Source organism: Streptomyces sp. NBC_00353 (genome assembly GCF_036108815.1).
Lineage (GTDB): Bacteria > Actinomycetota > Actinomycetes > Streptomycetales > Streptomycetaceae > Streptomyces.
In genome coordinates, this window is the sequence record NZ_CP107985.1 from 4525041 (window position 1) to 4582338 (window position 57298).

Consider the following 57298-nt stretch of genomic DNA (forward strand, 5'->3'; position numbering starts at 1 on the left):
CCTCCAGCGCCTCGACCTCGGGCAGCGAGAAGACGTAGTAGGCGCTCTCGTCCCAGTAGGGGCGCAGCGATCCGTCCGGGTAACGGGTCAGCGGATAGACGATCCCCTGCTCCTCGACGGTCTCCTGCCAGCCGGGGCGCGGTTCGGTGGTGCGGCGTTCCATGGCCGGTCAGCCGCCGCCCGTACCGGAGCAGCCGAAGCCGCCGCGATCGACGGCGGACTTGTCGAAACTACCGCCCTGGACCTTGCCGCCCTTGGAGCTGCCGCCGTAGTAGTAAGTGCCGTTGCCACTACTGCTCTTGCACTCGTAACTCGGCAGCTTGGAGTGGGTCACCGGGTCCACACACCGCTTGTCCGGTTCCGATCCGCACGAGGTGATCGCCGCCGCGAGAACCCCCATGGAGCCGAGCACCACCGTGCTCGACCTCACTCTGCGCTTGGACATGCTTCCGTCTCCCCCATCGTTCCGTTCCAGTCATAGGACCGTCGGTCAGATTAGATGGCCGCCCGGGGAGGCGGGAACCCTGGTACTGGGGCTGGGGCGGGATGCCGTTTCGGGGTGGTCGAGGTCGCGGCGCCGGAGCACACGGGTACTGACGGCAGGGCGCGCGGACGGCAGGTGCGGGCGAGGGTGCCGGTTGGGGCCCCGGTTACTACGGCAGCACCCGGCAGAGTGCTTCCAGAGCGCCCGTCCAGGCGCTGTCGGTCGGGGCGCCGAAGCTGATGACCAGTGCGTCCTTTCCGGCCTCCGCGTCCGCGTGCCGGAAGCGGGCCATGCCTTCCAGGGCCAGCCCCTGGAAGGCCGCGGCCCGGATCACCGATCGCTCGCTGCCGTCCGGGAGTTCGAGGACGGCGTGCAGACCGGCGGCGATCCCGCTGATGCGGAGTGCGGGCGCCTGTTCCGCGAGCGCCGCGACGAGCTGGTCGCGGCGGCGCCGGTAGCGCAGCCTCATCGAGCGCACATGACGGTCGTATGCACCGGACTCGATGAACTCCGCGAGCGTCAGCTGGTCCGGCGCGCTCGACATCCAGTCGATGTCGCCCTTCGCCTCGGCCACCTCCTTCACCAGTTCCTGCGGCAGCACCATCCAGGCCAGTCGCAGCCCCGGCGCCAGGGACTTGCTGGTCGTCCCCATATAGACGACCCGTTCCGGGTCGAGGCCCTGGAGGGCGCCGACCGGCTGCCGGTCGTAGCGGAACTCGCCGTCGTAGTCGTCCTCCAGGATCAGACCGCCCGCACCCCGTGCCCAGTCCACGGCCGCGGCCCGCCGGTCGGGATGGAGCGGCACCCCCGTCGGGAACTGGTGCGCGGGAGTCATCAGCACCGCGCCCACCCCGCGCATCGCGACCAGCTCCCCGGTCCGCGAACCGAGTCCGTCGAGCGGCAGGCAGGGCGTGCGGAGTCCGGCGTCCCCGAGCACATTCCAGTGCGCATCCAGTCCGTACGACTCGACAGCCACCTCCCGCACCCGCCGCTTCCGCAACACCTTCCCCATCAGCATCAGCCCGTGGAGGAAGCCGGAACAGATCACGATCCGCTCCGGGGCCGCGTACACCCCGCGGGCCCGCGCCAGATAGTCGGCCAGTACGGTGCGCAGCTCGATGCGGCCGCGCGGATCGCCGTACCCGAAGGCGTCGTTCGGCGCAGCGGTCAGGGCGCGCCGGGCCGCCTTGAGCCAGTCGGCGCGCGGGAACGTCGACAGGTCGGGCGAGCCGGGCATCAAGCTGTAGGCGGGCCGGCGCCGCACCGGCCGGGAGCGCGGCGCCGTCGCAGCCGGTCGACGTGGCTCGGCCCGCTGCGCGACCCGGGTGCCCGAACCCTGCCGGGCGGTGAGCCAGCCCTCGGCGACCAGCTCGGCGTAGGCGTCGGCCACGGTGTTCCGGGCGATCCCCAGGTCGGCGGCGAGCGTGCGGGACGAGGGCAGCCGGGTCCCGGGCGTCAGCCGCCCGGTCCGTACGGCCTCCCGCAGCGCGTTCATCAACCCGGCCCGCAGCCCCGCCGCACCTGCCGGGTCGATGTGCAGGTCGGCTCCGAAAGTGGCCCAGGAATCCGTCATGTAAATGGACCATACTCCTGCGCCATCCGCCCCGTAGCGTCATAGACATGACTACGAACGAGCACCACCACCCGACCTCCGACTACGCCCCCGAACACAGCCCCCGCATGCAGTGGGCCGAGCTCGCCCCCGATGTCTTCAAGGCCATGGTCCGGCTGGAGACGGCATCCCGTAAGGGCCTGGACCCGATCCTCGCCGAGCTGGTGAAGATCCGTTCCTCGCAGCTCAACCACTGCGCGTTCTGCCTCGACATGCACACCAAGGACGCGCTCGCGGCGGGCGAGTCGATCGAGCGGATCATCCAGCTCAGCGCGTGGGAGGAGTCGCGGCACTTCTACACGGAGAAGGAGATCGCGGCGATCGAGCTGACGGAGGCCGTGACGGTCCTGACCGACGGTTTCGTGCCGGACGACGTGTACGAGAAGGCCGCAAAACACTTCGAGGAGGCCGAGCTGGCCCAGCTGATCGCCGCCATCACAGTGATCAACGCCTGGAACCGGTTCTCCGTGGCCACTCGTATGGTCCCCGGCCACTACGCTCCCACCGACACGAAGCACTGACCCGGACCGAGCAACGTCGCTGCGCCGCCGCGCTGCCCCTCCTCCGCCTCACCCCTCCCGGGAGCCCTGCGATGACCGTCTCCGCCTTCCGCGACCTGCACCACGGCCGCACCCCCGGAGACCCGCTGGTCCTCCCCGGCCCATGGGACGCCGCGAGCGCCCGTGTCTTCGCCGACGCCGGCTTCCCGGCGCTCGCCACGCCGAGCGCCGGGGTCGCGGCCTCGCTCGGGTACGAGGACGGGGCGGCGCCCGCCGCCGAGATGTTCGCGGCCGTGGCCCGGATCGTGCGCGCCGTTCCCGTACCCGTCTCGGCGGACATCGAGGCCGGTTACGGGCTGCCACCGAAGGAACTCGTGGAACGGCTCCTCGACACCGGTGCGGTCGGCTGCAACCTGGAGGACTCGGCCGACGGCGTCCTGACGGACCCGCAGCGGCATGCGGACCGGCTGGCGGAGGTACGTGCGGTCGCGGGGGATCAGCTCTTCGTCAACGCTCGCGTCGACACGTACGTGCGCGGCGTCCCGGACGGCACCGACCCGGAGACGGAGACGATCGCTCGAGGCCGGCTGTATGCGGCAGCCGGTGTGGACTGCGTCTACCCGATCGCCGCGCCGCCCGAGTCCCTTCCCCGCCTGGCCGCCGCCATCCCGGCCCCGCTCAACGTCTTCGCCCTGCCGGACGGCCCGACCTCGCGCCGCCTCGGCGAACTGGGCGCCACCCGGATCACGTTCGGCCCAGGGCTGCAGCGCCAGGCCATGGCAGCCCTCCGTGAGATCGCCGACCGGCTGCACGCGCTGTAGCCTCCCGCCGTCCGCGCACCGAGCCCGCCGGGCCCTAGCCGTGGGCCTGTCGGCCGCCGAAGGCAGCCAGGGTCCGTTCCAGCATCGGCATGGCCCGCACCACGTTGCGGGAGCGGATCAGGGCGTCCCAGGCGGGTTCGAACTTCTTCCAGCCGCCCGCGTACGCCAGGTGCCTCAGCCGCTCGTGCGTGCCCGGCTGCGCGGCCGCGCCGCGCCAGATGTTCGACCAGCGGTAGAAGTCCCGGTACGCACGCCAGTAGCCGTCCTCCAGCTGACGCGCGGTCATCCCCTTCGGACGGTGGACGACATGGCGGGTGTCGTAGAGATCCCAGTCCCGGTGGACGATCCGGTTCTCGGCCTCCATCTGCTTCCACAGGCCGGTGGACGGATACGGCGTCATGATGTGAAAGGTGGCCGTCTCGATGCCCTGCTCGACGGCCCACTCCACCGTCCGGTCGAAGACGTCCGGGCCGTCGTGGTCGAGGCCGAAGACGAAGCTGGCGTTGACCATGACACCGGCGTCATGGAGCCGGCGGACGGCGGCCGCGTAGTCCTTGCCGATGTTCTGGTCCTTGCGGCGTTCGGCGAGATTCGCGCTGTTGACGGTCTCGAAGCCGACGAACAGGCTGCGCAGGCCCGCGTCCACGGCCCGCTCCAGCAGGTCCGGCTGGAGTACGGACTTCACGGTGCCGGCCGCCTGCCAGAGCCGCCCCGTGCCGGCCATCCCGTCGAAGAGCGCCTCGGCGAAACGCCGGTTGCCGAGCAGATGATCGTCGAGGAAGTACAGGTGCTTGCCGGGCAGCCGCTCGATCTCGGCGAGAGCGTCGTCGACGGCCTGGGTGTAGAAGGACTTGCCGCCCTCGAAGAACGCGTCCTTGTAGCAGAAGTCGCAGTGGTGCGGGCAGCCGCGCGAGACGACGATCGAGTTGGGCACCAGATACAGGTTCCGCTTGATCAGGTCCCGTCGTACGGGCGGCAGTCCGGCCAGGGTGCGCAGCTTGGAGTCGTACCGGCGGCCCGGCACGCCGTCCCGGAACTCCTTCAGGAACAGCGGCCAGGTGTCCTCCCCAGGCCCGGTGAAGATCGTGTCGGCGTGCGCCGCCGCCTCGTCCGGGAGAGAGGTCACATGGAGGCCGCCCATGGCGACGTGGACACCCCGGGCACGGAAGTGGTCGGCTATCTCGTAGCTGCGCCGGGCGGAGGTGATGTACGGCTGGACGACCAGCAGATCGGGGCTGTCGAGCGCCTCGATGTCGACCCGTTCGACATGCTCGTCGAGGAGCGTCACCTCGTCGTCCGGATCCAGGTAGCCGGCGAGGGTCGCCAGGCCGAGCGGCGGGAAGAGCGAGTACTTGATGGGCCGGAAGAGCGGGCTGGTCGCCTCGGTCAGGGCCGGAAGAATCATCGTCACGCGCATGACAGCCCAGACTGCCCGGACCGTGTCCGCAGTTCCCACCCACGGCCGTTCCCGCCGACGGCCATCTGCGAACGCAGCCGCCCCCGGCAGCGACTGCTGCCGGGGGCGGTGAGGTACGCGCCAGGAGGCGTACGGATCAGATCAGACCGAGCTCGCGAACCGCGTCGCGCTCCTCGGCGAGCTCCTGCACCGACGCGTCGATGCGCGTGCGGGAGAACTCGTTGATGTCCAGGCCCTGGACGATCTCGTACTTGCCGTCCTTCGTGGTGACCGGGAAGGACGAGATGAGGCCCTCGGGCACACCGTAGGAACCGTCCGACGGGATACCCATCGAGGTCCAGTCGCCGGGGGCGGTGCCGTTGACCCAGGTGTACACGTGGTCGATGGCGGCGTTGGCGGCCGAGGCGGCCGAGGACGCGCCACGGGCCTCGATGATCGCGGCGCCGCGCTTGGCGACGGTCGGGATGAAGGTGTCCGCCAGCCACGCCTCGTCGTTGACGAGCTCGGCGGCGTTCTTGCCGGCCACCTCCGCGTGGAAGATGTCCGGGTACTGGGTCGCCGAGTGGTTGCCCCAGATCGTCAGCTTCTTGATGTCGGAGACGGCGGCGCCGGTCTTGGCGGCCAGCTGCGAGATCGCGCGGTTGTGGTCCAGACGGGTCATCGCGGTGAAGCGCTCGGCCGGTACGTCCGGGGCGGCGGCCTGCGCGATGAGCGCGTTGGTGTTGGCCGGGTTGCCGACGACGAGGACCTTGATGTCGTCCGCGGCGTTGTCGTTGATCGCCTTGCCCTGCGGCTTGAAGATGCCACCGTTGGCGGAGAGCAGGTCGCCGCGCTCCATGCCCTTCGTACGGGGGCGGGCGCCGACGAGCAGAGCGACGTTGGCACCGGCGAAGCCGACGTTGGCGTCGTCCGTGATCTCGATGTTGCGCAGCAGCGGGAAGGCGCAGTCGTCGAGCTCCATCGCGGTGCCCTCGGCGGCCTTCAGACCCTGCGGGATCTCCAGGAGGCGCAGGTTGACCGGCACGTCCGGGCCGAGCAGGTGGCCGGAGGCGATGCGGAAGAGCAGCGCGTAGCCGATCTGGCCGGCTGCGCCGGTCACGGTGACATTCACGGGAGTGCGGGTCATGGCGATCTCCGTTAGACAGCTGGCGGTGGGGGTCCCTGCCCCTGGTGCTGGATATCCCCTGAATCTTGATGTGAAGAGATATCCAGCGATCAGGCTATCCGACCCGGAACCTCCCGGCCGCCCGGCCCCCTGTGGCACCGCACACAACCGGTCACGCACCGCTCATCGCGACCCGCGTCTCATCCGGCAGAGTCGGTGGTGCACCCCTTCGCCCCGGACGCGAGCGTCGCGCAGGCCCTGGCGTCCGCGGCCTTCTTGACGGCGACCATGGGGGTGTACGCGTCCGTGTCCGTGCCGGCGTCCACCGCGCCGCGCTGCCCCGCGTCCGCGCCTGCGGTGATCCGGACCGTGTCGCCCGGAGTGGCCCTGGTGATCCGGGCCCACGCCGCGGCACACGTCTCGCTGTAGCGCACCTCGACGAGACTTCCGCCGACCGTGACACTTTCGGCCGTACGGGCGAACCCGCCGCCGCACCCCATGTCCTCCGGGTCCTTCCCCGTGCAGTCGGCACCGCTGCACCTGACGCCGTCCGGCAGCTCGGGCGCGCTCGGGCTCGGCGACGCCGACGGGGTGGCGGCGTCCTTCCTGTCGTTGTCGTCACCGCCCGGGCCGGTCAGGAGTACCGCGGCGGCTATCACCATCAGCGCGCCCACCACGCCGGCGAGGAACACGGTGAGCTTGCGGCGGTCGACCGGCTTCCGCGGACCGCCGCCTTGTTGCGGCTGCGGTGGCTGCGGCGGCCGTCCCCCTGCAGCGGATCCGTATGTGTCTGTGTATCCGGCACCCGGGCGCGCCTGTGACTGCTGCGGCACGCGCGGGGACGTCCCGCGCTGAATCGGTACGGACGGTGCGCGGCCCCCGTCGCTTCCACCCGCGCCCCGGTCCGTATCCGCGTCCGTGGCTGTGCCGGTGACCGCTGAGCGGCGGCTCCCGCCATGGCCCACCGGACTCGGCCCGAACTCGCCCAGCGCCGCGCGCGCCTGGGCGATCCGGATGCCCTCCATCGTCATGTCGTGGCGCATCTCGGCGCGGCTCCAGGCCCGCTCCGCCAGCTCCCACATGGTCGTCAGGTGCACCTGATCGGTATCCGTGGCCTCGGCGAGAGCGACGATCGCCCCTTTGGGCGCGAGCAGCCGGCCGTTCAGATAGCGCTCCCACGAGGTCTTGCTGTAGCCCGTGCGGTCAGCAACCGCGGCGATGCTCAGACCACTGCGGTCGATGAGTCTGCGGAGCTGGCCGGCAAACTCCCTGACCTGTGGATCGAGTTCATCCGGTAGTGCCTTCCAACGAGGCATTACTTCCCCCTCAATTCCCCCGAACGTGCGTGATGTGCCCCGCTCTGTCGTTCCCCCCTTGTCCCGATACGGCGGTCTACCGTTCCGGACTACCCAGGAGGATGCACAAAGGCAGCCGGTCAGTTCCTGGAAAGAGAGCGCACCGAGTCATTCGGGAGTTCGGCTCGCACCGTCGAGCGCCCCCTGCCCCGCGCTGCGTTGCCGTGCCGGTCTGCCACCGTTGCGCGGCGATCACACCGTGGCGGAATGGTCACTTCCGTGCCACAGGCCACAGGGTTTCCTTGAACCGTCGTTCCTCCTCGACGAGGCTGGATCCGGGTCGGGGCAAGGCCGCTCAAGTCACCACTTTCCGGAGCTCCTTCGCTCCTGCGGGCCCCGGCCGCCGGTGTCCGTCCCTTCTCGGGGGAGGGGACGGACACCACCTGGCGGGCGGCAGGCCGCCGCGCGGAAGCCAGGCCCGCTCGGGCAGGACTCAGCGGGATGCCATCTCCTTCTGCAGGTTGACGTCCAGCGCGTCCAGGAACTGTTCCGTGGTCAGCCAGGGGGCGTCCTCGGAGATCAGCAGCGCCAGGTCCTTTGTCATCCGGCCGCCCTCGACGGTCTCGACGCAGACCCTCTCCAGTGCCTCGGCGAACGTGATGACCTCGGGCGTGCCGTCCAGCTTGCCGCGGTGCGCGAGACCGCGGGTCCAGGCGAAGACCGACGCGATCGGGTTGGTCGACGTCGCCCTGCCCTGCTGGTGCCGGCGGTAGTGGCGGGTGACCGTGCCGTGTGCGGCCTCCGCCTCGACGGTCCTGCCGTCGGGCGACATGAGGACCGACGTCATCAGGCCGAGCGAGCCGAAGCCCTGCGCCACAATGTCGGACTGGACGTCACCGTCGTAGTTCTTGCACGCCCAGACGTAGCCGCCCTCCCACTTGAGCGCCGAGGCGACCATGTCGTCGATCAGACGGTGCTCGTAGGTGAGTCCGGCCTTCGCGAACTCCGCACCGAACTCGGCGTCGAAGACCTCCTGGAAGATGTCCTTGAAGCGGCCGTCGTACTTCTTGAGGATCGTGTTCTTCGTGGACATGTACACCGGGTACCCGCGGTCCAGGCCGTAGCGGAACGAGGTGCGCGCGAAGTCGCGGATCGACTCGTCGTGGTTGTACATCGACAGTGCGACGCCGGCGTCCGGGAACTCGTGGACCTCGACCTCGACCGGCTCGGAGCCGTCCTTCGGGGTGAACGTCATGGTGAGCGTGCCCGGGCCCGGGATCTTCAGGTCGGTGGCACGGTACTGGTCGCCGAAGGCGTGACGGCCGACGACGATGGGCTTGGTCCAGCCCGGGACGAGCCGCGGCACGTTCTCCATGATGATCGGCTCTCGGAAGACGACGCCGCCGAGGATGTTGCGGATCGTGCCGTTCGGCGAGCGGTACATGGCCTTCAGACCGAACTCCTCGACCCGGCCCTCGTCCGGCGTGATCGTGGCGCACTTGACCCCTACGCCGTACTGCTTGATGGCGTGGGCGGCGTCGACCGTGACCTGGTCGTTGGTGGCGTCGCGGTGCTCGATGCCCAGATCGAAGTACTTCAGCTCGACATCGAGGTACGGGAGGATCAGCTTGTCCTTGATGAAGGACCAGATGATGCGGGTCATCTCGTCACCGTCGAGCTCGACGACGGGGTTGACCACCTTGATCTTGACCATGGAGTGGAACGTCCCTTCCGCGCTTCGGTCAATTTATCTCGACGCCAAGATACTCGACATCGAGATAGATGGCCACGGTCCGCTGCCCAAAAGCCGCGGCCCCCTCGCACCCGGTGCGGGTGGCGAGGGGGCCGGTTCGGCGTTACGAGGAGTACGCGGCGTCCTGGACGCACTCGGCGCCGGACGTACCGGGCGCCGTACGGGAGTCAGCGGATCGTGAAGCGGACCGCGTGCTCCAGGAACGGTACGTCCAGCCACGGCTTGGGCTGCGCCACGAGTGCGAGCAGCACGATCAGAACGCCCAGCAGTCCGTACGTCACCAGGTCGGTGAACCGGGAACGGACCGCCAGCATGCCCACCGAGGGGACCACGCAGCGCAGCACGGCTCCACCGATGAGAGCGACGCCGATCAGTATCGTGCCGATCCTGAAGGCCTCGGCGAAGGGGTTGACGGCCACGATCAGCAGGCCGATCCCGGCCGTGCAGAGCACGGCGAGCAGCGGCCACTGGCGGGCCGGGGCCGGCGCGTCCCCGGACGCCGCCCTGCCGCCGCCCTCGGGGCGCGCAGTGTCCCGGGTGAACGAGGGGAACCGTCGCGACGGGCGGGGCCCGACAGGCGGACCACCGCTGGGAACGGAGTCGCCGGGGGCGGGTTCGCCGGCAGCGGGGTCGCTGCTGCCGGAGCCGACGCCCGCGGCTTCGGCCGTCGCTTCGGCACTGGTTTCGCCATCCGCGACTTCGGCATCCGTAGCCTCTTCGCCCGCAGGCCCGGCGTCCGGGCCCTCGACCGCAGCGCTCACGCCCTCGCCCGGCACGCCCTCGGCACGCTCATCCGCACCGCGCGCGCCTCCGCCCGGCGGCACCGGAATCGTCCGGTCCGCCGCAGCGGCCGGGTCGGCCGGACTCGTACCAGCACCCATGAGGTTCCTTCCGGATCAGGTCGGTCGGCTCAGTCGGCGGAGACGGAAGCCGCGGCGGCCGCATCGCGCTCGGCCGCCTCGACCACGTTGACGAGCAGCTGGGCACGGGTCATCGGGCCGACACCGCCCGGGTTCGGGGAGATCCACGCGGCGACCTCGGCCACCCCGGGGTGCACATCGCCGACGATCTTCCCCTCCTCGTCCCGGCTGACGCCGACGTCGAGCACGGCCGCGCCCGGCTTCACGTACTCGGGCCTGATGATGTGCGGCGAACCCGCGGCGGCGACGATGATGTCGGCCTGCTTGAGCTGGGCGGCGAGGTCACGCGTGCCGGTGTGGCACTGGGTGACGGTGGCGTTCTCGGACTTACGGGTCAGCAGCAGCGGGATCGAGCGGCCGATGGTGACACCGCGGCCGACGACCACGACGTGCGCCCCGTTGATCTCGACGTCGTGGTGGCGGAGCAGCTGGACGACGCCCTGCGGGGTGCACGGCAGCGGGCCCGTCTCGTTCAGGACGAGCCGGCCGAGGTTCATCGGGTGCAGACCGTCGGCGTCCTTGACCGGGTCCATCAGTTCCAGGACACGGTTGGTGTCGATGCCCTTGGGGAGGGGAAGCTGCACGATGTACCCCGTGCAGTCGGGGTTGGCGTTGAGCTCCCGTACGACGTCCTCGATCTCCTCCTGGGTGGCGGTGTCGGGGAGTTCGCGCTGGATGGAGCCGATGCCGACCTGCGCGCAGTCGCGGTGCTTGCCGTTCACGTACCACCTGCTGCCCGGGTCGTCCCCGACGAGCAGGGTTCCCAGGCCAGGGGTGATGCCCTGCGCCTTGAGGGCCGCCACGCGGACGGTCAGATCGGACTTGATCGCGGCTGCGGTGGCCTTGCCATCGAGAATCTGGGCAGTCATAGTGCCCATCCTCGCGGATGACCCCGCCCGCATACCAATTCTGGGTCCCCACGGTGGCCCGTAGATTGCGCTTGCACAACACATACGGCAATCGACTGGACAAAAAGCCGATGTCAAGACCACGATGAGCCGCGCAGTATCGCGGGCAGTGTCGGGGGGACAGGCCGTTCTGATTGCGCATGATTCCTCCGCCCGGACCGCGTCGTCCCCGCACTTTCGCAACGGAGGAATTTCGCCATGAGCAACGGCGACCCGAACAACCCCTACGGCCAGCAGCCGGGCGGGCAGCCGGGCTACGGCTACCCCCAGCAGGCCCCGCAGGGCGTGCCCCAGCAGGGCTACGGCTACCCCGCGGCCCCGCCCGTCCAGCCCGGTTACGGCTTCCCGGGCGCCCCGGTCGAGATGCCGGGCGGCGTGAAGGCGGCCCGCGTGATGCTGTGGGTCGTCGCCGCCTTCCAGATCATTGGCGCCATCATCGCGTTCGCAGGCATGGGTGCGGTCGACGACGCCGTCAACAACGCCGGCTCCACCGCCGACACCGAAACGATCGCCAACTTCGGCAAGGGCCTCCTGGCGTTTGTCGCCGTGCTCGCGCTTATCTTCGCCGGGCTCTCGGTCGCGCTCGCGCTCAAGATGAAGACCGGTGGCAATGCCACCCGTGTCTGCGCCATCGTTTACGGCGCCTTCATCTGCCTCGGCGGCATCTTCCAGCTGCCCCTGGGCATCGTCACCATCGCGCTCGGCGTCCTGATCATCGTCTTCGTGGCGAAGTCGGACGGGGCCGCTTGGTTCCAGCGACCGCGCGCCTGAGCCGACCAACCGCAACAGTCGACTCGCCTCGCAGCCGCAGATATTGACCGAAGGCCGTAACCCGCTCACGGGTTACGGCCTTCAGTCGTGTCCGTACGGCGGTCGCCGGGACGAGACGGCTACCGGCACGGATCCGGCGCGCCCATCCCGTCAGTGGAAGAAGTGCCGCGTACCCGTGAAGTACATCGTCACGCCCGCCTTCTTCGCGGCCTCGACGACCAGCTCGTCACGGACCGAACCGCCGGGCTGGGCCACGGCCTTGATGCCGGCCGCGGTCAGGATCTCCAGGCCGTCCGGGAACGGGAAGAACGCGTCGGAAGCGGCGTACGCTCCTCGCGCACGCTCCTCGCCCGCCCGCTCGACGGCGAGCTTCGCGGAGTCGACGCGGTTGACCTGACCCATGCCGACGCCGACCGAGGCGCCGCCCTTGGCGAGCAGGATCGCGTTGGACTTGACCGCGCGGCAGGCCTTCCAGGCGAACGCGAGCTCGGCGAGCTCGTCCTCGGAGAGCGCCTCACCGGTGGCGAGGGTCCAGTTGGCCGGGTCGTCGCCGTCGGCCTGGAGCCGGTCGGTGACCTGGAGCAGCGCGCCGCCGTCGATCGGCTTGACCTCGACCGTGGAGGTCGGGGCGTCGGGGCAGCGCAGCACGCGGATGTTCTTCTTGCGGGCGAGGATCTCGACCGCGCCGTCCTCGTACGCCGGGGCGACGATGACCTCGGTGAAGATCTCCGCGACCTGCTCGGCCATGGCGACGGTCACCGGACGGTTGACGGCGATGACACCGCCGAAGGCCGACAGCGGGTCGCAGGCGTGCGCGTTGCGGTGCGCCTCGGCGACGTCGTCGGCGATCGCGATGCCGCACGGGTTGGCGTGCTTGATGATCGCGACGCACGGCTCGGCGTGGTCGTACGCGGCACGGCGCGCTGCGTCCGTGTCCGTGTAGTTGTTGTACGACATCTCCTTGCCGTGCAGCTGCTCCGCCTCGGCCAGGCCGCCGGCGCCGGAGGTGTAGAGCGCGGCGGGCTGGTGCGGGTTCTCGCCGTACCGCAGGACGTTGCTGCGCTCGTACGTCGCACCGAAGAAGTCGGGGAAGCCCGAGTCGTCGGCGGCGGCGTAGTCGTCCGCGAACCAGGAGGCGACAGCCACGTCGTAGGCGGCCGTGTGCTGGAACGCCTCGGCGGCGAGCCGCTTGCGGGTCGTCAGGTCGAAGCCGCCCGCCTTGACCGCGGCGAGGACGTCGGCGTACCGCTCGGGGCTCGTGACGACGGCCACGGACGGATGGTTCTTGGCCGCGGCGCGGACCATCGACGGTCCGCCGATGTCGATCTGCTCCACGCACTCGTCGGCGGAGGCGCCGGAGGCGACGGTCTCCTTGAACGGGTACAGGTTGACGACGACGAGGTCGAAGGGCTCGACACCGAGCTCGGCGAGCTGCTCACGGTGGGCGTCCAGGCGCAGGTCGGCGAGGATGCCGGCGTGCACGCGCGGGTGCAGCGTCTTGACACGGCCGTCAAGGCACTCGGGGAAGCCGGTGAGCTCCTCGACCTTGGTGACCGGCACGCCGGCGGCGGCGATCTTCCCGGCGGTCGAACCGGTGGAGACGAGCTCGACGCCCGCCTCGTGCAGACCGCGGGCGAGGTCTTCGAGCCCCGTCTTGTCGTAGACACTGACCAGGGCGCGGCGGATGGGCTTATTCACCGACATGACCGAGATGAACCTTTCGTCCCTCAATGCGATAGCCGTTACGGGCGAGCCGCCCCACGACCTCGACGAGCAGCTTGCGCTCGACTTCCTTGATGCGTTCATGGAGAGCGGCTTCGCCCTCCGGCGTGTCCTCTTCGGTCACCTCGACCACGCCCTGCGCGATGATCGGACCGGTGTCGACGCCGTCGTCGACGAAGTGGACGGTGCACCCGGTGACCTTCGCGCCGTATGCGAGGGCGTCACGCACCCCGTGGGCACCGGGAAAGCTGGGGAGCAGGGCGGGGTGTGTGTTGACGAACCGGCCGCCGAACTCGGCGAGGAACCGCTTGCCCACGATCTTCATGAAGCCCGCGGACACCACGAGGTCCGGGCGGTGCGCGGCAGTGGCGGCGGCGAGCGCCGCGTCCCACTCCTCGCGGGTGGCGTAGTCCTTGACCTTGCAGACGAAGGTCGGCAGCCCGGCGCGCTCCGCCCGTTCCAGACCGACGATGTTGTCGCGGTCGGCGCCGACCGCGACGACCTGGGCGCCGAAGCCCGCAGGGTCGTCGCCGATCGCATCGAGCAGGGCTTGGAGGTTCGTACCGGAACCGGAGACCAGCACGACCAGGCGGGCCGGAGCGGCGGAGGGGGGCGGGGAGGCCACGGCTGGGCCCTTTCTCGCGTGGTGAAGCAGAGCGACGCTGTTTGTAGGGTCGTTATTTGTAGGGTCGTACGAAAGAATCGCGCCCCTCGATACGGGGAACTCTACGAAGGAGCCGACCGTCAGCAACGATACCGGCACATCGGGGGACCCCCACGGGACGGGGGTGAGGGGCCGGATCGCAGGGGAGATCCAAGGGAGATCGAGGGGGAGATCGCACAGGGAGGGGGTCCGGGCGGCAGATATCGGCCTCCGGCGCCGCACTCCCCGCTTTCGGCCCCTCCTGGCCGGGAGGTAGCGTCAGGGGACAGCGAACCGTCCGTCAGGGCGGAAATGACGAGATGGGGAAGACGTTCACCATATGCCGGACCGACGCCGCCGCACCGCCTTCCGCCACCCGCTGCCCGAGCGGGCCTCACTGCTGCTGCGGGAACGCCAGTCCCCGACGGGCTCCTCCTCGGATCCTTCGGATTCGCCGGATTCCTCGAACAAGAAGGACGACAACCCCTTCGCGCCACCGCCGGAGAACCGCCCCGACCAGCCGTGGCGGCCGCGCCACCCGTCGCCCGGTGCGAACGGGAGCGGAGGCGACGGTGCGAACGGGAACGGCGATGGGTCGTCCGAGGGCGGCTCGTCCGACGACCGGCCGGCCTGGGGCAGCCAGTGGAGCAGCCACCAGCCGGGCCGCCAGAGCGGCGGCTTCGGCGGCCGTCCGGGCGGCCAGGCCGGACCGAACGGCCCAGGCGGTCAGGGCGGCCCCGAGGGCGGCCCCGGCGGACTGCGCTGGGACCCGACCGACCCCGCCCAGCGGCGCGCCCGCTACGCGCTGCTCTCCGGCATGTGGGCCTTCTTCTTCGCGATCTTCGATTTCCCGGAGATCGCCCTCCTCCTCGGCGCACTCGCCGTGTACTGGTCGATCAGCTCGCTGCGTGCCAAGCCGAGGAGTGCAACGGCGGCGGAGAGCACCCACAGGGCTGCCGGTACGGGTTCCGGTTCCGCTCCGGCCGGGGGCCCGGCTCCCGGAGCCGGGACTGCCGCCCCGTACGCACAGAGCCAGGGCAGGCCGCAGACGACGGCTGCCGTCAGCGGCCTCGTCACGGCGCTGCTCGCCCTCTCGATCGTCGCAATGACGTTCACGGTGCAGCTGGTCTACCGCGACTACTACACCTGCGTGAACGACGCTCTCACCAAGTCCGGACAGCTGGCCTGCAACGACCTGCTGCCGAAGCCGCTGGAGCCGTTCTTCGGCGTCAAGAACTAGCGCTTTCCGGACTGCTCGTCGGCCCGGCCTCCGGAGGCCGGGCCGACGGCGTCCCGGGGCGCTTGGAGAGCGATACCCAGCGGGAACCCCCGGCGGTCCAGGGGGAATCCCCGGCCGCCCGCTCGTGCCACGGGTCGGTCGGCAGAAAGTCGTACGGCTCAGCGCCCGCATCCCCCTCGTACCAGGACTCCGCGCCGGGCACGGGCGCCGACGTCGAGGCCGGCGAAGGCGGAGACACGGGGACGGAACCGACCCCGGCCGGGGATCCGGTTCGGGTTCCGGTTTCCGTGCCCGTTCCGGTGCCGGGTACTGGCTCCGATGCCCCGGCCGCATCCTCGCCCCGACGCCTGCGCCACCGCCGCGTACCGCCCCGCTGCCGCTCCGAAACCTCTGTATCCGCCGGGGAGGGAAGCACCGACCCGGCCTCCCCTGTCCCGCTGCCGTGCTGCCGCAGCCGCCAGGCCCTCAGCAGCAGCGCCCCGGGTACCCCGATCAGCGCCGTCCACGCCGGCGCCGCCGCCCCCGTGAGCCACCAGACCGGGCCGAACTCGGCCAGCGCCCCGGTACCCATCGGTCCGCCCGCCGCCGCGGCCAGCGCCGCCGTCCCGACGCCGCAGCCCACCGCCGCGAGGGCAGCCGTCAGCGCGGTCTCCCACAGGCTGCGCGCCTCCCCGTTACGTCCGGTGAACCGGGCGATCGTCACCCCGGCCGCGACCGGCACCGCCACGGCCGCCCAGTTCAGGAGCGTCCCGGGGCCGTGGGCCGGTACCGCTGCCAGCAGGGGGAAGTCCGGCAGCGCCGGTCGCCCGGTGAAGGCGAGCGGGGTGGCCGTGGACGCCGTACCGACTGCGAAGCCGGGCCCGAGCCCATAGGCAGCACCCCACACCGCCGCGTTCGGCACGAGCGCCATCGCGAGCAGCAGCACCGCGGACCGGCCCGCCCAGTCGCCGGAGAGCCCCAGGAACGACGCCTGCACCTGCTCCGCATGCCACACCAGTGATGCCGCGACCAGCAGCGCGCCGCCGCCCAGCAGCACCGCCGTCCCGGCCGCCGCCGACCGGAACACCGCCTCCGCCCGCACCGCGAACCGGGTCCGCGCCATCGCCTCGTGCAGCCGCACCGGCGCCCAGGACGGCGGCCCGACCGGCCGCCCGGCCGCCGTCCACACCCCTGCCCCCGCCGCACCCGCCACCACGGGAACCAGCGGGAACAGGAGCGAAGACGGCTGCGCAACCATAGAGCCGCTCTTCGCACAGAACGCGACAACCGCCACGACCAGCAGATATCCGCCCGTCACCAGGCAGAAGACGCTCCCGGCCGAGGTCGGGGTGCGCCCCTCGTCGTCGGGCTCCATCACATCGCGGGCGGCCCGATGCACCAGCCACAGCAGCACCGCGGTGACCAGCAGCGGGACAACACCGACGGGGGCGGGGGTGCCGCTGAGGGTGTCGGTTCTGACGAGTTCGGCGCCCTGTGCCAGCAGCCAGATCCCCGCTGCCGCGTGGAAGGCGCCGCCGGGGCCGCTGTCGGAGGACGGGGAGCTGATCCACACCATCATGACGAGCACAGCCAGCGAGCCGAGCCCGAGCCCGCCGGCAAGCACGCCCCGCAGAAAGGCGGAGACCAGCACGGCGGACCGGCCCCGCTCAGCCGACAACGACGGGGTGCGTTCGGTCATTTGGGTCACATCGCAATGCTCCCAACGACACGCACTTTTTTCGTGTAACGGGCGAATAGCCGCTGTGTCGCTCAATATACGTTTATGTACTTTTCGGCCCGATACGGGTCCGCATACGGGTCCGCCAGGGGGCCTTCATGACTCACAGCGCCACCGATGCGGCCACCCCCTCCCCGCTGCCCTCCTCCTAGGAGCTGCGCAGCCTCCGGCCGCCCGAACCCAAGCCACCGGGAGCACCACCATGGCCCCGACCGACCCCGGCACCACCCGGGACCAGCCCACCCCACCCGTCTCCTCCACCCCAACAGCCCTCGCGGTCTCCACCTCCCCTGGCCCCACCCCCGCCGAGGCATTCGATGCCCTCTACGTCGGCCTCGCCACCGCCCTCTTCCGGCAGACGTATCTGCTGACCGGTCGCCGGAACCTCGCCAAGGAGTCCGTCGAGCGGGCCTTCGAGCAGGCCTGGCAGCGCTGGCCCGAGGTGGCGGTCGACCGGGATCCGGCCGGCTGGGTGCGGGCGGCCGCGTACGAGTACGCGATGTCGCCCTGGCACCGGCTGCGCCGCGCCCACCGCCACCCCGACCCGCAGTCGGAGGTCGATCCCCGCTCGCGTGCCCTGCTCGACGCGCTGCTCGACCTGCCGCCGGCGTACCGGCGCACCCTGCTGCTCCACGACGGGATCGGCCTGGACCTGCCGGATGCCGCAGCGGAGACGGAGGCGAGCACCGTGGCGGCGGCGGGCAGGCTGATGACCGCGCGGGCCGCGGTCGCCGAGCGGATGCCCGAGTTGGCGACCCCGCTCTCACCCGCCGAGGAGTCCGCGCTGTTTCACGAACAGCTGGGCACGCTCGCCCACGCCCAGCCCGTGGCACCGCTGCTCACTCCCCATGCGGTCCGCACCGCCGGCGAGAACAAGGCCAGACTCTGGACGCAGGCGGCCATCGCCCTCACGGCACTGCTCATCGGCCTCGCGGCGGTCACCATGGTGACCGCTCCGCCGCGGTACGAGACACCGCCGTCGCCCGCCGAACAGGTCGGGGGCGTGCCGCCCCGCGGCGGTCCGCAGCAGCTGACATGGCAGGACCTGGACATGCAGAAGAAGCTCGACGACGAGCTCGTTCACGGCCCCGCGCGGCTCGTCCCGGAAGTACGGTGACCGACCTTCGTCGCTCCGGAATCGAACCCGGATCAAAACGGCGCGGGCCCGTACCCCTGAAGAGGGATACGGGCCCGCGCCGTCCGTGCAGTGACGCGACACAGCGGTACACGCAGTATCAGCGATACAGCGGATCAGCTGCGATGCAGCTGTCAGGCACCGAGGATCTCGCGCGCCAGCTTGGCGGTCTCGGTCGGCGTCTTGCCGACCTTGACGCCTGCGGCCTCGAGGGCCTCCTTCTTCGCCTGGGCGGTGCCCGAGGAACCGGAGACGATGGCGCCGGCGTGGCCCATGGTCTTGCCCTCGGGGGCGGTGAAGCCCGCGACGTAGCCGACGACCGGCTTGGTGACGTTCTTCGCGATGAAGTCCGCCGCACGCTCCTCGGCGTCGCCACCGATCTCGCCGATCATGACGATCAGGTCGGTCTCGGGGTCGGCCTCGAACGCCTCCAGGGCGTCGATGTGCGTCGTGCCGATGACCGGGTCGCCACCGATGCCGACGGCGGACGAGAAGCCGATGTCACGGAGCTCGTACATCATCTGGTAGGTCAGCGTGCCGGACTTCGACACGAGACCGATGCGGCCGGGCTTGGTGATGTCGCCCGGGATGATGCCGGCGTTGGACTGGCCGGGGGTGATCAGGCCGGGGCAGTTCGGGCCGATGATCCGGGTCTTGTTGCCCTTCGAGCCGGCGTACGCCCAGAAGGCGGCCGAGTCGTGGACGGCGATGCCCTCGGTGATCACGACGGCGAGGGGGATCTCGGCGTCGATCGCCTCGACGACGGCGGCCTTGGCGAAGGCCGGCGGCACGAAGAGGACGGACACGTTCGCGCCCGTCTTCTCCATCGCCTCGGCGACGGAGCCGAAGACCGGTACCTCGGTGCCGTCGAAGTCGACGGTCGTGCCGGCCTTGCGCGGGTTCACGCCACCGACGATGTTGGTGCCGTCGGCGAGCATGAGCTTGGTGTGCTTCATGCCGGTGGCACCGGTCATCCCCTGGACGATGACCTTGCTGTCCTTGGTGAGGAAGATAGCCATGGTGTTGGAGTCCCTCGTCCTTACTTCGCAGCCGCGGCGAGCTCAGCGGCCTTGTCGGCCGCACCGTCCATGGTGTCCACGCGCTGCACGAGCGGGTGGTTGGCGTCGGAAAGGATCTTGCGACCCAGCTCCGCGTTGTTGCCGTCGAGGCGCACGACCAGCGGCTTGGTGACCTCTTCGCCCTTCGACTTCAGAAGCTCCAGGGCCTGGACGATGCCGTTGGCGACCTCGTCGCAGGCGGTGATGCCACCGAAGACGTTGACGAAGACGGACTTGACGTCCGAGTCGCCGAGGATGATCTCGAGGCCGTTCGCCATGACCTCGGCGGAGGCGCCGCCACCGATGTCGAGGAAGTTGGCGGGCTTCACGTTGCCGTGGTGCTCACCGGCGTACGCGACGACGTCCAGGGTCGACATGACCAGACCGGCACCGTTACCGATGATGCCGACCTCGCCGTCGAGCTTGACGTAGTTGAGGTTCTTGGCCTTGGCGGCAGCCTCGAGCGGGTTGGCTGCGGCCTTGTCCTCGAGGGCCTCGTGGCTCGGCTGACGGAAGTCGGCGTTCTCGTCGAGAGACACCTTGCCGTCCAGCGCCAGGACGTCGCCGGAGGCGACCTTGGCGAGCGGGTTGACCTCGACGAGGAGCGCGTCCTCGGCGACGAAGGTGTCCCACAGCGTCACCATGACCTCGGCGACCTTCTCGGCCACCTCGGCCGGGAACTTCGCCTGGGCGACGATCTCGCGGGCCTTCTCGATCGTGACTCCGGTGTTGGAGTCGACCGGGACCTTCGCGAGGGCCTCGGGGGTCTTCTCCGCGACCTCCTCGATGTCCATGCCACCCTGCACCGAGGCCATGGCCAGGAAGGTGCGGTTGGTGCGGTCGAGGAGGTACGAGACGTAGTACTCCTCAAGAATCTCCGGCGCGGTCTCGGCGATCATCACCTTGTGGACCGTGTGGCCCTTGATGTCCATGCCGAGGATGTCGGTCGCACGGGCGACCGCCTCGTCGGGGGTGGCGGCCAGCTTGACGCCGCCGGCCTTGCCGCGACCGCCAACCTTCACCTGCGCCTTGACGACAGACTTGCCGCCCAGCCGCTCGGTCGCCTCGCGGGCTGCCTCAGGCGTGTCAATGACTTCACCGGCCAGCACCGGTACACCGTGCTTGGCGAAGAGGTCCCTCGCCTGGTACTCGAACAGGTCCACGCGCGTCCGTCCCTTTTCAGTGGTCTCGCGGTTCGTTTTCAGCGTGGGCGTGCCGCGAGGGGCAACGTGACTGCTCTGTCACAAGGAAAGCGCACACGGTGTCCGGGTACGCGGCATGTCCATCCCGCAGGTTATCCCCGAGCTCCACAGGACCCTAAATCGCAGCTCACACCTGGGCGGTGATTACGGTCACAGATCACGCTGGTAGCCGGGTCGCAGTGGACAAAACGGCAGGTGCGCGGTGGTGGGAAGAGGGGACCCGGGGCCGGGCGGTGCCCGCGGTCCGGACGGAGTGGTCCGAACACGACGGGGAACCGCCCGGCGACGGGCCGGGAACTGCCCTCAGAGGTCCGAGAGGTCTCAGATCCCCAGGGCCCGGTACGCCGGAGCGGTGAAGGACGGCACCGCGTCGGTGACGAAGTCGGGGGCGATCGATGTCAGACCCTGCGCACCGTGCACCGCGTTTTCGACGGTCGGGCGCGCGTCGCCGCCCGCCGTGCCCGCGAGCCCGCCCGCGAACGGCTGCGCCTGCGCGCCGACACCCTGCGCCAGCGGCATCACCTGGGTCGCGACGCCCTGTGCGAACGGGGCGACCGCGTCCCCGGTCAGCCCTTGAGCCAACGGCTGCACCCCGGAGACGACACCCCCCGCGAACGGCTGGACGTCGGAGACGACTGCCCCGGCGAACGGCTGGACATCGGAGACAACACCCCCGGCGAACGGCTGCACCGCGCCGACCGCGCCGTACGTCAGCGGCTGGACCTCGGCCGTGACGCCGTGCACGAAGGGCAGGGCGGCCTGCTCGACGACGCCGTCGGCGAACGGAGCGACCTCGGAGACCACACCCCGAACCAGGGTGCCGACGTCTCCGAGCGCCCGGTCGACGACCGGCAGCACCGCGGAGACCGCCTCGGCGACGATGGGCGGGAGCACGGCGTCGGAGGTCTGACCGACGACCGGCCCGGCCTCTGTGAGAGCGCCCTGGGCCGCGCCCGTGACGGTGCCCTGCGCGGTGGTCGCGGCGCCGGAGGCGCTGCTCTGCACGTAGCCGGGGATCTGCTCGATCGGGCCGAAGAGGTAATCGATCGGCGCGTCGGGCGCGGCCGGGACGTCGTAGCCGGGGAGGCCCTGCAGGTCCTGCAGCGCGTTTGCGCCGGACAGACCGGACAGGTCCTGCACGGCCTGTGCGTCCTGGGCGTCCACGCCGTCGGCGTGGTCGACGGCGCCCGTGAGCTTGCCCGTGACGCCGGTGACCTGGTGCTCGATGCCGCCCGTCACGCGGTCGACCTGCCCGGTGGCCTTGGCGCCCGGGGCGGACGTTGCTTGCGCGGCCACGGCGCCGGCAGCTGCCTTCGCCCCGGCGGTCTCCGTCTGCACGGTGTCCTTGAGCTCCGCGACCCCGTCGACCGCGTCGGCCGCGTTGTCGGGGGTGGAGAGCGGCGCGAAGACGGGCAGCTCGTCCGCACTGGCTACAGCGGTCCCGAGGGCCCACATTCCGGTGGCCGTGGCGGCGACTGCTATGGAACGGCGGATGTTCTGGTGCATGTGTGTCAGATCCTTCGAATACGTTTCGACGGTCCGGAGTCGTCCGGACAGCGGGCAGACCTGTTCCGCCCCCGCGCGGCAGGTCGAGGCGGGGGAACGGCCTGCCCTAGCCGGGGAATTCGAGGATGTCGCCGGACCTGTCGCGCATCGGGGCGACGGTCGCCGGAAGACCGGCACCGCGTATGAGCCCGAAGGAGGTACCGCCCGCGAACGGAACGGCGTGCTGTTCGCCGCCGCGTGGCCCATGGGCCTCGGTGCTGGAGGGGTGACCGGAGCCACCACGGGGATCGAAGGGCGCCCGCTCGGGTGCCGGTCCGTACCGCGGCGCGGGGACTCGGCTGTCCGTCCCGCTCGCGGAGGTGCCGTTCAGCAGGGCTCCGGGGTTCCGGCCCCGGTCGGCCTCAGAGGTGTACCCGCAGACCGGACGCGGTGCGGGTGCGGCAGCGTGCGCGCCGCCGCCGGTGGAACCGTGGCCCGGGCGCCCCTCGGCAGGGGGATCGACGGCTGTGAGGGGAAGCAGCAGCCGGGCGGGCAGCGCCCATACGTCCGGGAGCACCCCGGCAGCACTGTCGACGGCCGTCCCGACACCCTCCACCGCCTCGCCGACCGGCCGGACGAGATACCGGACGGTCTCCCGCGTCGTCGTGACAACCGACCGGGCACCGGCAACGGCGACGGACGTCGCGGTGTCGGTGGAAACGGACGTCGTGGCGGAAGTGGCGGGGGTGGCAGAGGTGGCGGAGACGGAGAAGGTGGACGCGGAGGCGCTGGAAGCCGAAGTGGCGGAAGCGGGGTCGGTGGAAGCGGCCATCGACCTGGCGTGCGTTTCAGCGATCGGCGCGCCCGAAGGCCCTGCGGCCGGAGCGTGTGTCGGCACCGGGGCGGAGGCGTCCGGGAGCCCCTTCGCCGCTTCGGCGTTCGGGACGTCCATCGGCTCGGCCGCCGCATCGGCGCCCCTGTCCTGCGCCCCGGCCCCGTGCGCGACTGCCGTCCCCGCGGCGGGAAGCGACGGGACGGGTGCCTGCGCCGCGTGTGCCTCGGCTCCGAAGATGAGGCCGAGGGCCAGCAGTCCGCCGAGGAACAGCACCACCTGCAGCGCGCGCCGGCCGACCGACGCGCGCACCGGGCGCGGGTCGGCGACAGAACGAACAGCTGCAGCGGTCACGTCGGAGTGAGCCCTCCCTGATGGCGCGGGGTGCGGAACGCAGTCCTCCGCGGACGACGGGACGATGCTTGCACGACCCTCCCGGGTTGACGCAAGTCCCTTGTTACTGATGGGTCTCCTTGTCCGGTATGGGCAGTGGCCTCTTCTCCAGTGCCGCGGCCATCACCTCCGGGAAAAGATCCGGGGTGCACGCGAACGCCGGTGCGCCCAGTGCGCCGAGCGCCGCCGCGTGCTCACGGTCGTAGGCGGGAGCACCCTCGTCGGACAGGGCGAGCAGCGTCACGAACTGCACGCCTGAGGCCTTCATCGCGGCGACACGCTTCAGCATCTCGTTGCGGATACCGCCCTCGTAGAGGTCGCTGATGAGGACGACGATCGTCTCGGCCGGGCGGGTGATCCTGGACTGGCAGTACGCGAGTGCCCGGTTGATGTCGGTGCCACCGCCGAGCTGGGTGCCGAAGAGCACGTCGACGGGGTCGTCGAGCTGGTCCGTGAGGTCGACGACGGCCGTGTCGAAGACGACGAGCCTGGTCCGCAGCGTCCGCATGGAGGCGAGCACCGCGCCGAAGACGGAGGCGTAGACGACGGAGGCGGCCATCGATCCCGACTGGTCGATGCAGAGGATGACGTCCTTCTTCACCGCCTGCGCGGCCCGCCCGTAGCCGATGAGCCGTTCGGGGACGACCGTGCCGGCCCCGTCCCCGCCGGGAAGCGGCAGGTAGTTCTTGAGGTTGGCCCGGATGGTGCGGTCCCAGTCGATGTCACGGTGGCGGAGCCTGTTGATCTTCGCCGAGCGGTCGAGCGCGCCGGTCAGCGTGGCCCTCGTGCGGGTGGCGAGCCGCCTCTCGAGGTCGTCGACGACCTTGCGTACGACGGCTCGTGCCGTCTCCTTCGTCGTCTCGGGCATGGCTTTGTTGAGCGAGAGCAGCGTTCCGACGAGATGGACGTCCGCCTCGACGGCCTCCAGCATCTCCGGCTCCAGCAGCAGCGCGGACAGACCGAGCCGGTCGATCGCATCACGCTGCATGACCTGGACGACGGAGCTGGGGAAGTAGGTACGGATGTCGCCGAGCCAGCGGGCGACGGAGGGGGCGGAGCCGCCGAGCCCGGCCGAGCGGTCGCCGCCGCCCCGGCCGCCGGGCCTGCCCCCGCCGCCGTACAGCGCGTTCAGTGCGCCGTCCATCGCGGCGTCCCGGCCGGTGAGGGTGCAGCCGGTGGTCTCGGCGCTGTCCCCGCCGAGCACCATGCGCCAGCGCCGCAGCCGTTCGTCGTCCGCCGCGCCGTGCCCGGCCCCCACCCTCGATGTGTCTGTGTCCGTGACCGTCGTCATCCTGTTGCCCCCAGCGGTTCGATGGCGTTGTCGACGGCGTCCGCGTCGCCGCCCTCTGCGTCCTCGGCGTCCAGCCCCAGCAGCAGCCGCAGTACGGGTACCACCGCCTCCGCCCGTTCCTCGTCGAGGGCGGGGCCGAAGCCGGGGGATGTTGTTCCGGTGACGGTCCCGGCCGGCCCTCCGGTGGCCGGGCCGCGGCGTACGAGCTCGCCCAGCGTGCGCCGTACGCCCGGTTCGTACGCCGAGAAGGTGCGGCGCAGCAGCGGCAGTACATCGGTGAACGTGTCCGCGGGGACGCCGGCCAGCCAGGCGTCGACCAGGCCGAGCAGCCGCTCGTCGTGGACGAGGAGCATGCCGCCGCCCCCACCGGCCCCGCCGACGAAGCCCTCGATCCAGGCCGCCGCGTCGGCCGGAGGCGTGCCGGGCGACAGGGCGAGGCCCATCAGCCGTGCCGCGTCGTCCTCTTCGAGCCGCCCCTCGTCGAGCAGCAGCCGGGCCGCCCGGCCCCGGATGACGCCGGCGACGGTGTCCCGGGCGGCCAGCTTGTGCAGCACGGCCGTCCAGCGCTCGCGGAGTCCGTCCGCCGGTACCGCACCGGCGAGCAGCCCGATCGCGGCGTGTACCCCGTCCACCTTGCGGCGCAGTTCGGCGGCGCCGTCGGTGTCGAGCCCGGTGCAGGCGGGCGGCAGTCCGACGCAGATCCGCTCGGCGAGCCCGGCCGCGACCTCGCCGAGCGCCGCCGTGTCCGTGGACCGTACGTCCCCGTACCGCAGGGTCCGCGCCAGGGCGGGCAGCGCGTCGGCGAGGTGGCCGACGTCGGCGTCGAGCGCGGCCCGGTCGGCGAGCGCCCGCATCACGACGGGCAGTGCGTCGGGCAGTTCGGCGAGGAGGCAGCGCTCGGCGAGCGCGGTGACCTCGGCGAGCGCGGTCGCCGAGACGGCCTCCGATTCGGCCTTGGCGGTGGCGGCGGTCAGCACGGTGGTGCCCCAGATCCCGGCCTCGGCGACCTGTACGTACAGCTCGGGCTCCCAGCGCAGCCGCCAGCTCTCCCGGAACGTGCCGGTGCTCCCCCGGCCGGCGGCCGGTTCGCCCCAGCCGACGGCGAGGAGCCGGAGCCGGTGCAGCAGGCGGCTGCGGGCCGCGTCGGTGTCCTTGCGGAGGTCGAGCTCCAACTCGCGCTCCAGCGCCTCCGGTTTGAGCCGCAGCGTGCGCTGGAGCCGAGCGAGGTCGCGCTGCAACGGCACGGCGGGGGCGGTGTCCGGCACCTCTCCGAGCGTCTCGCCGACGATGAGCCGGTCCTGTACGAGCGCGAGCGGCACATCGGAGCCCTCGCACATCACGGCCCGGATCGCGTCGGTCGTCTCGCTCAGCCCGGCGAGCGGCCGGCCGCGCAGGGCGGCGAGGGTCCCGGCGAGCCGCACAGCCTCGATGACATGGGCGGACGACACGAACCGGTCCTCGTCGCGCAGGAGTCCGGCGACCTTGGTCATCCAGCGTTCGATCGGCCGGTCGGGGGCGCCGAAGAGGTGCCCGTACCAACCGGGCGAGTCGATCCCCGCCCCGTAACCGCTGTGCCGGGCGAGCCGCCGATGGGTCCAGGGCACCCAGGTCAGCTCCGTCTTGACCTTGGGCAGCCCCTTGAGGAGGGCCCTGTCGGCGGTGACGGTCGTCCTCGCTCCGAGCGCGGGCACATGCCAGGCTCCGCAGACGACGACCACATCGTCCCCGAACTCCTTTCTAGCGGAACGCAGTTGGATCCGCATGTACGCCTCGCGGACGGCGTCGCGGGGGTGCCCGCCGTCCCCGTACACCTCGCGCAGCGCCGTCATCGCCTCGCCGAGCGCGGCGAACGGGGCCCGCGGGTCGACGAGCCGCCCGTCCGGTGCGCGGTGCTCGACGACGTCCTCCCACCAGCGCTCGGGGTCGTCGTAGCCGGCGGCCTCGGCAAGGACCCCGATGGGGTCGATCGGAGGCGCGGCCACCGCCCCGGCGGCGTCGCCGTCACCCGTCCGACCCTGTTCCTGATCGTGGTCGTGGTCCGCACCCGGGGCCGGGGAGTCGGTCATGGCCAGGGAGTGCGCCGCGGGCAGGTCGATGAAGCGGACCGGCACGTCGTGGCGGAGCGCCCAGCGGATCGCGACCCACTCGGGCGAGAACTCGGCGAGCGGCCAGAACGCCGCCCGGCCCGGGTCGTCCACCGCGTGGGCGAGCAGCGCCACCGGTGGCCGCATCCGCTCGTCGGCGGCGAGCGGCAGCAGCGCGTCACCCTCGGGCGGCCCCTCGATGAGGACGGCCCGGGGTCCGGCGGCGTCCAGCGCGGCACGGACCGCGCGGGCCGATCCGGGACCGTGGTGCCGGATCCCGAGCAGCAGCGGCCCGGCGGCGGGTGCGGCCCCGGTCACGCGGAGACCTCGCGGCAGGCGCGGTAGAAGTCCTTCCAGCCGTCCCGCTCACGGACCACCGTCTCCAGGTACTCCTGCCAGACCACCCGGTCCGCCGCAGGGTCCCGGACGACGGCGCCGAGGATGCCGGCAGCGACATCGCCGGGTCGCAGCACTCCGTCGCCGAAGTGGGCGGCGAGCGCCAGGCCGTTGGTGACGACGGAAATGGCCTCGGCCGTCGACAGCGTGCCCGAAGGGGACTTGAGCTTGGTCCGGCCGTCGGTCGTGACACCGTCGCGCAGTTCACGGAAGACCGTGACCACCCGACGGATCTCGGCCATGCCGTCGGGGGCGGCCGGAAGGTCGAGCGAGCGCCCCATCTGGTCCACGCGCCGGGACACGATGTCGACCTCGGCATCAGGCGTGGCGGGCAGCGGCAGCACGACCGTGTTGAACCGGCGGCGCAGGGCACTGGACAGCTCGTTGACCCCGCGGTCGCGGTCGTTGGCCGTCGCGATGACGTTGAAGCCGCGGACGGCCTGGACCTCCTGGCCCAGCTCGGGGAGCGGAAGCGTCTTCTCCGACAGGATCGTGATGAGCGAGTCCTGCACATCGGCAGGGATACGGGTGAGCTCCTCGATCCGCGCGGTCATGCCCTCGGACATCGCACGCATCAGCGGGCTGGGCACCAGCGCGTCGCGGCTGGGCCCGTGCGCCAGCAACTGCGCGTAGTTCCACCCGTAACGCACGGCCTCCTCGGGCGTGCCCGCCGTGCCCTGGACCAGCAGCGTCGAGTCGCCGCTGACGGCAGCCGCGAGATGCTCGGAGACCCATGTCTTGGCCGTGCCGGGAACGCCGAGGAGCAGCAGGGCGCGGTCGGTGGCGAGCGTCGTCACGGCGACCTCGACGAGGCGGCGGGGGCCCACATACTTGGGTGTGATCACTGCCCCGTCCGGCAGAACGCCGCCGAGCAGGTAGGTCGCCACGGCCCAGGGCGACAGCTTCCAACGCTCGGGCCGCGGGCGGTCGTCGGCGGCCGCGAGCGCCTTCAGCTCGTCGGCGAAAGCGTCCTCGGCATGCGGGCGCAGAGCCTCTGCGCGGACGCCGGCGGTGGTTTCGGACACGGTCATGGATCCCCCTCCAGATCGGTCGACCGGATGTGGTTCCCACCGTGCACCATGCCACTGACAATCGACCCTTCCCACGGTCTTTCCGCAGGTCGGAGCGATTGTCAGTGCCGCGCCCTACCGTCGTTGCCATGCTGCTATCTCACGGGGGAGAACCCTTGCGCACCGCTGCTCCGGTGGTGCGCTGGACGGTGGAGCAGGTCCTGGTCCTGGCTCCTGACGAGTCGTCACGCAAGGCCGGCGGCAGGCTCGGTTCGGCCGGCCCATGGACCGGCGCGGGCTGCGACGGATCGGGTGCGGTGTGGGGGCTGTGCAAGGGGAGCGGAAGCAAGCCGTATCAGACAGTGGTCGATACGACAGGCCCCGCGTACAAGTGCAGTTGCCCCAGCCGGAAGTTCCCGTGCAAGCACGCGCTGGGACTGCTGCTGCTCTGGGCGTCGGACGAGGCGGTGCTCGGCCCGGCGGAGGTGCCGGACTGGGCCGGGGAGTGGCTGGACGGCCGTCGCAGACGGGCGGCGCAGAAGGCCGAGCCGGCCGGGGGAGACGCGGTCGGCGCCGGTGCGGGCCCGTCCGACCCGGCGGCCGCGAGGCGGCGCGCCGAGCGCCGGGCCGAGCGGATCACCGGCGGCGCACAGGAGTTGGAGCAGCGGCTGACGGATCTGCTGCGCGGCGGCCTGGCGGCGGCCGACCAGTCGGGGTACGGGCTGTGGGAGGAGACGGCGGCCCGCATGGTCGACGCCCAGGCTCCGGGACTGGCGGGCCGGGTGAAGGAGTTGGGGGCGATCCCGGCGTCCGGACCCGGCTGGCCGGTGCGGCTGCTCGAGGAGTGTGCGCTGCTGCACCTGCTGGACACCGCGTGGCTGGGCATCGACCGGCTGCCGGAGCCGCTGGCGGCGACGGTGCGCACCCGAGTGGGTCTGACAGGCTCCGTCGATGGCCCACCGGTCCGCGACCACTGGCTGGTCCTCGCCCAGTACGACACCCCGGACGGCAAGATCGTCACGCGCCGGATCTGGTTGTCCGGGAAGGGCTCGGGCCGCACCGCACTGCTGCTGTCCTTCGGGGCGGCCGGACGCTCCCCCGGTCAGGCCCTGCCGGTGGGCGTCACCATCGACGCCGAGCTCACGCCGTACCGAGGGGCCGGGCAGCTGAGGGCGGAGCTGGGCGCGCAGTTCGGTGCGCCGGTGCCGACCGGTGCTCCCCCGCCGGGCTCCACGGCGACGGCCGCGGTCGCCGCGTACGGGCAGGCCCTTCGGGACGACCCCTGGCTGGAGTCCTGGCCGGTCACCCTGCGCGGGGTCATACCGGTGCCGTCGGGCGACGGCTGGCAACTGGTGGACGCGGCAGGCGATGCGGCCCTGCCCGTCACCCCGTCGGCACTGTCCCGGCCGGGTCTGTGGAAGCTCGTGGCGATCTCCGGCGGCGCGCCGGTCACCGTCTTCGGCGAATGCGGCCATCGAGGCTTCGACCCGCTCGCGGCCTGGGCCGACAGCTCCGACGACGGTGCGGCCGAGACCGTGCCGCTCATCTGACCCCTGGAGGAGGACCGATGCCCGGTACAGAACCGATGCCCAGTACGACCACCCCATGGGAAGAGCTCCTCACATCGGCGCTGCTCGGCACCGACCGCCGACCGCTCGCGGCGGGAGCCGGGCCGGGGCCGATCGCGCTGCTGGATGCGGCGGCGCTGCACACGGTGCGGCGCCGAGCCGGGCTGCGGCCCGCTGCCGCGGCCGCCCGGCCCGGAACAGCGCCCGCCGACCCGCGGCCGCCCCTGCCGCCCGCCGCGCGCCGAAGGCTCGCCCAGCTGCTCGCCGACCGGTCGGCGTCGAGCGGTGCGGGCGGCCGGCGCGGTGCGGAGCCCGATCTCACGGAACTGATCCCGCAGTGGCTGGCCGCCGCCAATCTGCGCGGTTTCCGGGCCCCGGCGGCGCTGCTGCCACCTCTGCTGGACGCGGCCCGGGCGCGTACCGACCTGCGGCCGCAGGCTCTGGCGTTCGCCGGGCCGCGTGGGCTGTGGCTGGCCGGGCTGAACCCCGAATGGAAGTTCGCGCTGCGCGGCTCGTCGGGAAGCTCGCTGCTGCCCGAGGTGACCGACGCCGATGCGGTGCACCGGCTCTGGGAGGAGGGGCTGTTCGCCGAGCGCGTCGCGCTGCTCGGGGCCGTACGGGCGCACGATCCGGGTGGTGCGCTCGCGCTGCTGACCAGCACGTGGGCGACGGAGCGCGCCGAGGACCGGCTGATGTTCCTGGACTCGTTGCGCGCCGGGCTGTCCGCCGCGGACGAACCCTTCCTGGAGCAGGCCCTCTCCGACCGCAGCCGCAATGTGCGCGCGACGGCCGCCGAGCTGCTGTCCGCGCTGCCGGAGTCGGCGCTGGCCGGGCGGATGGCGGCCCGCGCCTCGTCGTGCGTGAACCTTGACCTGACGGCGGGCGACGCGACCGTCGCCGTGGAGGCGCCGCACGAATGCGACGCCGCGCTGCAGCGCGACGGCGTGGTGGCGGTGCCGCCGTCCGGACGGGGCGAACGGTCCTGGTGGCTCGGCCAGTTGGTGGAGGCGACCCCCCTGTCCGTCTGGCCGGGGCGGTTCGGCGGGCGTACGGCGCAGGAGATCGTCGCCCTGCCCGTCGCCGACGGCTGGGGCGAGGAGCTGCACGCCGCCTGGTGTCGGGCGGCGGTGCGGCAGCGCGATCCGCAGTGGGCGCGCGCACTGCTCGGCCCCCCTTCGCTCCCCCCGTCGAACGGGCCCGGTACGGCGTCGCTCGCCGAGCGGTCGAAGCTCCTCGCCACGCTGCCCGGCGCGGAACGGGCCGCATGGGTGGCCGGCTTCGTCGCCGCGCACGGCCTGTCGGAGGCGTTCCAGCTCCTGGGCGTCTGCCCGGTCCCCTGGGCGGAGCCGCTCGGCAGATCGGTTGTCGACGCGCTCGACATCGCCCGCGACGCCGGTAGTTACCCATGGAGCTTCAGCGGCGTCATGGGGCTGGCCGAGCGCTGTCTGAACCCGGCGGAGGCGGACCGTCTGGAAGTCCTCACGACCACCCCGGACGAGCCGGAAGGAGCGTCACCGGGCGCGGCCGGCTACTGGTCGGAGGCGTTCCGGCGCCTGGTCTCCACGCTGCGGCTGCGCGCGGCGATGGATGCGGAGCTGGGGGCGGAGACGGCGTAGGCGGGCCTGGGCGGCTGGTGCGGCCGCGAAGGCGGGTTGCGCGGGCCGCGCCGGTCCTGGATTTCGCCCCGGGCACAGGGCCACCGGACCGCGTGCCGCGGGAGACGCGACAGGCGGACCGGGGCGGGCGTCGACCCGGCTGGGGCGGGCCTGGACCGCCCTCTGCCGGGGTCAGGCTTCTGCGGGCTGGCGGACGTTCGCGTTCACCCAGTCGACGATCGACGCCGTCGTCGCTCCCGGGGTGAAGATCGCCGCGACGCCCTGTTCCTTCAGCGGCGCGATGTCCGCCTCCGGAATGATGCCGCCGCCGAACACCTTGATGTCCTCCGCGTCGCGCTCCTTGAGCAGCTCGATCACCTTGGCGAAGAGCGTGTTGTGCGCGCCGGAGAGGATCGAGAGCCCGATCGCGTCGGCGTCCTCCTGGATCGCGGTGTCCACGATCTGCTCGGGCGTCTGGTGGAGCCCGGTGTAGATGACCTCCATACCGGCATCGCGCAGCGCTCGCGCGATCACCTTGGCGCCGCGGTCATGGCCGTCGAGGCCCGGCTTGGCCACCACCACACGGATCGGACCGGTCACACCCATCACTGCCTCCACATGCGTCTCCCGTGCCTGAAGGGCCGGGGATGTGAACGAACGTTATCGACAGCATCCCGCAACCCGCCGTTTCGCGGTGTACCGGGAGGGGGAAATCACACCTGGGACATGTTCGCCAGGCTCCGTTCCCACATCACGCGGCACACCCGCCGCGCGGGACGGACGCCAGGGGAGCCGCTACGAGGCCGCCGTACCACCGCGCCGCCAGCCGCACGGCACGGCGGTACGGCACCAGGGGCCCGACCAGCCCCCGCCCACACCTCTGCCACGGCGCCCATGAGGGCATACGGGGACCGGAGCCGCCTCCCCGTGCGCCGAGCAGGAGGTCGGCCATGAGGGTCATGAAGGTCCTGCCTTTCCTTCCATCGATGCTGCGCGAGCCGTGTCTGCGCCGCGCCTGGCTGTCATCGGCACTGCTGAGGGCCACCGCACTGGAGCTGATCGTGCTCGCCGGGCATGTGCTCCTCTATCCCGCCGGCATCACCAGCGAGCGACGGGATCCCGCGCGCCCGTCCGAGCCGCCCTTCGAGCCGTCCACCGCACCGGCCGGTACCCCGGCCCTTCCCGTCGAGAGCCCCGACCGGCCGCCCGTCGTCCTGCTCCACGGGTTCATCGACAACCGCTCCGTCTTCGTCCTGCTGCGTCGCTCCCTCACCCGGCACGGCTGGCACCATCTGGAGTCCCTCAACTACTCGCCGCTGACCTGCGACATCCGTACGGCCGCCGAGCTGCTCGGCCGGCACATCGAGGAGATCTGCGGCCGCACCGGGCACCATGAGGTCGACATCGTCGGGCACAGCCTCGGTGGCCTGATAGCCCGTTATTACGTGCAGCGACTCGGCGGTGACCGACGGGTCCGCACCCTGGTCACTCTCGGCACCCCGCACGGCGGCACGGCCGTCGCCCCGATGGCCAGCGCGCATCCGATCGTGCGCCAGATGCGCAGCGGTTCCGCCCCGATCGAGGAGCTGCGCCGGCCCGCGCCCGGCTGCCGGACCCGGTTCGTGAGCTTCTGGAGCGAGCTGGACCAGGTGATCGTCCCGGCCGAGGCGGCCTGCATCGACCATCCGGACCTCGATGCCCAGAACGTACGCGTCAGCGGGATCGGCCATCTCGCGCTGCCGGTCCACCCGGCGGTCGCCGCCGGGATCCGCCAGGCGCTCGAGTCCCCGGAAGCGGCCCCCGGACTCGCGGGTACCGCGTCAGTGGCCTGAGGAAGACCGGAATCCTCACCGCGCAAGGCCGCCACGCCGCGATGAGGGTCGCCCACCCGCGCCCCGGGCCGCCCGGACAGTCCCAGAAAATAGAACGCGTTTCGAACATAGAGCCAAAGCTCTGTGCACAGTCCGTCGAAAGGCGGCCGATTGCCCGTTTCCTGAGCGGCCAAAACCTGACGAAGATTGTCGGCGTCGCATACCGGCGGGTACAGTCGCGGCCACTGCTTTCCCCCTGGGATCCCCCACCGGACCCAGACCCCAGGTCCTGCTGCCGAGGCGAGAGAGAAGTTGGTGAACGACCAGCACCCCCACGCCGGGTATGTCGGTTACGACAGCCACTCCACGGGCAGCTTCGACAACGACCCGCTCTTCGGCTCCCTCCCGGGCAGCTACGACGGCACGTACGACACCACCGGCTACAACGGTGGCTACGACGGCGGTTACGACGCCGGACAGGCCGGATACAGCGGCCAGTACGACTCGAGTCAGTGGAACGCCGGCGTGCAGCAGACCGCCGCGTACGACCCCTATGCCGCGTACGGGACCCAGCAGCCGCAGCAGTACGCCACCACCGCGACCTGGATGCCGGATACCGGTGGCATTCCCGCACAGGGCGGCGCCCCGGAGTCGTCGGGCCAGTGGGACACCAACGGCTGGTATCAGGACGGTCAGTGGACGACAGCCGGGACGGCCGCCTACGACACCGGCGCGTACGACGCCACCGCCTGGAACACCGGCGCCACGCCCGGACACGATCAGCAAACCGCGCAAACTGCGCACACCGCGCAGGAGTCGTACGAACCCGAACAAACTGCGCACAGCGCCCAGGATTCGTACGAGGCGCATGAGTCGTACGAGTCGTACGCGGACCAGGGCTCCTACGATCCGTACGAGCCCTACCGCACGGCCGAGTTCAGCCTGCCCGACACGGACCTCGCCGCCGCCACCGACATCGTCGACGACAGTGACGGCGACAGCGACAGCGACGACCTCGACACCGACCGCGTGGCGGACCGCAGCGCCGACGACATCCCCCGCCCCATGAGCCGCCCCAGCACCCGTGGCGGCAGCCGCAGTCGGCGTCGCACCCCCGCGAAGCGTTCCGCACTCCTCACCGTCGCCGTTCCCTCCGCCTGCGTGATGAGCGTCGCCGGTATCGCCGCCGCCTCCGTCGGCGGGCTCGGCAGCGGCGAGGAGAAGGACGACACCATGTCGATGGCGGCTGCCGACCCCGGCACCGTCAAGCCGGTCGCCGCCAACAACAAGCTGGACACCCAGCTCGCCAACCTCAGCGCCGACGCGGAGAACTTCGCCGACCGCGCCAGCCGTACCCAGGAGCGCATCGACCTGAAGGAGCGGCAGGCGGCCGAGAAGAAGAAGCGCGAGGAAGAGGCCGCGCGCAAGGAGGCTCTGCGGCCCAAGTTCCTCCTGCCGGTCGCGCAGCACGGCCTCAGCGCCTACTTCGGCCAGGCGGGCGTCAACTGGATGTCCGTGCACACGGGCATCGACTTCCCCGTCTCGTACGGCACCCCGGTGATGGCCGCGACGGACGGCACCGTACGCACCCAGTGGAACAGCGCCTACGGAAACATGGCCATCGTCACCATGGCCGACGGCACCGAGACCTGGTACTGCCACCTCAGCAGCACCAAGATCCGCTCGGGCCCGGTCAAGGCCGGTGACGTCATCGCGTACTCCGGAAACTCCGGGAACTCCACGGGCCCGCACCTGCACTTCGAGGTCCGGCCCGGTGGCGGCGCGGCCATAGACCCGTTGCCCTGGCTCCGCAGCCACGGCCTCGACCCGACCTGAGCAGCCGCAGGGATCCACGGCGAGTGGTGGCAGGCACTTCCACGCCGGCCACCACCGCCGTCAGCGCCCCCAGGGGCGTCCTGCCTAGAGCTTCTCCACCGGCGCGTACCGCAGCAGCAGCTTCTTCGGCCGTTCGTCCCCGAAGTCGACCGTCGCCTTCGCCTGGTCGCCGACCCCCTCGACCGCCGTCACCGTGCCGAGCCCGAACTGGTCGTGCGTGACCCGGTCCCCGACCACCAGCGTGATCGTCGGCTTGTCCGAGGTGCGCCGGGTCGCAAATCCCGAGGGGCCCGAGCGCGAGCGCGACGAGGACAGCGAGGACGTGATCCCCGACGTCGGTCCGGCCGGGGCCGCCATCGGTCCGGTCCGCTTCCACTGCAGATGCTGGTCCGGGATCTCCTCGAGGAACCGCGACGGCGGGTTGTACGAGGGCTGCCCCCACGCACTGCGCATCGCCGCCCGGGTCAGATAGAGCCGCTCACGGGCCCGGGTGATCCCGACGTAGGCGAGGCGCCGCTCCTCCTCCAGCTCCTTGACCTGTCCCAGCGCGCGCATGTGCGGGAAGACGCCGTCCTCCATGCCGGTCAGGAACACCACCGGGAATTCGAGGCCCTTGGCGGTGTGCAGCGTCATCAGCGTGATGACGCCGGAGCCGTCCGTGTCCTCGTCGGGGATCTGGTCGGAGTCGGCGACGAGCGCGACCTTCTCCAGGAATTCGGCGAGCGTGCCCGCACTCGCGCCTTCCCCTGCGTCGGACTCCCCCCGCTCCTGCTCGAACTCGAGCGCGACGGCGGCGAGTTCCTGCAGGTTCTCGATGCGGGTCTCGTCCTGCGGGTCGGTGGACGCCTGGAGTTCCGCGAGATAGCCGGTCCGCTCCAGAACCGCCTCCAGTACCACGGCGGGGCCCGCGCCCGACTCGACGATCGTGCGCAGCTCCTCCATCAGCGTGTTGAACCGCTTGACGGCGTTGGCCGAGCGGGCCGCCATGCCGTACGCCTCGTCGACGCGGCGCAGCGCCTGCGGGAACGTGATCTTCTCGCGCAGCGACAGGGCGTCGATCATCGCCTCGGCGCGGTCGCCGATGCCACGCTTCGGCACGTTCAGAATGCGGCGCAGCGGGACGGTGTCCTCGGGGTTGGCGAGGACCCGGAGGTAGGCCAGGATGTCCCGGACCTCCTTGCGCTCGTAGAAGCGCACGCCGCCGACGACCTTGTAGGGCAGTCCGACGCGGATGAAGATCTCTTCGAAGACCCGGGACTGCGCGTTCGTCCGGTAGAAGATGGCGACATCGCCCGCCTTGGCGTCGCCCGCGTCGGTCAGCCGGTCGATCTCGTCGGCGACGAACTGCGCCTCGTCGTGCTCGGTGTCGGCGACATAGCCGGTGATCCGGGCGCCCTCGCCCGCGTTCGTCCAGAGGTTCTTGGGGCGGCGGCTCTCGTTGCGTTCGATGACCGCGTTGGCCGCGGAGAGAATCGTCTGCGTGGAGCGGTAGTTCTGCTCCAGCAGGATCGTCGTCGCGTTCGGGTAGTCCTCCTCGAACTGGAGGATGTTGCGGATGGTCGCGCCGCGGAAGGCGTAGATCGACTGGTCCGCGTCACCCACGACGCACAGCTCGGCGGGGGCGTCGGCCGGTCCGGCCGGGCCCACCAGTTCGCGTACGAGCGTGTACTGCGCGTGGTTGGTGTCCTGGTACTCGTCGACGAGGACGTGCCTGAAGCGGCGACGGTAGTGCTCGGCGACATCGGGGAACGCCTGGAGCAGATGGACCGTGGTCATGATGATGTCGTCGAAGTCCAGTGCGTTGGCCTCGCGCAGCCGGGACTGGTACATCGCGTAGGCCTGGGCGAGCGTCTTCTCGAAACCGTCCGCGGCCTGCCCGGCGAAGGTCTCCTCGTCGATCAGCTCGTTCTTCAGGTTCGAGACCTTCGCCGTGAACGACTTCGGCGGGAAGCGCTTCGGGTCGAGGTCCAGATCGCGGCAGACCAGGGCCATCAGCCGCTTGGAGTCGGCGGCGTCGTAGATCGAGAACGACGAGGTGAAGCCGAGCCTCTTCGACTCGCGGCGCAGGATCCGTACGCACGCGCTGTGGAACGTCATGACCCACATGGCGTTGGCGCGCGGTCCGACGAGCTGCTCGACGCGCTCCTTCATCTCGCCCGCGGCCTTGTTGGTGAAGGTGATCGCCAGGATCTGGCCGGGGTGCACCCCGCGCTCGGCCAGCAGATGGGCGATGCGGTGGGTGAGCACCCGGGTCTTGCCGGAGCCGGCCCCGGCGACGATGAGCAGCGGCGACCCTGCGTGCACGACGGCGGCGCGCTGCTCGGTGTTCAACCCGTCGAGCAGGGCGGCAGCGTCGATCACTGGGCGGTGGGCGCCGTCCCGGTAGTACGCGTCCCTGGGCGGCGGGGGCGCGTCGAACACGCCCGCGAAGAGGTCCTCCGGCACCGCTTCGGGTGCGGAGTCCTCGGGGGGCGGCGGGGGCTCTTCCTCCGAGTGCTGGAGGCCGGCCAGGAAACTGTCGTCAAAGAGGCTGCTCATCGCTTGACGAGTCTAGGCCGCCGCACCGACACCGTGCGGCCGCATGGCGAACCGTGCCCGGCGCACGGGCACATACGGAGATCGCGTGCCCACACCGCGTAGGGGAAGAGGGGGCCGCCCGGCCCGCACCCCCACCCCCGTCGCCGAGGTCACGAAAATGTATCGGGCATATCGAACATCAACCTTCACAGCAGCACCACGGGTTGGCTAGCGTGCTCGGTCGGGCGGCCCGTACCCCCTGAGGCGAACCACGCCGAGCGGGCTCCCACGCCGAATCCGGGCTGCCCTCACGAGAGTTCGGAACCGGGGACCCACACGCATCACCGGGGTGAATCGGTCCATATCTTCCCATTCGGACCGTAGGGCAGCCTTCCGTTCCGCCCGAACCCGACAGCTAACCCGGTAGGCGGTCCACGGAAGGAGATGCCGGCCTTGGCGTCGCATCGCAAACCGCGCACCCGTGTGCGCTCCACCACTCCTGCCGTCGGGCTCACGACGGCCGCACTGGCAGGTGTGACCCTGCTCTCCACGCAGAGCGCCACGGCTGCCCCGGCCTCGCCGAGGCCCAGCATCGAGGACGTGCAGAAGAAGGTCGACGACCTCTACCGGCAGGCGGGCACCGCGACCCAGCAGTACAACCAGGCGAAGGAGGCCTCCGCCGCACAGCGGGGCAAGGTCGACGCGCTGCTGGACGACGTCGCAAAGCGTGCCGACAAGCTGAACGATGCGCGCAGGACGCTCGGCAACTACGCGGCGGCGCAGTACCGCACCGGCTCCATCGCGCCGAGCGCCACCTTCTTCCTGGCCGACGACCCGCAGGCGTACTTCGACCAGAACCAGCTGATGGGCCGGATGGCGGGCCGGCAGCAGAAGGCGGTCACGGACTTCCGTACGCAGCAGGCCGCGGCGTCGAAGAAGCGCGCCGAGGCGGCGAAGAGCCTGGAGACGCTCACCGAGTCGCAGGCCACGCTGCGGACCAGCAAGGAGAACGTCCAGAAGAAGCTGGGCGAGGCGCGCGCGATGCTGTCGAAGCTGACTGCCGAGGAGAAGGCGCGGCTCGCGGCACTGGAGCGCAAGAAGGAGGCGGAGGCCAAGCGCAAGGCCGAGGAGCTGGCCCGTCAGCAGGCAGCCGCCAAGGCCGAGGCGGACCGCAAGGCCGAGGAGGCCGCGAAGCAGGCCGGATCCGGCGGCGATACGGGAACGGGCAGCGGCACGGGGACCGGCTCGGACAGCAGCGCCACCACGAAGGCCGACAAGGTCCTCGCCTTCGCCCGCGCCCAGATAGGCAAGCCGTACGTCTGGGGCGCGACGGGCCCCTCGTCGTACGACTGCTCGGGACTGACCCAGGCCGCCTGGAAGGCGGCGGGCGTCGACATCCCCCGTACCACCTGGGACCAGGTGGAGATCGGCACGCGGATCGCGACGGCGGATCTGCAGCCGGGCGACCTCGTCTTCTTCTACGACGACATCAGCCACGTCGGCATCTACAAGGGCGACGGCATGATGATCCACGCCCCGAAGCCGGGCGCGAATGTCCGCGAGGAGTCGATCTACTACATGCCGATCTACGGCAGCGTGCGGCCCGCGTAGCCGCGGTCCCGGACAGCGACGAGCCCCCGCCGGAAGGATCCGGCGGGGACTCGCGCCATGAAGGACAGGGACCGGCTCGGGCGGCAGCGGCCGGCTCAGGTCCAGAGCGTCGCGATGAAGATATTGGCGACCGTCAGCCCGCCGACGGCCGCGAAGACGCCCTTCTCGACCTTCTCCTCGTCCCGCTTGACGTACACCAGCGCGAGGATCACGACCAGGACCGCCAGCTTCACACCGATCTTGATGTTGTTGACCGGCTGGTCGTCCGCCTGGTTGAGCCCGACCAGTGCGATACCGGTGACCAGCATGGTCAGCGCACCGTGCAGCATCGCCGGGACGAAGCGCGCCGTGCCCGCACCCATCGCCTTCATCTGGGTCAGGAAGCCGCCCAGGAGGGCGGCGATACCGATGATGTGCAGCGCGACGAAGACATTGATGAGTACGTCCATGGGGCCGCAGCCTAGCCGGGGCCGTAACGCCGCTCTCCGGCGAGGTGGGGGCTCCTTGGTGTTTCACTCGCATTTGCACCAATTGCCTGACTCTGGCGCGTTTTCTCCGATCACTTGATGGCATCGCCTCGCCAAATTCGGGCAATAGCCGTCATTACGACTCTTCCTCGTGCCCCGGGTTTAGCGTCCCTATCCAGGTGACCGGCTTCACCGACGCTCCGCACGCGGGCGGCGGCCCGGTCGCCCCGCCGAAGAGTCCGGCGGCGAGCCGCTCCCCCTGCTGGCTCGCCGTCGGACCTCCGCGGGCCCGCCGGTAGGCCCCGACGGGCAGTCGACAGCAAGGAGCCCCGCCCTCGTGGCAGTGCATCGAAAACCCAAGCAGCGCCCGTATACCGGCTCTGCTGCCCGCACCGCAGCCACCCTCGCGTTCGCCGGGGCCGCAACAGCTGCCGCCCTGCCTGGGGCCGCACACGCCGATCCGCAGCTCACTCCCGCCCAGGTCAAGGCCAAGGTGGACCGGCTGTACCACGAGGCGGAGGTCGCCACCGAGCAGTACAACGGCGCGAAGGAGAAGGCGGCCGCCACCGCCAAGTCCCTGGGCGCGTTGCGCGACGAAGCCGCCCGCAGGACCGAACGCCTCAACGCCTCCCGCAACGCACTCGGTTCGCTCGCCGCCGCCCAGTACCGCACCGGAGGCATCGACCCCGCCGTGCAGCTGGCGCTCTCCTCCGACCCCGACGAGTACCTGCAACGGGCCTCGTACGTGGACCGGATCGCCGACCGCCAGGCCACCGAGGTCTCCAAGGTGCAGCGGCAGGTCACCGAGATCGCCCAGCTGCGCGCCGAGGCGAAGGAGGAACTGGCGGCACTGGGCACCCGCCAGGCCGAACTGAAGAAGCACCGCACGACGGTCAGGGCCAAACTGGCCGACGCCCAGCGGCTCCTGGACACCCTGTCGCCCGCGCAGCGCGCCGCGTACGAGCAGTGGGGCACCGCACGCTCCGCCGCCGGCCACGCCGATCGCAGCACGCAGCGCGCCGGAGCCGCACAGGCCGCCCCCAATGCCCGTGCCGCGGAGGCCGTCGCGTTCGCCTACGGGGCGCTGGGCAGGCCGTACGTCTGGGGCGCGACCGGTCCGACCTCGTTCGACTGCTCCGGGCTGACCCAGGCCGCCTGGCGCTCCGCCGGCGTCTCGCTCCCGCGCACCACGTACACGCAGATCAACGCCGGAGAACGCATCTCCCGCTCCGAACTCGCCCCCGGCGACCTGGTGTTCTTCTACTCCGGCGTCAGCCATGTCGGCCTGTACATCGGCGACGGCCGGATGATCCACGCGCCGCACCCCGGTGCACCGGTCCGCATCGCGCCGATCGACGAAATGCCCTTCGCCGGGGCGACCCGGGTGGCATAGGCTCCCGGCTGCCGCAGCCCGGAGTCCCACCGGGCCGGTCGAAGGAGACTCGCACATGCCCATGGACGCGGACGTCCAGAGCCACAGCCGTACGCTCGCCCTGCGCTCCCCCGACCATCTGCGGGTCGGCCCGTTCACCGTCCGCCACAACCCCGGCTGGCAGCTGAAGTACGCCAATTACGCGATCCCGGACCAGGGGGCCGAGCCGACGGCGGCCGATGTGCAGGCGCTGATCGCCGCGTTCCGCGAGCGGGACCGGATGCCGCGTCTGGAGTATCTGCCCAGTGGGGCACCCGCCGTCGAACCCGCGCTGATCGCCGCCGGTTTCACCGTCGAGAACCGGGCCCCGATCCTGGCCTGCGCCCCCGGCGACCTCCTGCCGCCGAAGCCGGTGGACGCCCTCGTGATCGTCGAACCGGCCACCGACGCGGAGTTCGACGCCGCCGCCCGCGTACAGCACCACGGCTACGGCGGGACGGGCGAACCCGAGGGCGGCGAGGCGGCCTGGCTGCGCAACGCGGTGACGGGCGGCGGCGTGGCGGCCCTCGCCACCGTGGACGGCGTCCCGGCGGGCGCGGGCGGCTGCTCGGTCCCGGTCGACGGCCTCACCGAACTGGCCGGTCTCGCCGTCGCCGACACGTTCCGCCGCCGCGGCATCGGCGCCGCGCTCTCCGCGCATCTGACCGCGACCGCGTTCGCGCGGGGGTGCCGGGTGGTGTGGCTGGAGCCGGGCGACGCCGATGTGGAACGGATCTATGCGGGCATCGGATACCGCAGGATCGGCGAGAAGCTGAACATCTCGCTCGACCCCGCGTGAGCACCTCGGGAGTCTCGGCCCCACCGGTGCGCCTGCGGGGCTCCCGGCCCCGCCGGTGCGCTTCCGGAGTTCAGACCAGCCGTCGAGCCGTCGCCCACCGCGTCAGCTCGTGCCGGTTCGACAGCTGGAGCTTCCGCAGCACCGCCGAGACATGCGACTCGACCGTCTTCACCGAGATGAACAGCTGCTTGGCGATCTCCTTGTACGCATAGCCGCGGGCGATCAGCCGCAGCACCTCGCGCTCGCGCTGCGTCAGCCGGTCCAGGTCCTCGTCGACCGGCGGCGCGTCCGTCGAGGCGAACGCGTCGAGAACGAAGCCGGCCAGCCTGGGCGAGAACACGGCGTCGCCCTCCTGGACCCGGAACACCGAGTCGATCAGGTCGGTGCCGGTGATCGTCTTGGTCACGTAGCCGCGGGCGCCGCCGCGGATGACGCCGATGACGTCCTCGGCGGCGTCCGAGACGGACAGCGCCAGGAAGCGCACCGGCTTCTCGACCGCGCCCATCAGCGGGGCGCAGCGGCGCAGCACCTCGACGCCGCCACCGCCCGGCAGGTGGACGTCGAGGAGGACGACCTCGGGGCGGGTCGCCGTGATGACGGTGACCGCCTGGTCGACGTCGGCGGCCTCGCCGACGACCTCGACGCCGGTCTCCTCGGTGCGGCCGATCTCGGCCTGCACCCCGGTGCGGAACATCCGGTGGTCGTCGACGAGCACGACCCGTACCCGGCGCTCCGGGCCCCCGGTTGCCTCAGTGGTCTCCGTCATCGCTCGCCCTCTCCATCTCCAGCTCGACTTCCGTGCCCCCGCCGGGCACCGAACGCAGCCGCGCCGTACCGCCGTTGCGCTGCATCCGGCCGATGATTGATTCTCTTACGCCCATTCTGTCCGCCGGTACGGAATCCGGATCGAACCCCGGCCCCCGGTCCCGTACCGAGACGAAGACCGTACGGCCCTCGACCTCCGCGTAGACCTGCACGGCGCCGCCCTCGCCACCGTACTTCGCGGCGTTGACCATCGCCTCGCGTGCAGCCTGCATCTGGGCGGTGAGCTTCTCGTCGAGCGGGCAGTCGCCGACGACGACGACCTCCAGCGGGACGCCGTGCTTGTCCTCGACCTCGGCGGCGGCACGCTTGACCGCTTCGGCGAGGGTCTCCGGTTCGTCGCCCTCGTCCTTGCCGGTGCCCTGGGGGTTGTACAGCCAGTTGCGCAGTTCTCGTTCCTGGGCGCGGGCCAGCCTGCGGACCTCGCCCGGGTCCTCGGCGTTGCGCTGGATCAGAGTGAGGGTGTGCAGCACGGAGTCATGGACATGTGCGGCGACCTCGGCCCGCTCCTGGGCCCTGATACGCATCAGGCGTTCCTCGGAGAGGTCCTGGGTCATGCGTACGAGATAGGGGCCGGCCAGCAGCGCGATGCCGGTGAGGACGGCGATCGCCGCGGTGAGGACGTTGCCGAGCTGAGCCGCGGAGCCGCGTACCACCATGAAGCCGGCGAGACCCAGGCCGACCAGGGCGACCCCGGCCAGCCCGCGGGCCAGATGCAGCACCCGGCGGCGGCTGCCGACCTCCATCCAGCGGGCCCGCCGGGCATTGTCGGCCTGCCGCCACACCAGGACGGAACCCGCGCCGATCAGCAGCGTCGGCCAGATGTAACGGTCGGCCTTGCTGCCCATGTCGACGTTGCCGACGAAGACGACAGCGCCGATCAGCAACGCTATGAGGGCGAAGAGCTGCCCCTTGTCGGGCTTGCGGAGCCGGCGCCGGCCGTCGACGCCGGTCTCGAAGACGGAGCGCGGCGCCTCGACCCCGCCGACGCCGAGCGGGACGACGATCCAGAACACGGCGTACAGCAGCGCACCGAGGCCGTCCGCGAAGAACAGGCCGAGGAAGACGAACCGCACCCAGGCGACGGGCAGCCCGAGATGCCCGGCGAGTCCGCGCGCGACGCCGCCCAGCATCCGCCCGTCGGCGCTGCGGTACAGCTTGCGCAGCGGTGGCTCCTCCGGGTCGGCGGTGAGGGAGCTTGCGGCTCGGGGCGTGGCGGCTGGCATGCTCCGATCGTCACATGTCGGGGCGGGCGGCGGCATCAGGGTCGGCCCCCACTCGACCCTGAGACGGCCGGTCGTGCGGAGACCCGAGGGCCTCCCTTCAGGGTCCGGCACGGCCAATATCAGGGATCGGCCAGGGTCGTCGCGGGTGCCGCGGGCACGCACGGCCCGTCACCATGGAGCCATGACCGTTCCCCAGGACGCCGCCCCCGGCGTCGCGCCGCCCGCCGCACCCGGTCCGCAGCTGCAGCGCAGCTCGCGGCAGAAAGTGGTGGCCGGGGTGTGCGGCGGGCTCGGCCGGTACTGCGACGTGGACCCGGTGATCTTCCGGATCGTGCTCGGTGTCCTGTCGGTGACCGGTGGCCTGGGCCTGATCTTCTACGGCTTCGCGTGGCTGCTGATCCCGCTGGAGGGCGAGGAGGAGAACGAGGCGCGCAGGCTGCTGTCGGGCCGGGTCGAGGGGGCGTCGCTGATCGCGGTGCTGTTCGCGCTGATCGGCTGCGGGCTCTTTCTCTCCATGCTGGGCAACGGCGGCACGCTGGCGTTCTCCGCGATGCTGACGCTCGCGGTCATCGGCTGCTGCGTCTGGACGCAGCGCCGCAGGGCCGCGGCCCCCCAGGACCCGCTGCACCCGGCGGCCGCACAGGCGGTGGCGGACGCACCGCCGGAGGTGAAGGCTCCGCCGTCGCCGGCCGGCCCGTCCTGGTGGCGGGATCCGATCATCAAGGACGGCACCTCGGGGCCGGTGGGCGCCGGCTATCTGTGGGGTCCGGCGGACACGGTGCTCGACGAGGGCACGGTACGGCCCCGCAGGGCCGCGGCGGACGCGCCGTTCCGCGCGCCCGAACGGGCGCGGGCGGACCGGGGGCCGCACTCGATCGGCGGCCTGGTCTTTCTGTTCGCGCTGATCGCGGGCGGTCTGTCCACGGGCCTCAGCTGGGAGACCCATCCGCTCGGTACGAGCCTGCAGTTCGGTCTGGCCGCGGCGCTCGCCGTGTTCGGTGCCGGCATGGTGGTCAGCACGTTCCTCGGCCGGACCGGGTTCGGCACGCTGCTGCTGTCGGTGATCACGGCGATGCTGCTGGCGGGCGCGGCCGTACTGCCGAAGGACATCAGCACCCAGTGGGTGCGCGAGGAGTGGCGCCCGGCCTCGGTCGCCGCGGTCCAGCCGCGGTACGAACTGGGCTCCGGGGTCGGCACCCTCGACCTCACAAAGGTGCCGGTCCCGAAGGGTGACGCGGTCAGCACCCGGGTGCGGGTCGGCGCAGGCCGGGCGGTCGTCGTCGTACCGAAGGCGGTGACGGTCCAGGTGCGGGCGAAGGCCGGACTCGGGGAGATCCGGCTGCCGGCCGATCCCCCGGGCGATGTGGACGTCAGCCCGGCGCAGAACGAACACCGGACGATCGCTCCGCCGGCCGGCGTCACCCCGGCCGGCACGGTCGAGCTGGACCTGGAAGTCGGTATCGGACAGGTGGAGGTCACCCGTGCTGCGTCATGAGATCCGGCCGGGCCGCGCGGTGGCGGGCATCGCGATGCTCGCCCTGGCGGCCGGCTACGCGGCGGACGCGGCGGGCAACTGGGACGCCCCTCGGACCTTCTTCTTCCCGGTACTCTTCGGCGGCCTCTGGCTGGCCGCCACCACGACGTGGGTGAGCTACCGGATGCGTCGCCGCCGCGACGCGAAGAAGGCGTCCACGGAGAACGACGCGGCACCACCGAGCACGAGCGGCAGCCATGCCATGAGGTAGGCCAGGTCGTTGCCGAAGTAGTACGGATCGGCCTGCCAGCTCATGGTCAGCCACAGGCTCAGCGAGATCAGTGCCCCGCCGAGTGCGGCGAGCCGCGCCCACAGCCCGATCAGGGTGCCGATGCCGACGGCGAGTTCGCCGAAGGCGATGGCGTACCCGAACGCTCCGGGGTTCTTCAGCGCGAGGTCGACAAGGGCCGGGATCGCGGACGAGTCGCGTACCCCGTGCATCATGTCGCCGACGGAGCCCGGCCCGCCGGCGCGGAAGAAGGCACTGTCCGTCAGTTTGTCGAGCGCGGCATAGATGAAGGTGACGCCGAGAAATATACGCAGCGGCAGCAGCGCATGCTCCCGTGCCAGCTCCCGCAGGCTCCTCTTCTCGCCCAGACCACCCGTATTCGTGCCGTATCCATGCATAGCGACCCCGCCTTCCGTCGACCCGTCACCAGACCATACGTACGCGGTGAACGCGCTGCTCACCAGCCCTACGGTTCGATCAGGTGCAATCGGCGTGGCTCCGGCCGGCCGTTCAGTCCGTGACGTCGATCTCGACCCGATTCGTCTCCACCCCGGCGGCCGTCACGACCTGTACGTCCACCAGTCCCGGTTCGACCTCCACCGGCACCGGCACGGTGAGCACGGTGTCCGCCGGGTTGGCGAAGCCGCCTGCCACCGGGACCAGCGGGACATGGACATGGACCCGGCCGATCCGGACGACCACGCGGGCCAGCCGGTCCGGGGCCCCGGCGCCGGGCGGTACGAAACCTGCACCGCGGATCTCGATGTCGTCGCCGGTACGGATCGGTGCGTCCAGATCTCCGGGCTCCCGGGCCCGTACGACGGACAGCACGACCGGACGCCCGCCCTCCGTGTACTTGCCCGCGAAGTACGTCGCCGCGGAGACACCCACCAGGAGGGCCAGCCCCCAGGGCAGATCGGGCAGTTGCTCGGGCCGGCGGGCCAGCCGGACCACTGCGAAGAGTACGGCGACGGCGCTCACCAGCACGTACTGCACGTCGGTGAAACTGCCCCGCCCGGAGTCGTCGGTGAGCAGATCGGCGGCGCGCGGCCGGTCGGCGCGCAGCTTCTGCAAACGCCCGGCGAGGGCGCGTACGGTCACCACCCGGCGCACGACCACGGCGATGGCGCAGACCAGCGCCAGCGCGGTCAGCACCCCGGCGCCACGCGCCAGTTCCAGACCGTCGATCAGCGCGTCGCGCTCCGCGTGTCCGGAGGCGCCCGCCAGCTGGAGTGCGAGGACGAGTACGGAGAAGACGGCGAGCAGCACCCAGGCCACGGCGACCGCACGGGAGGTGGAGAGCCGGTTGTCCTCGCCGATCAGCGGGGCGAGGACACCGCCGCGGGCCCGGTGGAAGCGGGCGGCTCCGGTCAGCAGCCCGGCGGTGACGAGCGCGGCGACCAGACCGGCGGTACGGGCCGTCGACCAGCCCGCACCGATGGCGGTGCCGGCCTCGCCGATGGCGAGCAGGGCGACGCCTCCCCAGACGACGGCCAGGGTGCGCACCCACACCTGGTGAAGCCAGGCGTCGCCCGCCTCCCGGCTGCGCTCGGCGACCGTACGGGCCGACTCGGTCAACTCGTCGGAGACCCACTGGCGGGTCGCGGACGCGGACTGGGCGACACCGGTCGGCAGCCCCTGGCCCGCGGCGAGTTCGTCCCGCTTGGCCAGGAAGGCGGCCACCGCGCGCCGGTGTCCCTCGCGCGCTCCGTGCGGGCAGTCGCCGCACGTACAGCCACCGCCGTGAGCGCCTTGTCGTGCCTCGTCCAACGCCACGGAGAACGCCGCCCTTTCCCGCCCACGCACTGCCAACTGACCACTGATTGCTGCGAATTGTGCCGTACGGGACGGGCCGGGCCCGCATCGGGGCCGCCAGGACGCGCGGATCGTCAGAATGTTCGGGAGATCCTCTTCCACAGCGGCTGGTAGTTGATCCAGGCCACCAGGTCGCTGCCGAGCTGTTCGCGGGTGGCCACCGCCTCCCGGTGCTCGATCAGAACCGGCTTCCCGGCCGCCCGCGCGGCCAGCTGCACCTGGCAGGAACGCTCCATCGTGACGAACCACCAGGCGGCCGCGTCCACCGAGTCGCCGACCGTCAGCAGCCCGTGGTTGCGCAGGATGATCGCCTTGCGGGTGCCGAGCGCGGCGGCGATCCGCCGCCCTTCCTCCTCGTCGACGACGACCCCGGTGTAGGCCTGGTAGACCGCGTGGTCCTCGTAGAAGGCGCAGGACTCCTGGGTGATCGGCTCGATGAACTCACCGAGCGCGGACAGCGCCCGCCCGTGCAGGGAGTGCGTGTGCGCGACGGCGACGACGTCCGGGCGGGCCCGGTGCACCTGGGCATGGACGGCGAACGCCGCCTGGTTGACGTGGTGGCGCCCCTCGACGACCTGCCCGTCACCGTTGACCAGGATCAGCTCGTCCGGCAGGAGTCCGTCGAAGGGGGCGCCGAACGGGTTGACCCAGAAGCAGCCGGTGTACTCCGGGTCCCGCGCGGTGATGTGACCGGAGACGCCGTCCTCGTACCCGTACGCCGCGAACAGCCGCAGCGCCCCGGCCAGCCGCTCCTTGCGGTACGCGCGCTCCTCGTCGATCGACTGATGGACGGGCGGCATCGCGAACTGCAGCTGTTCCACGGGTATCGGTGTGGGCTCGGGCATGGCGACTCCTCGGGGCTCCCAGGGCGTACGGGACCGGAAGTTACCGCCGGTCGCCGCAGGTGGCCAGAGCGATCACGCACCGATTCGGGAACGGTCAGGCGCTCAGCACGAGGTAGGCGAGGGTGAAGTCCCCGCGGTAGCCGCCGTAGTAGCCGGTGCGGCGGGCGTCGACCTCGGCGATCACCTCGTCGTACAGCGGATGGCCGGGGTTCTCCAGCGCCCAGCGCTCACCCCGTCCGATCGGCCCGTTCGACTCGAAGAGGTCCCATTCGCGCTGGTCGGCAACGGTCACCTGGAGTGCGCGCAGCCCGACGGACTCGGCGAGCCTGATCAATTCGAGCAGCGAACCGAAGTCGCCGGGTTCGGCCCCGATGCCGTCGAGTGCGGCGGGGGACGGATCCCGGAGCCAGATCCCGTCGCCGTACAGCACCCGCCCGCCGGGCCGGACGGCGGCGCGCAGGGCCTTCAGCGCCTCGGCCGTCGAGCCGGGCCACGCATGGGCGGAACCGATGGAAACGGCGAGGTCGTATCCGCTCCCGGTCCACTCGGTGGCGGGCGTCGTGTGGAACCGTACGCGCTCCGCGAGCCCCCGCTCCTCGGCGAGCGCCCGCCCGCGCGCCACGGCGTCGGGGTCGGTCTCCACACCGTCGCCGGTACTGCCGGGCGCCGATGCCACCAGTCGCATCAGCAGTTCGCCCCAGCCGCTGCCGATGTCCACGATGCGCGCCCCGGGGGCGGGTGCACAGGCCGAGATCAACTGCGCGGCGTGCTCCTCGGAGAGCGGGGTGTTCCAGGTCAGTCGGTAGTTGTGAGGCGCGGAGATGATCGGGCGGATCTGATCGGCAGACATGGTCGCGGAGCCTCGCACGGACGTGCGGGCGGCGCAATCGGTTTTCTCAGCCGGTACGACGATGCCGCCGCCCAAACGAATGAGCGACGGCATCACGTTGACCCTACGGGGAGGGTTACTCCCACTCGATGGTGCCCGGCGGCTTGCTCGTCACGTCGAGGACGACGCGGTTGACGTCGGCGACCTCGTTCGTGATGCGGGTGGAGATCTTCGCCAGAACCTCGTACGGCAGGCGCGACCAGTCGGCCGTCATGGCGTCCTCGGAGGAGACCGGGCGAAGGACGATCGGGTGACCGTACGTACGGCCGTCGCCCTGGACGCCGACCGAGCGGACGTCGGCCAGGAGGACCACGGGGCACTGCCAGATGTCACGGTCGAGGCCGGCCGCGGTCAGCTCCTCGCGGGCGATGGCGTCGGCCTCGCGCAGCAGGTCGAGCCGGTCCTTGGTGACCTCGCCGACGATCCGGATACCGAGACCGGGGCCGGGGAACGGCTGACGCTGGACGATCTCCTCCGGCAGGCCGAGTTCCTGGCCGACCATCCGGACCTCGTCCTTGAACAGCTGGCGCAGCGGCTCGACGAGCTGGAACTCGATGTCGTCGGGGAGGCCGCCCACGTTGTGGTGGGACTTGATGTTGGCGGTGCCGGTGCCGCCGCCGGACTCCACGACGTCCGGGTAGAGCGTGCCCTGCACGAGGAACGCGACGTCCTCGCCGGCCGCGCCCGCCTCGGCGACGAGCTCGGCCTGGGCCTGCTCGAAGACGCGGATGAACTCGCGGCCGATGATCTTTCGCTTCTGCTCGGGGTCGGAGACCCCGGCCAGCGCGTTCAGGAACCGCTCCTCGGCGTCGACGACCTTCAGCTGGACGCCGGTGGCGGCCACGAAGTCCTTCTCGACCTGCTCGGTCTCGCCCTTGCGCATCAGACCGTGGTCGACGTACACGCAGGTCAGCTGGGAGCCGATGGCCTTCTGTACGAGGGCTGCGGCGACCGCGGAGTCCACGCCGCCGGAGAGGCCGCAGATGGCGCGCTTGGTGCCGACCTGCTCGCGGATCAGCGCGATCTGCTCCTCGACCACATTGGTCGTGGTCCAGGTCGGCTCGATGCCGGCGCCGCGGTAGAGGAAGTGCTCCAGGACCTGCTGGCCGTGCGTGGAGTGCAGCACCTCCGGGTGGTACTGGACGCCGTACAGCTTCTTCTCGTCGTTCTCGAAGGCGGCGACCGGCACGACGTCCGTGGACGCAGTGACGGTGAAGCCCTCGGGGGCGGCGGAGCAGGCGTCGCCGTGCGACATCCACACCGACTGCTCGGCGGGCGTGCCCTCGAAGAGCGTGGAGCCGGTCTTGGAGACGTTCAGCGGGGTGCGGCCGTACTCACGGGCACCGTTGTCGTCGACGGTGCCGCCGAGCGTGGTGGCCATCAGCTGGAAGCCGTAGCACATGCCGAAGACCGGGACCCCGGCCTCGAACAGCGAGCGGTCGAGGCTGGGCGCGCCCTCCGCGTACACCGAGGAGGGGCCGCCGGACAGGATGATCGCCCGGGGGTTCTTGGCCAGCATCTCGGCCACCGGCATCGTGGACGGGACGATCTCGCTGTAGACCCGGGCCTCACGGACGCGTCGGGCGATGAGCTGGGCGTACTGCGCGCCGAAGTCGACAACAAGGACCACGTCGGGTGCGGTGTCGGGGGCGGCGGGGGGTGCTGCTGGCACGGGGCGGCCTTCCGGCGGTGAAGGGGGGTCGGTCCTCCCGATTCTACCGGGGATGCGAGGGAGACCCTGTTCGCGTCCGCCGGGACGGGGTCGTCGGCCGCTCCCACTGCGGCGTCTCATCATCCGGGCGCCGCGTTGGACCACCGGCGGGGGCGGGTCCATACTGGCTCCATGCGTCAGCACACGACCTACGTCTTTACCTATGGCACCCGGCCCGCCGGCTGCCATGGTCGTGCTGCTTGAGCCACTGACAAGCAACGTTCCAGGCGCCCCGGGCCGACAGGCCCGGGGCGTTCTGGCATTCCGGGTCCGATCGCTTCGGGGGGCCGCACCCCACCAGGACACCAGGAGTCACGGAATGAACAGCACCGCCGTCGCCGCGAAGAAGCTCACCGGGAAGACCCCCACCGAGGAGACCGGCGCGCACACCGACGAGGCCGCCGCCCTGATCGCCGGAGCCCGCGAGCGCATCGATTCACTGGACGACCGGATCATCGGGCTCGTCCAGGAACGGATGGCCGTCTCGGCGGTCATCCAGGAGGCCCGGGTCACCTCGGGCGGCCGCCGGGTCAACCTCTCCCGCGAGATGGAGATCCTCGGCCAGTACCGGGATGCGCTCGGCAAGCCCGGCACCTCGCTCGCCATGACGCTGCTGGAGCTGTGCCGCGGCCGCGTGTGAGACCTGTGAGGCCGCCGCACCGGCCACGGGGCTGTACGGGCGTATCTGCGTTCGGGCCGACTCTCACCCGTACGGCGCGTGACCGGGCGCACAGTGACTTCGTTGGTCCCGGTGTCCGTGCCAGCCAGGGGCGGCTTTCGAAGAATCCACGCGTGGCTCCGCTGGAGCGTGTGGCGTACTGCAGGTACGCCGTGGGACCGCGCCCCAGCGTGCGTGACCGGTCGGCAGGGGACAGCAGCCCGGTCACCCCTAGAACGGTCGGCTCCGGGGACGCCCGGAGCCGACCGTATCCGGTCGAAACGGTTATGCGGGGCGCATCCCGTCCAGCACGAAGCAAAGGGTAGATCTCCCGCCATATCGCACCACCCCTGACGTGGGTCGACGCCACTCGTGCGCCCCCGGTACGCCGGGGCGCAGACCCGATGCACCACACCCTGCGGCGCTCCCCCGGTACCGCTTCTCGGCACCGGCGCCGCCCTGACGTAGGCGCTGATCGACAAGGGCCCCATGGACCGGTTCGCGGCCCACGGGGCCCTTGGTCATGCCCTGATCCTTTTCGTGGCTGCCGTTCCTCGAAGGCACAGCGGGGCCGTCGCGTCAGCAGGGCGACGGCGGCGCACCACAGCTACCGGAGGGGCCACAGAGAGGGACGTGACAGGCGTCACATAAGGATTCTGTGAGGATCCGGACAACCATTACCCCGGACCACGGGTCATGCATGCAGAACAACGGCCCCACCCGTGACCCCACCACGCGGAAGGCCCGTCCCTGCATCCGTGCCGCACCCGAAGCGGTACGCCGGACTTCCGAGGTCTTTCATGAAGCTTCGCCGCGCGATGGCGGTGGCCGCAGCCACCGCGGTCATAGCCCCCGCTGCCATCCTGGCCGCCCCGATCGCGTTCGCCGACGACACGGTCCCTGCGACCGAGACGACGTCTGCAGCGCCCACCGAGCCCGCTCAGACCGAGACGCCGTCCGCCGACGTCACCACCACCGCGCCCGCCGAGAGCACCTCCTCCTCGCCCGCCGAGGAGACCGAGGAGCCCGCGGGAGAGACGGGCGACCCCGCCGCGGACGCGTCCTCCACTCCCTCCGGGAGCACCACCCCGTCCGGCACACCGTCCGGCTCCGTGACCCCGTCGGGCACCCCGTCCGAGTCCGAGGACCCGGAGGAGCCGGCGGAGTGCGAGAAGTCCGCCCTGGACATCTCGATCAACGGCCTGCCCGGCAAGATCGCCCGCGGCAGCGGCTGGCACAAGTTCAAGATGAACGTCTACAACTCGTCGAAGACGACCGTGCACGAGATCGACTACTTCGCGGGCGCCTCCTCCGACAAGGCCGGCGACGACCTGTTCAAGTCGAAGCAGGTCAGCCTCCAGGCCCTCGACCCGGAGACCAACACGTGGGAGGACCTCAGCGAGGACGGCCGCGCGGTCGGTTACGTCGGTCAGTCCGACGAGATCCAGGCCGGTTACGAGGTCGACATCCCGCTCCGCATCAATGTGAAGTCGACCGCCCCGGTCGGCGCCGGTTTCACCCTCGGCGCCGGTCTGTACGTCGGCGACAAGGACTGCCTGGGCGTCAGCGACGTCGCGTACAAGTTCCAGATCGTGAAGTCCGGCGGCAGCGGCTCGACGCCGCAGACCGGTGGCTCCGCCCCGGTCCCGTCCGAGTCGCCGGCCTCCAACACGACGGGCAACGTCTCCGGCACGCTCGCCGAGACCGGTTCGTCCTCCGCAGTGCCGATGTTCGCCCTCGCGGGCGGCGCGGCCGTAGTGCTCGGTGCCGGTGCGATGTTCGTCGTGCGGCGCCGCAGGAACGGTGACGCCGCCGCGTAACGGGCGACATCACCGGTAGGCGTGAGGGGCTGCACTCGGAGGGGGGTGCAGCCCCTTTCCGCTGCCCTGCTTCTCTCCTACTTGTCCGCGCTCTTCTTCGGCGGGACCGCGGGCAGGCCCAGGAACGGCAGCTTCAGTGCGCCGAAGGCCTCCTTCGGCACCGCCGGCGCCTTCGGTTCGACCGCGGCCAGCCGCTCATACGCCTCGCCCTGCGCCGGACGCGGGTCCGCCTCGCCCTTGTTGGGCCAGAACGACATGGCCCGCTCCGCCTGCGCGGTGATGGTCAGCGACGGGTTGACGCCGAGGTTCGCGGAGACCGCCGAGCCGTCGACGACCGAGACGCCCGGGTGCCCGTACAGCCGGTGGTACGGGTCGATGACCCCCTCGTCGGCGCTCGCACCGATCGGGCAGCCACCGAGGAAGTGCGCGGTGAGCGGGGTGCCCATGAGTTCCCCGACGTTCGACCCGGCGAACCCGTTGATCTCCTCGGCGAGCAGCGAGGCGCTGCGCGTGGCCTCCTCGATCTGGGTCGGGTTCGGAGCGCCGTGCCCCTGGCGGGCGGTGAGCAGGCCCTTTCCGATGCCGCCCGGCTTGCGGTACGTCGTCAGGGAGTTGTCCAGCGACTGCATGACGAGCCCGATGATGGTCCGCTCCGACCAGCGCCGGTTGGAGAGCGACCGCACGGCGAGGGCCGGATGCCTGGCCATGTTGCCGAGCCAGCCCAGCACCCGGCGGCCGCCGTACGGCACCTGCAGGATCGACATCGCACCCATGGCGTTGGAGCCCTTGCCGTAACGGACCGGCTCGATGTGGGTGTTCTCGTCGGGGTGGATCGACGAGGTGATGGCGACGCCCTGGGTGAAGTCGGCCTTCGCGGTGCCGTGCTTCCTCCGGTAGCGGCGGTCGCTGGTCTGCGAGCCGACGAGCGCCTCGGAATTGGTACGGGTCAGCTCACCGAGCCGCGACGACAGCCGGGGCAGCAGTCCCTGGTCCCTCATCGTGTGGAGCAGGGTCTGGGTGCCGTACGTGCCCGCCGCGACGACCACCTTGCGGGCGCGCAGCAGCGTCGGCTCGCCCTTCCTGCGGCGGTCCGTCGGGACGGTGGTGACGTGGTAACCGCCCTCCGGGTCGTCCGTGATCGCGACCACGGAGGTCATCGGGTGGATGACCGCTCCGGCCTTCTCGGCGAGGTGGAGGTAGTTCTCGTTGAGGGTGTTCTTCGCGCCGTGACGGCAGCCCGTCATGCATTCGCCGCACTCGGTGCAGGCCTTGCGGGCGGGCCCCGCGCCGCCGAAGTACGGGTCGGCGACCGTCTCACCGGGCTTCGCCCTCGCCGTACCGTCGGCGTCCTTGCCGTCGCCGAAGAAGACGCCGACCGGGGCGAGATGGAAGGTGTCGCCGACCCCCATGGCCTGCGCGGTCGCCTTCAGATGGACGTCGGACGGGGTCATCGTCGGATTGAGCCGGACTCCGAGCATCCGCTTGGCCTGGTCGTAGTACGGCGCCAGCTCGTCCTGCCAGTCGGTGATGGAGGCCCACTGCCGGTCCTCGAAGAACGGTGCCGGGGGTACGTACAGCGTGTTCGCGTAGTTGAGCGAGCCGCCGCCGACACCCGCCCCGGCGAGCACCATCACATTGCCGAGCAGATGCACGCGCTGGATGCCGAAGAGCCCGAGTGCGGGGGCCCACAGGTAGTTCTTGATGTCCCAGGAGTTCTTGGGGAGGGTGCCGGGGGTGAAGCGGCGGCCCGCCTCCAGGACCCCGACCCGGTACCCCTTCTCGGTCAGCCGCAGGGCCGACACCGCACCGCCGAAGCCCGAGCCGACGACAAGGACGTCGTAGTCGTACGCCGCGTCGTCATCGGTCTCGCCGGCCGGTTCGGCCTGATTCTGGGCAGGGCTGTCCTGGGACATGGCTCTCCTCGGTACGAAAAGGGCAGAAGGTGCCGCGGTGTTACGGGGTCAGCGCAGGCGGAACGCCTTCATCGCCTTCAGGCTGCGGCTCATGAACGCCGCGTACTTCTCGTCGTCCATCCCGAAGGACGGGGCGAGCGGGATCAGCCTCTGCTGGGCGACGGTCTGGGCCTCGGTGTACTTGAGGATGCCCTCGGAGCCGTGCCGCCGGCCGAGACCGGAGTCCTTCATGCCGCCCATCGGGGACTGCACGCTGCCGTACGCGGGGGCGTACCCCTCGTTGATGTTGACCGTGCCGGTGCGCAGCCGGGCGGCGACCTGGTGACCGCGCTTGGAGTCCTTGGTCCAGACGCTGGAGTTCAGGCCGTACGGGGTGGCGTTGGCGAGAGCGATGACCTCGTCCTCGTCGGAGAAGCGGTAGATGGAGACGACCGGGCCGAAGGTCTCCTGGGTGCAGACGGCCATCGGCGCCTCGACGCCGTCGAGGATGGTCGGCTCGTAGAACAGCGGACCGATGTCGGGCCGGGCGACACCGCCGGCGACGAGCGTGGCGCCCTTCTCGACGGCCTCCGCGACATGCTGGGTGACGGTCTCCAGCTGGCGCTCGCCGACGAGCGAACCCATGTCGGCGCCGTACGCGAGGGAGTTGCCGAGCCGCATGGCCTTCGTGCGGGTGGCGAACCGCTCCACGAAGTCGTCGGCGACCGACTCGTGGACGTACAGCCGCTCGATGGAGATGCAGAGCTGTCCGGCGGATGAGAAGCAGGCACGGACGGCACCGGCGGCGGCCTTCTCCACATCGGCGTCCTCGAGTACCAGCATGGCGTTCTTGCCGCCGAGCTCCAGCGAGACACCGACCAGGCGGGCGGCGGCGCCCTGGGCGACCTCGCGGCCGGTGCGCGTGGAACCGGTGAACGAGACGTAGTCGGCGTGCTTGACGACCTCGGGCCCGACGACCGGTCCGTCACCGAGGACGACCTGGAACACCTCGGCGGGCAGCCCGGCCTCGATCAGCAGGTCACGGGCCCAGAGCGCGGTCAGCGCGGTCTCCGTGTCGGGCTTCATCACGAGGGCGTTCCCGGAGACGAACGCGGGCAGCGCATCGCCGACGGAGAGCTCGAACGGGTAGTTCCACGGCGCGATCTGGCCGATGACACCACGCGGCTGCCGCAGCTCGGTGACCTTGGTCAGCGTCGGTACGACACCGGTGTGCCGCTTCGGCTTCAGGTACGAGGCCGCCCTGCGCCCGTAGTGCCGGGCGGAGACGGCGACCGCCTGCACCTCCTCGTGGGCGTGCAGCCGGGCCTTGCCGGTCTCCAGCTGGATGAGGTCGAGGACCTCCGCCTGCCGCTCGAGCACGAGGTCGTGGAAGCGGAGGAGGACGGCGGCCCTGGTCCGGACGGGGGTGGCGGCCCAGTCGGGCTGGGCGGCGCGGGCCCGCTCGAAGGCGGTCGCGACGTCCTCGGGCGTGGACTCGGGCAGGTCGGCAAGCTTCTCCCCGGTGAACGGGGTGTGGTTCGCGGTACGGCCGGAGCCGACGACACCTCGGGTCAGCTGGGCGATCACCTCGGGTGTCACCACATCGGCAGCCGTGCGCACACCCGCGGGGGCGGCGGCCACGGGGTTGGTACCGAGGGGGGCGGCAGAGGCCTGCGAATCCGTCGAGTCCGTCATGAGGGCGAGGGTATGTCCAGCCAACCGCTTTGGGTACCCGTCGGTAATAGGTTTTCACACTCCCCACAAACGAGCCAGTGATCACTGGCAACAAAGCCCCTGATCAGGGAGCTACTGCGGTTTGTGGCCGGTGGAATCCCGGCGGTCTCAGCCGGTGCCGGCCGGTGCGCGCCAGCCGCGCAGCATCGTGTCGAACCGGTCCCGGGTGGTGTCCCAGTCGTCGGCCGGACCCGTCATGTACAGCGCATACTCCGGGCCGCCCTCCTCGTCGTAGTACATCTGGTCGATCGCGTGGCGCGGGCCCGGGTGGTCCTTGGACTCGGTCCAGGTGAACTCCCAGAGGGAGCCGGTCCGATCGCGGTAGTCGTTGGAGTGCAGGGTCTTGCGCTCGTACCCGGGCAGCCGCTGGATGAGGCGTGTCTCCATGTTCAGCATGTGCATGTACGAGTTCTCGAAGTCGGGCTCCGGGTCGACGCTGATCCGGATGTAGTGGTTGCCGTCGTCCGGGGTGTAGTCGACGTTCTGCCCGTCCGCCCGGCGCTTCCAGCCGTCCGGTACGAGCAGGCTGAACCCCTCGGGGTCGTCCACCCGGTGCCAGCCGTCGGGCACGACCGCGGTGGACGGTGCGCTCTTCGATGTCTCGGCCGAGGGCCGCGGCGAAGTATTGCTGCCGTGCAGCGAACCGCTCCCGGCGGAGTCCGCCGCCGAGTTGTCGCCGTACTTCATCGCGGCCAGTCCGGCGCCGCCGCCGAC

General features: G+C 71.2%; 47 protein-coding genes and 1 riboswitch (2 of these 48 only partly in view). Of the genes, 15 read left to right on the forward strand and 32 right to left on the reverse strand.

The genetic code is table 11. The features are described 5' to 3' along the window. From OHA88_RS20335 to pdxR, 3 genes are all read right to left on the reverse strand, one after another. A protein-coding gene (locus OHA88_RS20335) for a glutathionylspermidine synthase family protein (protein WP_328626580.1) crosses the window boundary here: on the reverse strand, nt 1–163 show its 5' portion. Its footprint begins 1037 nt before the window's first position; the window shows 163 of its 1200 coding nt (coding positions 1–163); the start codon lies at nt 161–163; its stop codon lies beyond the left edge, outside the window. A gap of 6 nt (nt 164–169) precedes the next feature. Continuing rightward, nucleotides 170–445 (reverse strand): hypothetical protein, encoded by a 276-nt coding sequence (locus tag OHA88_RS20340; protein ID WP_267002794.1) that lies wholly within the window; start codon nt 443–445, stop codon nt 170–172. A gap of 208 nt (nt 446–653) precedes the next feature. Further along, a complete protein-coding gene (pdxR, locus tag OHA88_RS20345) occupies nt 654–2057 on the reverse strand; it encodes a MocR-like pyridoxine biosynthesis transcription factor PdxR (RefSeq protein ID WP_328626581.1) in 1404 nt (467 codons plus the stop codon). 47 nt (nt 2058–2104) lie between these two features. On the opposite strand from pdxR, the gene OHA88_RS20350 reads away from it, so the two are divergent. Beyond that, on the forward strand, nt 2105–2617 hold the full coding sequence (locus tag OHA88_RS20350; RefSeq protein WP_328626582.1) for a carboxymuconolactone decarboxylase family protein: 513 nt from the start codon (nt 2105–2107) through the stop codon (nt 2615–2617). A gap of 71 nt (nt 2618–2688) precedes the next feature. Next, nucleotides 2689–3417: an isocitrate lyase/PEP mutase family protein gene (locus tag OHA88_RS20355; protein ID WP_328626583.1), complete on the forward strand. Its 729-nt coding sequence runs from the start codon at nt 2689–2691 to the stop codon at nt 3415–3417. Between the two features lie 34 nt (nt 3418–3451). Here the strand turns inward: OHA88_RS20355 and OHA88_RS20360 are convergent, their stop codons facing one another. The 6 genes from OHA88_RS20360 to OHA88_RS20385 form a co-directional block, all read right to left on the reverse strand. Continuing rightward, on the reverse strand, nt 3452–4834 hold the full coding sequence (locus OHA88_RS20360) for a B12-binding domain-containing radical SAM protein (RefSeq protein ID WP_328626584.1): 1383 nt from the start codon (nt 4832–4834) through the stop codon (nt 3452–3454). Nucleotides 4835–4970: 136 nt separating this feature from the next. Then, nucleotides 4971–5960, reverse strand: coding sequence for a malate dehydrogenase (locus tag OHA88_RS20365; protein WP_030914454.1), 990 nt, complete (start codon nt 5958–5960; stop codon nt 4971–4973). A gap of 179 nt (nt 5961–6139) precedes the next feature. Then, nucleotides 6140–7255, reverse strand: a complete 1116-nt coding sequence (locus OHA88_RS20370; protein ID WP_328626585.1) for an XRE family transcriptional regulator — start codon at nt 7253–7255, stop codon at nt 6140–6142. A gap of 472 nt (nt 7256–7727) precedes the next feature. After that, nucleotides 7728–8948, reverse strand: coding sequence for an NADP-dependent isocitrate dehydrogenase (locus tag OHA88_RS20375; RefSeq protein WP_328626586.1), 1221 nt, complete (start codon nt 8946–8948; stop codon nt 7728–7730). Between the two features lie 206 nt (nt 8949–9154). After that, nucleotides 9155–9868, reverse strand: coding sequence for a DUF3017 domain-containing protein (locus OHA88_RS20380; RefSeq protein WP_328626587.1), 714 nt, complete (start codon nt 9866–9868; stop codon nt 9155–9157). Between the two features lie 29 nt (nt 9869–9897). Then, nucleotides 9898–10776, reverse strand: a complete 879-nt coding sequence (locus OHA88_RS20385) for a bifunctional methylenetetrahydrofolate dehydrogenase/methenyltetrahydrofolate cyclohydrolase (protein WP_328626588.1) — start codon at nt 10774–10776, stop codon at nt 9898–9900. A 237-nt stretch (nt 10777–11013) separates the two neighbouring features. Between OHA88_RS20385 and OHA88_RS20390 the strand changes: the two genes are divergently transcribed. Then, nucleotides 11014–11586 carry a hypothetical protein gene (locus OHA88_RS20390; protein ID WP_328626589.1) on the forward strand — a complete coding sequence of 191 codons (573 nt, stop codon included), beginning with the start codon at nt 11014–11016 and terminating at the stop codon, nt 11584–11586. A gap of 150 nt (nt 11587–11736) precedes the next feature. Here OHA88_RS20390 and purH read toward each other — a convergent pair whose 3' ends face one another. Continuing rightward, nucleotides 11737–13290, reverse strand: a complete 1554-nt coding sequence (purH, locus tag OHA88_RS20395; RefSeq protein ID WP_326627951.1) for a bifunctional phosphoribosylaminoimidazolecarboxamide formyltransferase/IMP cyclohydrolase — start codon at nt 13288–13290, stop codon at nt 11737–11739. Then, the gene (purN, locus tag OHA88_RS20400; RefSeq protein WP_267002817.1) at nt 13277–13933 is read right to left on the reverse strand and encodes a phosphoribosylglycinamide formyltransferase; all 657 of its coding nucleotides are present in this window, start codon (nt 13931–13933) and stop codon (nt 13277–13279) included. The genes purH and purN overlap by 14 nt, the downstream gene beginning before the upstream one ends. Before the next feature lie 358 nt (nt 13934–14291). Here purN and OHA88_RS20405 point away from each other — a divergent pair, with 358 nt between their 5' ends. After that, the gene (locus OHA88_RS20405) at nt 14292–15191 is read left to right on the forward strand and encodes a hypothetical protein (protein WP_328626590.1); all 900 of its coding nucleotides are present in this window, start codon (nt 14292–14294) and stop codon (nt 15189–15191) included. On the opposite strand, the gene OHA88_RS20410 is transcribed toward OHA88_RS20405, so the two are convergent. Then, the gene (locus tag OHA88_RS20410; RefSeq protein ID WP_328626591.1) at nt 15181–16869 is read right to left on the reverse strand and encodes a cell division protein PerM; all 1689 of its coding nucleotides are present in this window, start codon (nt 16867–16869) and stop codon (nt 15181–15183) included. The genes OHA88_RS20405 and OHA88_RS20410 overlap by 11 nt on opposite strands. A 241-nt stretch (nt 16870–17110) precedes the next feature. Here OHA88_RS20410 and OHA88_RS20415 point away from each other — a divergent pair, with 241 nt between their 5' ends. Then, nucleotides 17111–18025 carry a DNA-directed RNA polymerase sigma-70 factor gene (locus tag OHA88_RS20415; RefSeq protein ID WP_328626592.1) on the forward strand — a complete coding sequence of 305 codons (915 nt, stop codon included), beginning with the start codon at nt 17111–17113 and terminating at the stop codon, nt 18023–18025. A 152-nt stretch (nt 18026–18177) separates the two neighbouring features. On the opposite strand, the gene sucD is transcribed toward OHA88_RS20415, so the two are convergent. From sucD to OHA88_RS20450, 7 genes are all read right to left on the reverse strand, one after another. After that, nucleotides 18178–19062, reverse strand: a complete 885-nt coding sequence (gene sucD, locus OHA88_RS20420) for a succinate--CoA ligase subunit alpha (protein ID WP_030914424.1) — start codon at nt 19060–19062, stop codon at nt 18178–18180. Nucleotides 19063–19082: 20 nt separating this feature from the next. After that, nucleotides 19083–20264 carry an ADP-forming succinate--CoA ligase subunit beta gene (sucC, locus tag OHA88_RS20425; RefSeq protein ID WP_328626593.1) on the reverse strand — a complete coding sequence of 394 codons (1182 nt, stop codon included), beginning with the start codon at nt 20262–20264 and terminating at the stop codon, nt 19083–19085. Between the two features lie 360 nt (nt 20265–20624). Beyond that, on the reverse strand, nt 20625–21809 hold the full coding sequence (locus OHA88_RS20430) for a hypothetical protein (RefSeq protein ID WP_328626594.1): 1185 nt from the start codon (nt 21807–21809) through the stop codon (nt 20625–20627). A 106-nt stretch (nt 21810–21915) separates the two neighbouring features. Beyond that, a complete protein-coding gene (locus OHA88_RS20435) occupies nt 21916–22974 on the reverse strand; it encodes a hypothetical protein (RefSeq protein ID WP_328626595.1) in 1059 nt (352 codons plus the stop codon). Between the two features lie 103 nt (nt 22975–23077). After that, complete coding sequence (locus OHA88_RS20440) at nt 23078–24304, reverse strand: VWA domain-containing protein (RefSeq protein WP_328626596.1); 1227 nt, start codon at nt 24302–24304, stop codon at nt 23078–23080. Then, the gene (locus OHA88_RS20445) at nt 24301–26706 is read right to left on the reverse strand and encodes a DUF5682 family protein (protein ID WP_328626597.1); all 2406 of its coding nucleotides are present in this window, start codon (nt 26704–26706) and stop codon (nt 24301–24303) included. The genes OHA88_RS20440 and OHA88_RS20445 overlap by 4 nt, the downstream gene beginning before the upstream one ends. Beyond that, nucleotides 26703–27815: an ATP-binding protein gene (locus tag OHA88_RS20450; protein WP_267002834.1), complete on the reverse strand. Its 1113-nt coding sequence runs from the start codon at nt 27813–27815 to the stop codon at nt 26703–26705. Before OHA88_RS20450 ends, OHA88_RS20445 begins: the two co-directional genes overlap by 4 nt. 128 nt (nt 27816–27943) lie before the next feature. Between OHA88_RS20450 and OHA88_RS20455 the strand changes: the two genes are divergently transcribed. Both OHA88_RS20455 and OHA88_RS20460 read left to right on the forward strand, forming a co-directional pair. After that, nucleotides 27944–29344 (forward strand): SWIM zinc finger family protein, encoded by a 1401-nt coding sequence (locus OHA88_RS20455; protein ID WP_328626598.1) that lies wholly within the window; start codon nt 27944–27946, stop codon nt 29342–29344. A 17-nt stretch (nt 29345–29361) separates the two neighbouring features. Then, the gene (locus OHA88_RS20460; RefSeq protein WP_328626599.1) at nt 29362–30978 is read left to right on the forward strand and encodes a DUF5691 domain-containing protein; all 1617 of its coding nucleotides are present in this window, start codon (nt 29362–29364) and stop codon (nt 30976–30978) included. Nucleotides 30979–31149: 171 nt separating this feature from the next. Here OHA88_RS20460 and OHA88_RS20465 read toward each other — a convergent pair whose 3' ends face one another. Next, nucleotides 31150–31563, reverse strand: coding sequence for a cobalamin B12-binding domain-containing protein (locus tag OHA88_RS20465; RefSeq protein WP_030914396.1), 414 nt, complete (start codon nt 31561–31563; stop codon nt 31150–31152). A gap of 353 nt (nt 31564–31916) precedes the next feature. Between OHA88_RS20465 and OHA88_RS20470 the strand changes: the two genes are divergently transcribed. Together OHA88_RS20470 and OHA88_RS20475 are read left to right on the forward strand one after the other, a co-directional pair. Next, the gene (locus OHA88_RS20470; RefSeq protein WP_328629744.1) at nt 31917–32789 is read left to right on the forward strand and encodes an esterase/lipase family protein; all 873 of its coding nucleotides are present in this window, start codon (nt 31917–31919) and stop codon (nt 32787–32789) included. Between the two features lie 294 nt (nt 32790–33083). After that, the gene (locus tag OHA88_RS20475; protein ID WP_328626600.1) at nt 33084–34604 is read left to right on the forward strand and encodes a M23 family metallopeptidase; all 1521 of its coding nucleotides are present in this window, start codon (nt 33084–33086) and stop codon (nt 34602–34604) included. 84 nt (nt 34605–34688) lie between these two features. Here the strand turns inward: OHA88_RS20475 and pcrA are convergent, their stop codons facing one another. Continuing rightward, a complete protein-coding gene (gene pcrA / locus OHA88_RS20480; protein WP_328626601.1) occupies nt 34689–37142 on the reverse strand; it encodes a DNA helicase PcrA in 2454 nt (817 codons plus the stop codon). A 258-nt stretch (nt 37143–37400) separates the two neighbouring features. After that, a riboswitch (cyclic di-AMP (ydaO/yuaA leader) is annotated at nt 37401–37567 on the forward strand. Here pcrA and OHA88_RS20485 point away from each other — a divergent pair. After that, nucleotides 37566–38732 (forward strand): C40 family peptidase, encoded by a 1167-nt coding sequence (locus OHA88_RS20485; protein WP_328626602.1) that lies wholly within the window; start codon nt 37566–37568, stop codon nt 38730–38732. Its footprint overlaps the riboswitch before it by 2 nt. Nucleotides 38733–38827: 95 nt before the next feature. Here OHA88_RS20485 and OHA88_RS20490 read toward each other — a convergent pair whose 3' ends face one another. Further along, a complete protein-coding gene (locus tag OHA88_RS20490; protein WP_030968979.1) occupies nt 38828–39181 on the reverse strand; it encodes a hypothetical protein in 354 nt (117 codons plus the stop codon). Nucleotides 39182–39536: 355 nt separating this feature from the next. Here OHA88_RS20490 and OHA88_RS20495 point away from each other — a divergent pair, with 355 nt between their 5' ends. Together OHA88_RS20495 and OHA88_RS20500 are read left to right on the forward strand one after the other, a co-directional pair. Continuing rightward, nucleotides 39537–40592 (forward strand): C40 family peptidase, encoded by a 1056-nt coding sequence (locus OHA88_RS20495; RefSeq protein WP_328626603.1) that lies wholly within the window; start codon nt 39537–39539, stop codon nt 40590–40592. A gap of 55 nt (nt 40593–40647) precedes the next feature. After that, nucleotides 40648–41409 (forward strand): GNAT family N-acetyltransferase, encoded by a 762-nt coding sequence (locus tag OHA88_RS20500; RefSeq protein ID WP_328626604.1) that lies wholly within the window; start codon nt 40648–40650, stop codon nt 41407–41409. A 70-nt stretch (nt 41410–41479) separates the two neighbouring features. Here the strand turns inward: OHA88_RS20500 and OHA88_RS20505 are convergent, their stop codons facing one another. Beyond that, the gene (locus tag OHA88_RS20505; protein WP_267002852.1) at nt 41480–42175 is read right to left on the reverse strand and encodes a LuxR C-terminal-related transcriptional regulator; all 696 of its coding nucleotides are present in this window, start codon (nt 42173–42175) and stop codon (nt 41480–41482) included. Then, nucleotides 42159–43457, reverse strand: coding sequence for a PspC domain-containing protein (locus OHA88_RS20510; protein ID WP_328626605.1), 1299 nt, complete (start codon nt 43455–43457; stop codon nt 42159–42161). Before OHA88_RS20510 ends, OHA88_RS20505 begins: the two co-directional genes overlap by 17 nt. A 181-nt stretch (nt 43458–43638) precedes the next feature. Here OHA88_RS20510 and OHA88_RS20515 point away from each other — a divergent pair, with 181 nt between their 5' ends. Continuing rightward, the gene (locus OHA88_RS20515; protein ID WP_328626606.1) at nt 43639–44952 is read left to right on the forward strand and encodes a PspC domain-containing protein; all 1314 of its coding nucleotides are present in this window, start codon (nt 43639–43641) and stop codon (nt 44950–44952) included. A gap of 156 nt (nt 44953–45108) precedes the next feature. Here the strand turns inward: OHA88_RS20515 and OHA88_RS20520 are convergent, their stop codons facing one another. The 5 genes from OHA88_RS20520 to guaA form a co-directional block, all read right to left on the reverse strand. Continuing rightward, nucleotides 45109–45618, reverse strand: coding sequence for a DoxX family protein (locus tag OHA88_RS20520; protein ID WP_328626607.1), 510 nt, complete (start codon nt 45616–45618; stop codon nt 45109–45111). A gap of 112 nt (nt 45619–45730) precedes the next feature. Further along, nucleotides 45731–46996 carry a hypothetical protein gene (locus OHA88_RS20525; RefSeq protein WP_326605341.1) on the reverse strand — a complete coding sequence of 422 codons (1266 nt, stop codon included), beginning with the start codon at nt 46994–46996 and terminating at the stop codon, nt 45731–45733. Nucleotides 46997–47109: 113 nt separating this feature from the next. Continuing rightward, on the reverse strand, nt 47110–47880 hold the full coding sequence (locus OHA88_RS20530) for a class II aldolase/adducin family protein (protein WP_326627987.1): 771 nt from the start codon (nt 47878–47880) through the stop codon (nt 47110–47112). Between the two features lie 94 nt (nt 47881–47974). Continuing rightward, a complete protein-coding gene (locus OHA88_RS20535) occupies nt 47975–48730 on the reverse strand; it encodes an SAM-dependent methyltransferase (RefSeq protein WP_267002864.1) in 756 nt (251 codons plus the stop codon). Nucleotides 48731–48845: 115 nt separating this feature from the next. Continuing rightward, nucleotides 48846–50441: a glutamine-hydrolyzing GMP synthase gene (gene guaA / locus OHA88_RS20540; RefSeq protein WP_328626608.1), complete on the reverse strand. Its 1596-nt coding sequence runs from the start codon at nt 50439–50441 to the stop codon at nt 48846–48848. A 358-nt stretch (nt 50442–50799) separates the two neighbouring features. Here guaA and OHA88_RS20545 point away from each other — a divergent pair, with 358 nt between their 5' ends. Then, nucleotides 50800–51120 (forward strand): chorismate mutase, encoded by a 321-nt coding sequence (locus OHA88_RS20545; RefSeq protein ID WP_326605338.1) that lies wholly within the window; start codon nt 50800–50802, stop codon nt 51118–51120. Nucleotides 51121–51938: 818 nt separating this feature from the next. Continuing rightward, nucleotides 51939–52958 carry an LAETG motif-containing sortase-dependent surface protein gene (locus OHA88_RS20550; protein ID WP_328626609.1) on the forward strand — a complete coding sequence of 340 codons (1020 nt, stop codon included), beginning with the start codon at nt 51939–51941 and terminating at the stop codon, nt 52956–52958. Nucleotides 52959–53035: 77 nt separating this feature from the next. Here OHA88_RS20550 and OHA88_RS20555 read toward each other — a convergent pair whose 3' ends face one another. The 3 genes from OHA88_RS20555 to OHA88_RS20565 form a co-directional block, all read right to left on the reverse strand. Further along, nucleotides 53036–54871: a GMC family oxidoreductase gene (locus OHA88_RS20555; RefSeq protein ID WP_328626610.1), complete on the reverse strand. Its 1836-nt coding sequence runs from the start codon at nt 54869–54871 to the stop codon at nt 53036–53038. A gap of 48 nt (nt 54872–54919) precedes the next feature. Further along, entirely contained in the window at nt 54920–56545 is a 1626-nt protein-coding gene (locus tag OHA88_RS20560; protein WP_328626611.1) for a succinic semialdehyde dehydrogenase, read from the reverse strand. Between the two features lie 147 nt (nt 56546–56692). Then, nucleotides 56693–57298, reverse strand: partial view of a serine/threonine-protein kinase gene (locus OHA88_RS20565; protein ID WP_328626612.1) — the end only. Its footprint extends 1026 nt past the window's final position; only the last 606 of its 1632 coding nucleotides appear in the window; its start codon lies off the right edge, out of view; the stop codon is at nt 56693–56695.

Excerpts from the sequence above, each read along its gene's own strand:
- pdxR (WP_328626581.1), bottom strand. The coding sequence starts at position 2,057 with ATGACGGATTCCTGGGCCACTTTCGGAGCCGACCTGCACATCGACCCG.
- OHA88_RS20500 (WP_328626604.1), top strand. The coding sequence starts at position 40,648 with ATGCCCATGGACGCGGACGTCCAGAGCCACAGCCGTACGCTCGCCCTG.
- sucD (WP_030914424.1), bottom strand. The coding sequence starts at position 19,062 with ATGGCTATCTTCCTCACCAAGGACAGCAAGGTCATCGTCCAGGGGATG.
- OHA88_RS20380 (WP_328626587.1), bottom strand. The coding sequence starts at position 9,868 with ATGGGTGCTGGTACGAGTCCGGCCGACCCGGCCGCTGCGGCGGACCGG.
- OHA88_RS20450 (WP_267002834.1), bottom strand. The coding sequence starts at position 27,815 with ATGACCGTGTCCGAAACCACCGCCGGCGTCCGCGCAGAGGCTCTGCGC.
- OHA88_RS20545 (WP_326605338.1), top strand. The coding sequence starts at position 50,800 with ATGAACAGCACCGCCGTCGCCGCGAAGAAGCTCACCGGGAAGACCCCC.
- OHA88_RS20415 (WP_328626592.1), top strand. The coding sequence starts at position 17,111 with ATGGCCCCGACCGACCCCGGCACCACCCGGGACCAGCCCACCCCACCC.
- OHA88_RS20440 (WP_328626596.1), bottom strand. The coding sequence starts at position 24,304 with ATGACGACGGTCACGGACACAGACACATCGAGGGTGGGGGCCGGGCAC.
- OHA88_RS20535 (WP_267002864.1), bottom strand. The coding sequence starts at position 48,730 with ATGTCTGCCGATCAGATCCGCCCGATCATCTCCGCGCCTCACAACTAC.
- OHA88_RS20365 (WP_030914454.1), bottom strand. The coding sequence starts at position 5,960 with ATGACCCGCACTCCCGTGAATGTCACCGTGACCGGCGCAGCCGGCCAG.
- OHA88_RS20350 (WP_328626582.1), top strand. The coding sequence starts at position 2,105 with ATGACTACGAACGAGCACCACCACCCGACCTCCGACTACGCCCCCGAA.
- OHA88_RS20550 (WP_328626609.1), top strand. The coding sequence starts at position 51,939 with ATGAAGCTTCGCCGCGCGATGGCGGTGGCCGCAGCCACCGCGGTCATA.
- OHA88_RS20405 (WP_328626590.1), top strand. The coding sequence starts at position 14,292 with ATGCCGGACCGACGCCGCCGCACCGCCTTCCGCCACCCGCTGCCCGAG.
- OHA88_RS20385 (WP_328626588.1), bottom strand. The coding sequence starts at position 10,776 with ATGACTGCCCAGATTCTCGATGGCAAGGCCACCGCAGCCGCGATCAAG.
- OHA88_RS20410 (WP_328626591.1), bottom strand. The coding sequence starts at position 16,869 with ATGACCGAACGCACCCCGTCGTTGTCGGCTGAGCGGGGCCGGTCCGCC.
- OHA88_RS20470 (WP_328629744.1), top strand. The coding sequence starts at position 31,917 with ATGAAGGTCCTGCCTTTCCTTCCATCGATGCTGCGCGAGCCGTGTCTG.
- OHA88_RS20355 (WP_328626583.1), top strand. The coding sequence starts at position 2,689 with ATGACCGTCTCCGCCTTCCGCGACCTGCACCACGGCCGCACCCCCGGA.
- OHA88_RS20375 (WP_328626586.1), bottom strand. The coding sequence starts at position 8,948 with ATGGTCAAGATCAAGGTGGTCAACCCCGTCGTCGAGCTCGACGGTGAC.
- OHA88_RS20430 (WP_328626594.1), bottom strand. The coding sequence starts at position 21,809 with ATGCACCAGAACATCCGCCGTTCCATAGCAGTCGCCGCCACGGCCACC.
- OHA88_RS20370 (WP_328626585.1), bottom strand. The coding sequence starts at position 7,255 with ATGCCTCGTTGGAAGGCACTACCGGATGAACTCGATCCACAGGTCAGG.
- OHA88_RS20390 (WP_328626589.1), top strand. The coding sequence starts at position 11,014 with ATGAGCAACGGCGACCCGAACAACCCCTACGGCCAGCAGCCGGGCGGG.
- OHA88_RS20465 (WP_030914396.1), bottom strand. The coding sequence starts at position 31,563 with ATGGGTGTGACCGGTCCGATCCGTGTGGTGGTGGCCAAGCCGGGCCTC.
- OHA88_RS20530 (WP_326627987.1), bottom strand. The coding sequence starts at position 47,880 with ATGCCCGAGCCCACACCGATACCCGTGGAACAGCTGCAGTTCGCGATG.
- purH (WP_326627951.1), bottom strand. The coding sequence starts at position 13,290 with ATGTCGGTGAATAAGCCCATCCGCCGCGCCCTGGTCAGTGTCTACGAC.
- OHA88_RS20555 (WP_328626610.1), bottom strand. The coding sequence starts at position 54,871 with ATGTCCCAGGACAGCCCTGCCCAGAATCAGGCCGAACCGGCCGGCGAG.
- OHA88_RS20360 (WP_328626584.1), bottom strand. The coding sequence starts at position 4,834 with ATGCGCGTGACGATGATTCTTCCGGCCCTGACCGAGGCGACCAGCCCG.
- OHA88_RS20455 (WP_328626598.1), top strand. The coding sequence starts at position 27,944 with ATGCTGCTATCTCACGGGGGAGAACCCTTGCGCACCGCTGCTCCGGTG.
- OHA88_RS20460 (WP_328626599.1), top strand. The coding sequence starts at position 29,362 with ATGCCCGGTACAGAACCGATGCCCAGTACGACCACCCCATGGGAAGAG.
- OHA88_RS20485 (WP_328626602.1), top strand. The coding sequence starts at position 37,566 with ATGCCGGCCTTGGCGTCGCATCGCAAACCGCGCACCCGTGTGCGCTCC.
- OHA88_RS20515 (WP_328626606.1), top strand. The coding sequence starts at position 43,639 with ATGACCGTTCCCCAGGACGCCGCCCCCGGCGTCGCGCCGCCCGCCGCA.
- pcrA (WP_328626601.1), bottom strand. The coding sequence starts at position 37,142 with ATGAGCAGCCTCTTTGACGACAGTTTCCTGGCCGGCCTCCAGCACTCG.
- OHA88_RS20560 (WP_328626611.1), bottom strand. The coding sequence starts at position 56,545 with ATGACGGACTCGACGGATTCGCAGGCCTCTGCCGCCCCCCTCGGTACC.
- OHA88_RS20520 (WP_328626607.1), bottom strand. The coding sequence starts at position 45,618 with ATGCATGGATACGGCACGAATACGGGTGGTCTGGGCGAGAAGAGGAGC.
- OHA88_RS20340 (WP_267002794.1), bottom strand. The coding sequence starts at position 445 with ATGTCCAAGCGCAGAGTGAGGTCGAGCACGGTGGTGCTCGGCTCCATG.
- OHA88_RS20505 (WP_267002852.1), bottom strand. The coding sequence starts at position 42,175 with ATGACGGAGACCACTGAGGCAACCGGGGGCCCGGAGCGCCGGGTACGG.
- OHA88_RS20490 (WP_030968979.1), bottom strand. The coding sequence starts at position 39,181 with ATGGACGTACTCATCAATGTCTTCGTCGCGCTGCACATCATCGGTATC.
- OHA88_RS20510 (WP_328626605.1), bottom strand. The coding sequence starts at position 43,457 with ATGCCAGCCGCCACGCCCCGAGCCGCAAGCTCCCTCACCGCCGACCCG.